The 55,744-nt window shown below is 37.1% G+C and carries 68 protein-coding genes (1 of these 68 cut by a window edge); 54 read left to right on the forward strand and 14 right to left on the reverse strand.

The window, feature by feature from the left end; all coding sequences use genetic code 11:
- Positions 1-68: 68 nt before the first annotated feature.
- The 3 genes from AC5YGI_RS16240 to AC5YGI_RS16250 form a co-directional block, all read right to left on the reverse strand.
- Positions 69-539 carry a YciI family protein gene (locus tag AC5YGI_RS16240; RefSeq protein WP_330745099.1) on the reverse strand — a complete coding sequence of 157 codons (471 nt, stop codon included), beginning with the start codon at positions 537-539 and terminating at the stop codon, positions 69-71.
- 127 nt (positions 540-666) lie between these two features.
- Positions 667-1,845 carry a nicotinate phosphoribosyltransferase gene (gene pncB / locus AC5YGI_RS16245; protein WP_110008537.1) on the reverse strand — a complete coding sequence of 393 codons (1,179 nt, stop codon included), beginning with the start codon at positions 1,843-1,845 and terminating at the stop codon, positions 667-669.
- 95 nt (positions 1,846-1,940) lie between these two features.
- Positions 1,941-2,417: a Dps family protein gene (locus AC5YGI_RS16250; RefSeq protein ID WP_062673577.1), complete on the reverse strand. Its 477-nt coding sequence runs from the start codon at positions 2,415-2,417 to the stop codon at positions 1,941-1,943.
- 453 nt (positions 2,418-2,870) lie between these two features.
- Between AC5YGI_RS16250 and rpsL the strand changes: the two genes are divergently transcribed.
- The 8 genes from rpsL (at position 2,871) to AC5YGI_RS16290 (ending at position 12,016) form a co-directional block, all read left to right on the forward strand.
- A complete protein-coding gene (rpsL, locus tag AC5YGI_RS16255) occupies positions 2,871-3,284 on the forward strand; it encodes a 30S ribosomal protein S12 (protein WP_002983146.1) in 414 nt (137 codons plus the stop codon).
- Between the two features lie 23 nt (positions 3,285-3,307).
- Positions 3,308-3,784, forward strand: a complete 477-nt coding sequence (gene rpsG, locus AC5YGI_RS16260; RefSeq protein ID WP_062673583.1) for a 30S ribosomal protein S7 — start codon at positions 3,308-3,310, stop codon at positions 3,782-3,784.
- A gap of 6 nt (positions 3,785-3,790) precedes the next feature.
- Positions 3,791-5,908 (forward strand): elongation factor G, encoded by a 2,118-nt coding sequence (gene fusA / locus AC5YGI_RS16265; RefSeq protein ID WP_110008538.1) that lies wholly within the window; start codon positions 3,791-3,793, stop codon positions 5,906-5,908.
- 16 nt (positions 5,909-5,924) lie between these two features.
- Positions 5,925-6,230: a 30S ribosomal protein S10 gene (gene rpsJ, locus AC5YGI_RS16270; protein WP_002661363.1), complete on the forward strand. Its 306-nt coding sequence runs from the start codon at positions 5,925-5,927 to the stop codon at positions 6,228-6,230.
- Between the two features lie 329 nt (positions 6,231-6,559).
- The gene (locus tag AC5YGI_RS16275) at positions 6,560-8,731 is read left to right on the forward strand and encodes a TonB-dependent siderophore receptor (RefSeq protein WP_330745100.1); all 2,172 of its coding nucleotides are present in this window, start codon (positions 6,560-6,562) and stop codon (positions 8,729-8,731) included.
- A 17-nt stretch (positions 8,732-8,748) separates the two neighbouring features.
- Positions 8,749-9,036, forward strand: coding sequence for a hypothetical protein (locus AC5YGI_RS16280; RefSeq protein WP_330745101.1), 288 nt, complete (start codon positions 8,749-8,751; stop codon positions 9,034-9,036).
- A gap of 131 nt (positions 9,037-9,167) precedes the next feature.
- A complete protein-coding gene (locus AC5YGI_RS16285) occupies positions 9,168-9,665 on the forward strand; it encodes a low affinity iron permease family protein (protein WP_446106890.1) in 498 nt (165 codons plus the stop codon).
- A gap of 146 nt (positions 9,666-9,811) precedes the next feature.
- On the forward strand, positions 9,812-12,016 hold the full coding sequence (locus AC5YGI_RS16290) for a zinc-dependent metalloprotease (RefSeq protein ID WP_330745103.1): 2,205 nt from the start codon (positions 9,812-9,814) through the stop codon (positions 12,014-12,016).
- Positions 12,017-12,076: 60 nt separating this feature from the next.
- Here AC5YGI_RS16290 and AC5YGI_RS16295 read toward each other — a convergent pair whose 3' ends face one another.
- The 7 genes from AC5YGI_RS16295 to AC5YGI_RS16325 all read right to left on the reverse strand — a co-directional run bounded on the left by AC5YGI_RS16295 (position 12,077) and on the right by AC5YGI_RS16325 (position 21,388).
- A complete protein-coding gene (locus AC5YGI_RS16295; protein WP_330745104.1) occupies positions 12,077-14,797 on the reverse strand; it encodes a hypothetical protein in 2,721 nt (906 codons plus the stop codon).
- Positions 14,798-14,874: 77 nt separating this feature from the next.
- Positions 14,875-15,852: a hypothetical protein gene (locus AC5YGI_RS16300; protein ID WP_496169000.1), complete on the reverse strand. Its 978-nt coding sequence runs from the start codon at positions 15,850-15,852 to the stop codon at positions 14,875-14,877.
- Positions 15,853-16,094: 242 nt separating this feature from the next.
- Entirely contained in the window at positions 16,095-16,517 is a 423-nt protein-coding gene (locus AC5YGI_RS16305) for a hypothetical protein (RefSeq protein ID WP_496169001.1), read from the reverse strand.
- 192 nt (positions 16,518-16,709) lie between these two features.
- Positions 16,710-17,522, reverse strand: coding sequence for a hypothetical protein (locus AC5YGI_RS16310; protein ID WP_496169002.1), 813 nt, complete (start codon positions 17,520-17,522; stop codon positions 16,710-16,712).
- A gap of 5 nt (positions 17,523-17,527) precedes the next feature.
- Positions 17,528-18,259 carry an MIP/aquaporin family protein gene (locus AC5YGI_RS16315; RefSeq protein ID WP_330745106.1) on the reverse strand — a complete coding sequence of 244 codons (732 nt, stop codon included), beginning with the start codon at positions 18,257-18,259 and terminating at the stop codon, positions 17,528-17,530.
- Between the two features lie 23 nt (positions 18,260-18,282).
- On the reverse strand, positions 18,283-19,779 hold the full coding sequence (glpK, locus tag AC5YGI_RS16320) for a glycerol kinase GlpK (protein WP_330745107.1): 1,497 nt from the start codon (positions 19,777-19,779) through the stop codon (positions 18,283-18,285).
- Positions 19,780-19,789: 10 nt separating this feature from the next.
- Positions 19,790-21,388 (reverse strand): glycerol-3-phosphate dehydrogenase/oxidase, encoded by a 1,599-nt coding sequence (locus tag AC5YGI_RS16325; protein WP_330745108.1) that lies wholly within the window; start codon positions 21,386-21,388, stop codon positions 19,790-19,792.
- 116 nt (positions 21,389-21,504) lie between these two features.
- On the opposite strand from AC5YGI_RS16325, the gene AC5YGI_RS16330 reads away from it, so the two are divergent.
- Positions 21,505-22,269, forward strand: a complete 765-nt coding sequence (locus AC5YGI_RS16330) for a DeoR/GlpR family DNA-binding transcription regulator (protein WP_330745109.1) — start codon at positions 21,505-21,507, stop codon at positions 22,267-22,269.
- Positions 22,270-22,353: 84 nt separating this feature from the next.
- Here AC5YGI_RS16330 and AC5YGI_RS16335 read toward each other — a convergent pair whose 3' ends face one another.
- Positions 22,354-22,797 (reverse strand): GNAT family N-acetyltransferase, encoded by a 444-nt coding sequence (locus AC5YGI_RS16335; RefSeq protein WP_330745110.1) that lies wholly within the window; start codon positions 22,795-22,797, stop codon positions 22,354-22,356.
- Between the two features lie 17 nt (positions 22,798-22,814).
- Positions 22,815-23,207 carry a rhodanese-like domain-containing protein gene (locus tag AC5YGI_RS16340; protein ID WP_330745111.1) on the reverse strand — a complete coding sequence of 131 codons (393 nt, stop codon included), beginning with the start codon at positions 23,205-23,207 and terminating at the stop codon, positions 22,815-22,817.
- A gap of 131 nt (positions 23,208-23,338) precedes the next feature.
- On the opposite strand from AC5YGI_RS16340, the gene AC5YGI_RS16345 reads away from it, so the two are divergent.
- The 29 genes from AC5YGI_RS16345 to rplQ all read left to right on the forward strand — a co-directional run bounded on the left by AC5YGI_RS16345 (position 23,339) and on the right by rplQ (position 38,229).
- On the forward strand, positions 23,339-24,235 hold the full coding sequence (locus AC5YGI_RS16345; protein WP_330745112.1) for a LysR family transcriptional regulator: 897 nt from the start codon (positions 23,339-23,341) through the stop codon (positions 24,233-24,235).
- A gap of 191 nt (positions 24,236-24,426) precedes the next feature.
- Positions 24,427-25,053, forward strand: coding sequence for a 50S ribosomal protein L3 (rplC, locus tag AC5YGI_RS16350; RefSeq protein WP_002983195.1), 627 nt, complete (start codon positions 24,427-24,429; stop codon positions 25,051-25,053).
- Positions 25,044-25,673, forward strand: a complete 630-nt coding sequence (rplD, locus tag AC5YGI_RS16355; RefSeq protein WP_034694672.1) for a 50S ribosomal protein L4 — start codon at positions 25,044-25,046, stop codon at positions 25,671-25,673. Before rplC ends, rplD begins: the two co-directional genes overlap by 10 nt.
- A 3-nt stretch (positions 25,674-25,676) precedes the next feature.
- Positions 25,677-25,967 (forward strand): 50S ribosomal protein L23, encoded by a 291-nt coding sequence (rplW, locus tag AC5YGI_RS16360; RefSeq protein WP_002983204.1) that lies wholly within the window; start codon positions 25,677-25,679, stop codon positions 25,965-25,967.
- A gap of 22 nt (positions 25,968-25,989) precedes the next feature.
- Positions 25,990-26,811 (forward strand): 50S ribosomal protein L2, encoded by an 822-nt coding sequence (rplB, locus tag AC5YGI_RS16365; protein ID WP_027381305.1) that lies wholly within the window; start codon positions 25,990-25,992, stop codon positions 26,809-26,811.
- Positions 26,812-26,813: 2 nt separating this feature from the next.
- Positions 26,814-27,092, forward strand: coding sequence for a 30S ribosomal protein S19 (rpsS, locus tag AC5YGI_RS16370; protein WP_002983209.1), 279 nt, complete (start codon positions 26,814-26,816; stop codon positions 27,090-27,092).
- Between the two features lie 2 nt (positions 27,093-27,094).
- A complete protein-coding gene (rplV, locus tag AC5YGI_RS16375) occupies positions 27,095-27,493 on the forward strand; it encodes a 50S ribosomal protein L22 (RefSeq protein ID WP_002983214.1) in 399 nt (132 codons plus the stop codon).
- A gap of 7 nt (positions 27,494-27,500) precedes the next feature.
- Positions 27,501-28,250 carry a 30S ribosomal protein S3 gene (gene rpsC / locus AC5YGI_RS16380; protein WP_034694675.1) on the forward strand — a complete coding sequence of 250 codons (750 nt, stop codon included), beginning with the start codon at positions 27,501-27,503 and terminating at the stop codon, positions 28,248-28,250.
- Positions 28,251-28,348: 98 nt separating this feature from the next.
- Complete coding sequence (rplP, locus tag AC5YGI_RS16385; RefSeq protein WP_034694677.1) at positions 28,349-28,774, forward strand: 50S ribosomal protein L16; 426 nt, start codon at positions 28,349-28,351, stop codon at positions 28,772-28,774.
- Between the two features lie 12 nt (positions 28,775-28,786).
- Positions 28,787-28,972 (forward strand): 50S ribosomal protein L29, encoded by a 186-nt coding sequence (gene rpmC / locus AC5YGI_RS16390; RefSeq protein ID WP_034694678.1) that lies wholly within the window; start codon positions 28,787-28,789, stop codon positions 28,970-28,972.
- 12 nt (positions 28,973-28,984) lie between these two features.
- On the forward strand, positions 28,985-29,239 hold the full coding sequence (rpsQ, locus tag AC5YGI_RS16395) for a 30S ribosomal protein S17 (protein ID WP_027371715.1): 255 nt from the start codon (positions 28,985-28,987) through the stop codon (positions 29,237-29,239).
- A gap of 2 nt (positions 29,240-29,241) precedes the next feature.
- Positions 29,242-29,610: a 50S ribosomal protein L14 gene (gene rplN / locus AC5YGI_RS16400; RefSeq protein ID WP_002983226.1), complete on the forward strand. Its 369-nt coding sequence runs from the start codon at positions 29,242-29,244 to the stop codon at positions 29,608-29,610.
- A gap of 21 nt (positions 29,611-29,631) precedes the next feature.
- Complete coding sequence (rplX, locus tag AC5YGI_RS16405) at positions 29,632-29,958, forward strand: 50S ribosomal protein L24 (RefSeq protein WP_047427597.1); 327 nt, start codon at positions 29,632-29,634, stop codon at positions 29,956-29,958.
- Between the two features lie 11 nt (positions 29,959-29,969).
- Entirely contained in the window at positions 29,970-30,521 is a 552-nt protein-coding gene (gene rplE, locus AC5YGI_RS16410) for a 50S ribosomal protein L5 (RefSeq protein ID WP_034694682.1), read from the forward strand.
- A gap of 3 nt (positions 30,522-30,524) precedes the next feature.
- A complete protein-coding gene (gene rpsN / locus AC5YGI_RS16415; RefSeq protein ID WP_002983233.1) occupies positions 30,525-30,794 on the forward strand; it encodes a 30S ribosomal protein S14 in 270 nt (89 codons plus the stop codon).
- A 146-nt stretch (positions 30,795-30,940) separates the two neighbouring features.
- Positions 30,941-31,339, forward strand: a complete 399-nt coding sequence (rpsH, locus tag AC5YGI_RS16420) for a 30S ribosomal protein S8 (protein ID WP_002983236.1) — start codon at positions 30,941-30,943, stop codon at positions 31,337-31,339.
- Positions 31,340-31,356: 17 nt separating this feature from the next.
- On the forward strand, positions 31,357-31,902 hold the full coding sequence (rplF, locus tag AC5YGI_RS16425; RefSeq protein WP_110008552.1) for a 50S ribosomal protein L6: 546 nt from the start codon (positions 31,357-31,359) through the stop codon (positions 31,900-31,902).
- 15 nt (positions 31,903-31,917) lie between these two features.
- A complete protein-coding gene (gene rplR, locus AC5YGI_RS16430) occupies positions 31,918-32,271 on the forward strand; it encodes a 50S ribosomal protein L18 (protein ID WP_002983242.1) in 354 nt (117 codons plus the stop codon).
- A gap of 19 nt (positions 32,272-32,290) precedes the next feature.
- Entirely contained in the window at positions 32,291-32,812 is a 522-nt protein-coding gene (gene rpsE / locus AC5YGI_RS16435; protein ID WP_002983245.1) for a 30S ribosomal protein S5, read from the forward strand.
- 11 nt (positions 32,813-32,823) lie between these two features.
- Complete coding sequence (gene rpmD / locus AC5YGI_RS16440; RefSeq protein WP_029297759.1) at positions 32,824-33,000, forward strand: 50S ribosomal protein L30; 177 nt, start codon at positions 32,824-32,826, stop codon at positions 32,998-33,000.
- Positions 33,001-33,021: 21 nt separating this feature from the next.
- Entirely contained in the window at positions 33,022-33,471 is a 450-nt protein-coding gene (gene rplO, locus AC5YGI_RS16445; RefSeq protein WP_110008553.1) for a 50S ribosomal protein L15, read from the forward strand.
- Between the two features lie 9 nt (positions 33,472-33,480).
- The gene (gene secY / locus AC5YGI_RS16450) at positions 33,481-34,860 is read left to right on the forward strand and encodes a preprotein translocase subunit SecY (protein WP_002983253.1); all 1,380 of its coding nucleotides are present in this window, start codon (positions 33,481-33,483) and stop codon (positions 34,858-34,860) included.
- Positions 34,861-34,863: 3 nt separating this feature from the next.
- Positions 34,864-35,079: a translation initiation factor IF-1 gene (gene infA, locus AC5YGI_RS16455; protein ID WP_002983257.1), complete on the forward strand. Its 216-nt coding sequence runs from the start codon at positions 34,864-34,866 to the stop codon at positions 35,077-35,079.
- Positions 35,080-35,141: 62 nt separating this feature from the next.
- Positions 35,142-35,258 carry a 50S ribosomal protein L36 gene (gene rpmJ / locus AC5YGI_RS16460; RefSeq protein WP_007839480.1) on the forward strand — a complete coding sequence of 39 codons (117 nt, stop codon included), beginning with the start codon at positions 35,142-35,144 and terminating at the stop codon, positions 35,256-35,258.
- 9 nt (positions 35,259-35,267) lie between these two features.
- The gene (rpsM, locus tag AC5YGI_RS16465) at positions 35,268-35,645 is read left to right on the forward strand and encodes a 30S ribosomal protein S13 (protein WP_002983260.1); all 378 of its coding nucleotides are present in this window, start codon (positions 35,268-35,270) and stop codon (positions 35,643-35,645) included.
- A 12-nt stretch (positions 35,646-35,657) separates the two neighbouring features.
- The gene (gene rpsK, locus AC5YGI_RS16470) at positions 35,658-36,047 is read left to right on the forward strand and encodes a 30S ribosomal protein S11 (RefSeq protein ID WP_002983263.1); all 390 of its coding nucleotides are present in this window, start codon (positions 35,658-35,660) and stop codon (positions 36,045-36,047) included.
- A gap of 19 nt (positions 36,048-36,066) precedes the next feature.
- Positions 36,067-36,675, forward strand: a complete 609-nt coding sequence (rpsD, locus tag AC5YGI_RS16475; protein WP_110008554.1) for a 30S ribosomal protein S4 — start codon at positions 36,067-36,069, stop codon at positions 36,673-36,675.
- A gap of 33 nt (positions 36,676-36,708) precedes the next feature.
- On the forward strand, positions 36,709-37,704 hold the full coding sequence (locus tag AC5YGI_RS16480; RefSeq protein WP_047376582.1) for a DNA-directed RNA polymerase subunit alpha: 996 nt from the start codon (positions 36,709-36,711) through the stop codon (positions 37,702-37,704).
- A gap of 6 nt (positions 37,705-37,710) precedes the next feature.
- Positions 37,711-38,229 carry a 50S ribosomal protein L17 gene (gene rplQ / locus AC5YGI_RS16485; protein WP_110008555.1) on the forward strand — a complete coding sequence of 173 codons (519 nt, stop codon included), beginning with the start codon at positions 37,711-37,713 and terminating at the stop codon, positions 38,227-38,229.
- A gap of 104 nt (positions 38,230-38,333) precedes the next feature.
- On the opposite strand, the gene AC5YGI_RS16490 is transcribed toward rplQ, so the two are convergent.
- A complete protein-coding gene (locus AC5YGI_RS16490) occupies positions 38,334-38,768 on the reverse strand; it encodes a hypothetical protein (RefSeq protein WP_137905027.1) in 435 nt (144 codons plus the stop codon).
- A gap of 66 nt (positions 38,769-38,834) precedes the next feature.
- On the opposite strand from AC5YGI_RS16490, the gene AC5YGI_RS16495 reads away from it, so the two are divergent.
- The 7 genes from AC5YGI_RS16495 (at position 38,835) to AC5YGI_RS16525 (ending at position 47,027) form a co-directional block, all read left to right on the forward strand.
- A complete protein-coding gene (locus tag AC5YGI_RS16495) occupies positions 38,835-40,694 on the forward strand; it encodes a glycoside hydrolase family 35 protein (RefSeq protein WP_496169009.1) in 1,860 nt (619 codons plus the stop codon).
- Positions 40,695-40,893: 199 nt separating this feature from the next.
- Positions 40,894-41,526 (forward strand): response regulator, encoded by a 633-nt coding sequence (locus tag AC5YGI_RS16500; RefSeq protein ID WP_330745114.1) that lies wholly within the window; start codon positions 40,894-40,896, stop codon positions 41,524-41,526.
- A gap of 6 nt (positions 41,527-41,532) precedes the next feature.
- Complete coding sequence (locus AC5YGI_RS16505) at positions 41,533-42,324, forward strand: hypothetical protein (RefSeq protein WP_330745115.1); 792 nt, start codon at positions 41,533-41,535, stop codon at positions 42,322-42,324.
- Between the two features lie 633 nt (positions 42,325-42,957).
- Positions 42,958-43,746 carry a sensor histidine kinase gene (locus tag AC5YGI_RS16510; protein WP_496169012.1) on the forward strand — a complete coding sequence of 263 codons (789 nt, stop codon included), beginning with the start codon at positions 42,958-42,960 and terminating at the stop codon, positions 43,744-43,746.
- Between the two features lie 67 nt (positions 43,747-43,813).
- Positions 43,814-44,143: a hypothetical protein gene (locus tag AC5YGI_RS16515; protein ID WP_330745118.1), complete on the forward strand. Its 330-nt coding sequence runs from the start codon at positions 43,814-43,816 to the stop codon at positions 44,141-44,143.
- A gap of 216 nt (positions 44,144-44,359) precedes the next feature.
- Positions 44,360-45,652 carry a phosphopyruvate hydratase gene (gene eno / locus AC5YGI_RS16520; RefSeq protein WP_047427629.1) on the forward strand — a complete coding sequence of 431 codons (1,293 nt, stop codon included), beginning with the start codon at positions 44,360-44,362 and terminating at the stop codon, positions 45,650-45,652.
- Positions 45,653-45,740: 88 nt separating this feature from the next.
- The gene (locus tag AC5YGI_RS16525) at positions 45,741-47,027 is read left to right on the forward strand and encodes a citrate synthase (protein ID WP_110008563.1); all 1,287 of its coding nucleotides are present in this window, start codon (positions 45,741-45,743) and stop codon (positions 47,025-47,027) included.
- Between the two features lie 110 nt (positions 47,028-47,137).
- Here AC5YGI_RS16525 and AC5YGI_RS16530 read toward each other — a convergent pair whose 3' ends face one another.
- Positions 47,138-47,302, reverse strand: a complete 165-nt coding sequence (locus tag AC5YGI_RS16530; RefSeq protein ID WP_156121335.1) for a hypothetical protein — start codon at positions 47,300-47,302, stop codon at positions 47,138-47,140.
- A 290-nt stretch (positions 47,303-47,592) separates the two neighbouring features.
- Between AC5YGI_RS16530 and AC5YGI_RS16535 the strand changes: the two genes are divergently transcribed.
- The 9 genes from AC5YGI_RS16535 to AC5YGI_RS16575 form a co-directional block, all read left to right on the forward strand.
- Positions 47,593-48,507, forward strand: coding sequence for a dimethylarginine dimethylaminohydrolase family protein (locus AC5YGI_RS16535; protein WP_076596983.1), 915 nt, complete (start codon positions 47,593-47,595; stop codon positions 48,505-48,507).
- A gap of 64 nt (positions 48,508-48,571) precedes the next feature.
- Complete coding sequence (gene ctlX, locus AC5YGI_RS16540; protein WP_496169015.1) at positions 48,572-49,495, forward strand: citrulline utilization hydrolase CtlX; 924 nt, start codon at positions 48,572-48,574, stop codon at positions 49,493-49,495.
- A 20-nt stretch (positions 49,496-49,515) separates the two neighbouring features.
- A complete protein-coding gene (locus AC5YGI_RS16545) occupies positions 49,516-49,875 on the forward strand; it encodes an S-adenosylmethionine decarboxylase family protein (protein ID WP_110366415.1) in 360 nt (119 codons plus the stop codon).
- A gap of 2 nt (positions 49,876-49,877) precedes the next feature.
- Complete coding sequence (locus AC5YGI_RS16550; protein ID WP_496169017.1) at positions 49,878-51,341, forward strand: DUF4178 domain-containing protein; 1,464 nt, start codon at positions 49,878-49,880, stop codon at positions 51,339-51,341.
- Positions 51,331-51,525: a hypothetical protein gene (locus tag AC5YGI_RS16555; RefSeq protein WP_167456636.1), complete on the forward strand. Its 195-nt coding sequence runs from the start codon at positions 51,331-51,333 to the stop codon at positions 51,523-51,525. Before AC5YGI_RS16550 ends, AC5YGI_RS16555 begins: the two co-directional genes overlap by 11 nt.
- A 12-nt stretch (positions 51,526-51,537) precedes the next feature.
- Positions 51,538-51,753, forward strand: coding sequence for a DUF350 domain-containing protein (locus AC5YGI_RS16560; RefSeq protein ID WP_110008568.1), 216 nt, complete (start codon positions 51,538-51,540; stop codon positions 51,751-51,753).
- Complete coding sequence (locus tag AC5YGI_RS16565) at positions 51,746-53,260, forward strand: polyamine aminopropyltransferase (protein ID WP_496169018.1); 1,515 nt, start codon at positions 51,746-51,748, stop codon at positions 53,258-53,260. Before AC5YGI_RS16560 ends, AC5YGI_RS16565 begins: the two co-directional genes overlap by 8 nt.
- 37 nt (positions 53,261-53,297) lie before the next feature.
- Entirely contained in the window at positions 53,298-54,824 is a 1,527-nt protein-coding gene (locus AC5YGI_RS16570) for an NAD(P)/FAD-dependent oxidoreductase (protein ID WP_496169019.1), read from the forward strand.
- 10 nt (positions 54,825-54,834) lie between these two features.
- Positions 54,835-55,744, forward strand: partial view of a hypothetical protein gene (locus tag AC5YGI_RS16575; RefSeq protein ID WP_446106873.1) — the 5' portion only. Its footprint extends 116 nt past the window's final position; only the first 910 of its 1,026 coding nucleotides appear in the window; it begins with the start codon at positions 54,835-54,837; the stop codon falls past the right edge of the window.

Below are 55,744 nucleotides of genomic sequence, written 5' to 3' on the forward strand. Positions count from 1 at the left end.
AAAAGCTTTCCTTTTTTTATGCTCAAAAAAAAGACTGTCTCACTTTTGAGACAGCCTCTTCTTATTTATTAAGGATTTTCTTTTGCAATTTCATCATGATGTTTAAGATACAAAGGCAGCGCTGCAGAGCCATACCAAGGGAAAATTTCATAGCTGAAGACACCAGCCTGAACTGCTGGATCTGTTTTTACCCACTGCTCGGCTTCTTCCTTCGATTTGGTGTTGAAAATAAACATGCCACGGTAGTTTTCTTTATTCTTTTCAAGGAAAGGTCCGGCAACAACAATTTTGCCTTCATTGGCCAGTTTACCGATATTGGCCATGTGCCCTTTCATGAGTTCGCCCATTTTGGCTTTGTCTTCAATTTTAGTAGTGCCAGATGTCAGCATAACAATCGTATAAGGTTTCATCCCATATTTATCAGCACCTAAAGAAGTAGCCAGTTCCTGATTATATTTAGGTTTTTCTGCTTTCTTTTCCTGAGCAAAAGAAAATGCTGAAAGAAAGAGACCTGCAAGTAGTAATGTTCGTGATTTCATCTTGTTTTTATTTTGATAAATATAATAAATCCTTATAGATTTCTGAAAACTGAATTTTTAATGGTAATATGAAACAAAAAAACCTCGATGAGTTCGAGGTTTATATCTAATTATTCTGATGAGGTTACTAGTCTTTAATTCTTAAAAATTCTTTCGCCAGTTCGATCATCTTTGGATCTCCGGTATATTTGCCATGCTCATCGGAAAGTTTTACTGTAGGAATCCATTCTTTATTGGGAGCCTGTACGCCAATAAGTTTCATTACGATATTCATGGGCTTCAATCCTACATCATTGGTAAGGTTGGTGCCGATTCCGAATGAGATACCAATTTTTCCTCTGCAATAATTGGTAATTTCCTCCACTTTTTCAAGATTTAATGCATCTGAAAAAATAATATATTTAAACATCGGATTGATCCCATTTCGTTGATAGTGAGCAATGGTTTTATCTGCAAATTCCAGGGCATCTCCACTGTCATGACGAACGCCATCGAAAAGCTTTGCAAATTTTTTGTCGAACTGCTGGAAAAATACATCTGTGGTATAAGTATCAGACAAAGCTACTCCAAGATCACCTCTGTACACATCTACCCAATGTTCCAGCGCCAATTCATTGGCCATTTTGAATCCATATTCGGCGGCATGGAACATAAACCATTCATGAGCATGCGTTCCGATAGGTTTTACACCATATTTCATTGCAAAATGCACGTTTGAACTTCCGATAAAAGTAGACTCTTTTTTCTGGGTTAAAGCTTCCATGACCAGATTTTGTACCTTATAAGAATGTCTTCTTCTCGTTCCAAATTCTGCAAATGTTACTCCAAGTCTGCCCAATGAATCTGCTTTTTCTATCGTTTTGCTCATGACCACTTCGTTGGAATCTCTTTCCATGTGGTTCATTTCGTAATGCAGTTCACTGATCAATGCCAGCAGTGGAACTTCCCAAAGAATCGTTCTGTACCAAAGCCCTTCCACAATGACGGAAAGGTCTCCTCCTTCCTGGTGGATTTTTACTTCAGACGGATCATAATGATAACCTTCTAAAAAATCAAGATAGGGCAGATCTATATAAGGACATGTTCTCGCCATGAACTTTTTTTCATCTTTCGTAAGTTTAAGCTCGGCCATTTTATTCACAGCTTCTCTTAAAGCAGCGTCAAACCCTTCCGGAAAGTGGTGTTTTCCCCTGTTGATAAATTCATATTTTACAATAGAACTCGGGAATAGCTTTACCACAGCATTCTGCATGGTTATTTTATAGAAATCATTATCAAGGATAGAGTTTAATCTGACGTCGCTCATAATATGTGTAATTTTAACGCAAATATAAAAATAAAAAATAAAATCGCCTAAATGTAAGGCGATTTTTTTGAAATATTTCCATGCTTTTAATGGAGTTATTTTCCAAGATAAGAATTGTACATCCAAACTTCTTTCTCCTGCTCGGTGATATAGTCGCTCATCTGCGAATTCGTACCTTCGTCTCCCGCTTTATCTGTAATGTCTAAAAGTTCTCTCTGCAGATCAATTACCACTTTGAATGAACTTAGAATCTGTTCAACACTTTTGGTACCGTCCGTTACTTCTTTGCTTTCTTTAATGGTTGCTACTTTTAAGTAATCTGAATAATTATGTGCAGGAGTAGCTCCTAACGTAAGGATTCTTTCTGCAATCTCATCAATCTTTAAGACCAGGCTATTGTACAATTCCTCAAACTTCGGGTGAAGGGTGAAGAACTGATCACCTTTAATATTCCAGTGAGAACCTCTTGTGTTCTGGTAGAATACTGAATAGTTAGCTAATAGTACATTTAATTTTTCTGAGATGTTTTTACAGTCGGCTTCTTTAAGACCGATAATACTTGCGTTTTTCATATGTATATATTTATTTTTTAAATGTGATACAATCACCACTTCGGTTCAATAGAATATGAAGCTTTTTAATGATGACTGCTGTGTTTATCATTGTATATCCCAAATTTACGAAATATCGTGCCGAACTCGTTGGATTATTCATAGATCATAACTATAAGAAAGTTTTTAAATATAGTTTGGATATATCGGGTAAGGGATTATGATTGTACTATGAATGAAAATTTTATAGATGTGATTTAGAATTATAAATTCACAATTATTTAATACCCATTTTTTAAACTTGAAAAAAATATTCTTTTCTATCTCTTTTCCCCGTATATATTATAGTTCTTTGAATGTTATATCGAAACGTCTTCTATTTTCGATGTAAGTATTTGATTTTAATTTTTATATAAGTGTTTGTAGATTAAAAAAATATTACTATTTTTGCACCCTAAAATAAAAAGCAATTAAATGCCTACTATTCAACAATTAGTAAGAAAAGGAAGAGCCACGCTTGCCAAGAAGAGCAAATCGGCTGCCCTTGATTCTTGTCCACAAAGACGTGGTGTATGTACGAGAGTATATACAACTACACCGAAGAAACCTAACTCTGCACTTAGAAAAGTAGCAAGGGTAAGACTTTCTAACGGTAAAGAAGTTAATGCCTATATCCCGGGCGAAGGACACAATCTTCAAGAGCACTCGATAGTATTGGTTAGAGGCGGAAGGGTGAAAGACCTACCGGGAGTACGTTACCACATCGTAAGAGGTGCATTAGACACCGCTGGTGTAAATGGAAGAACTCAGAGAAGATCTAAGTACGGAGCTAAGAGACCTAAACCAGGACAAGCAGCTGCTGCTCCTGCAAAAGGAAAGAAAAAATAATCATTAAATAAGGTACAAAAGCAATGAGAAAGACAAAAGCGAAAAAAAGACCGTTGTTACCAGATCCGAAATTTAATGATCAATTGGTAACGAGATTCGTAAACAACTTAATGCTTGACGGTAAGAAGTCAATCGCATTCAAAATTTTCTATGATGCATTAGATATCGTAGAAACTAAAAAAGGAGATAACGAAAAAACTGCACTTGAAATCTGGAAAGATGCACTTACAAATGTAATGCCTCACGTAGAAGTACGTTCTAGAAGAGTAGGTGGAGCTAACTTCCAGATCCCTATGCCAATCAGAGCTGATAGAAAAATTTCTATGGCAATGAAATGGTTAATCAAGTATTCTAAAGCTAGAAATGATAAGTCTATGGCTTTGAAATTAGCTAACGAAGTTGTAGCTGCTTCAAGAGAAGAAGGTGCTGCTTTCAAAAAGAAATCTGATACTCACAAAATGGCGGAAGCTAACAAAGCTTTCTCACACTTCAAATTCTAATCTGAAATGGGAAGAGATCTTAAATTTACAAGAAATATTGGTATCGCTGCTCACATTGACGCAGGTAAGACTACCACTACAGAAAGGATTCTATTCTATACAGGGGTAAACCACAAAATTGGAGAGGTTCACGATGGTGCTTCTACAATGGACTGGATGGAGCAGGAAGCAGAAAGAGGTATTACTATTACTTCTGCAGCTACCACTTGTTCTTGGAACTTTCCAACAGATCAAGGAAAAGCTTTACCAGAAACTAAACCTTACCACTTCAACATCATCGATACACCGGGACACGTTGACTTCACAGTAGAGGTAAACAGATCTTTAAGAGTATTGGATGGATTGGTATTCTTATTCTCTGCAGTAGATGGAGTAGAGCCTCAGTCTGAAACAAACTGGAGACTTGCTGACAACTACAAAGTTGCAAGAATGGGATTCGTAAACAAAATGGACAGACAAGGTGCTGACTTCCTTAACGTGGTAAACCAGGTTAAAGAAATGTTAGGATCTAACGCAGTTCCAATCGTTTTACCAATCGGTGCTGAAGAAGATTTCAAAGGAGTTGTTGACTTAATTAAAAACAGAGCGATCATCTGGGATGAAGCAGGACAAGGAGCTACTTTCGAAGTAGTGCCAATTCCTGAAGATATGAAAGATGAAGTTCTTGAATATAGAGAAAAACTGGTAGAAGCTGTTTCTGAGTATGACGAAACTTTGATGGAGAAATTCTTCGAAGATCCGGATTCAATTACAGAAGAAGAAATCAATGCTGCATTGAGAGCTGCTACTATCGATTTATCTATTATCCCAATGACTTGTGGTTCTTCATTCAAGAATAAAGGAGTACAGTTTATGTTGGATGCAGTATGTAAATACTTGCCTTCTCCATTGGATAAAGATGATATCAAAGGTACTGATCCAAGAACAGACGCTGAAATCACAAGAAAACCATCTGTAGATGAGCCTTTCGCAGCTTTAGCATTTAAGATTGCTACTGACCCGTTCGTGGGAAGATTAGCATTCTTCAGAGCTTACTCTGGAAGACTGGATGCTGGTTCTTATATCTTGAACTCTCGTTCAGGAGATAAAGAAAGAATCTCAAGAATCTATCAGATGCACGCTAACAAGCAAAACCCGGTAGAATATATTGAAGCTGGTGATATTGGTGCAGCGGTAGGATTCAAGTCTATCAAAACTGGTGATACGATGTGTGATGAGAAAAACCCAATCGTTCTTGAATCGATGGTTTTCCCTGATCCGGTAATCGGTATCGCTGTTGAGCCTAAAACTAAAGCTGACCAGGATAAAATGGGTAACGCTCTAGCTAAATTGGCTGAAGAAGATCCAACGTTTACTGTTAGAACTGACGAAGCTTCTGGACAAACGATCATCTCTGGTATGGGTGAGCTTCACTTAGATATCATTGTAGACCGTATGAAAAGAGAGTTCAAGGTTGAAGTAAACCAGGGACAACCTCAGGTAGAGTACAAAGAAAACTTAACAAAAGTTGCCAGCCACAGAGAAGTTTACAAAAAGCAATCTGGAGGTAAAGGTAAATTTGCTGACATTGTATTTGAACTAGGACCTGCAGACGAAGGTAAAGTTGGTTTAGAATTCATCAATGAGATCAAGGGTGGTAACGTTCCTAGAGAATTCGTTCCTGCAATTGAAAAAGGATTTAAAGCTGCAATGAAGAACGGTCCATTGGCTGGTTTCGAAGTTGAAGGTATTAAAGTGGTTCTTAAAGATGGATCTTTCCACGCGGTGGATTCTGATGCTCTTTCATTTGAAATGGCTGCTAAATTAGGATTTAAAGAAGCGGGACGTGCTGCTAAGCCAGTAATTATGGAGCCTATTATGAAACTGGAAGTTGTAACTCCGGAAGAATATATGGGTAACATCATTGGTGACCTTAACAAGAGAAGAGGTACTATCAGTGGGCAGGAAGAGAAAAACGGAGCTGTTGTAATCAAAGGTTCTGTTCCACTTTCTGAAATGTTTGGATATGTAACTACTCTAAGAACACTTTCATCAGGAAGAGCTACTTCTTCTATGGAATTAGAGAAGTACCAGGCTACTCCACAAAACGTTGCTGAAGAAATCATAGCTAAAGCAAAAGGTTAATTTTTAAATTAAAGAAATGTCACAAAGAATCAGAATAAAACTAAAATCTTACGATTACAACTTGGTAGACAAGTCTGCTGAGAAAATCGTAAAAACGGTAAAGGCTACTGGTGCTGTTGTAAACGGTCCTATTCCATTACCAACGAATAAGAGAATCTTCACAGTGTTGAGATCTCCGCACGTAAACAAGAAAGCAAGAGAGCAGTTCCAACTTTCAGCTCACAAGAGACTAATGGATATCTACTCTTCTTCTTCTAAGACTGTTGATGCTCTAATGAAATTAGAACTTCCTTCAGGTGTAGACGTTGAAATTAAAGTGTGATAAATGCATACTTTGCAATGATTATACAATCCGTTCCTTTTCAGGGACGGATTTTTTTATGTACATGCTATTTTATATAACCGCATCAGTGGCAAAAAGCAGATTTGTAATACATCAAATCTGCTTTTTTTTGAATTATACTTTTTGTAATCATAAAAAAACTTTAAAAGATTTGTCTTAATAATGGATCAGATCTGTTTGATGATTGTAATGAGTCTCCAGATGAGATTAATGATCTGATATTATCAGGGCTTTTCGTGGTGACATATGTCACACTGGTTTATTTATTTAGAATTAATAAAAATAATAATTTTGCAAAAAATTATCAGATGAATAAAGTAGTATCCTTTTCTCTGCTTGTATTGGGTGGGGTTTTTGTAAATGCACAGAAAGTTAACGATTCTATTAAAAAGTCGAAAGAAATTGACGAAGTAGAACTATTCGGTGAAAGAAAAAAGCAACCGCAAGGTTTGGAAGCGATTACAAGATTGCCTTTAAAAACCAGAGACCAGATCCAAAGTATATCTGTAATCTCTCATAAAGTAATTGAAGATCTGGGAGGGTTGACCGTTACTGACGTAGCAAAGAATGTTCCGGGAGTTACTCAATTCGGTAGCTATGGAGGGACTAGAGAAAGTATGTCTATCAGAGGATACAGAGGTGTACCGGTCTTAAAGAATGGAGTACAAATGGACTCCGATTTCCGTACTGCAGGAATGCTTACCGATATGCAGGGAATAGAAAGTATTCAGATAATTAAAGGTTCTGCTGCTGTTACACAAGGAATAGGAGATGGTTTAGGTTCTGCTGGCGGAGTAATTAATGTGGTAACTAAGATACCTAAATTTATTAATCAAACCAATGTTGGTTTCAGATATGGAAGCTGGGATTTTTATAGACCAACAGTTGACTTCCAGAGAGTGTTAGATTCTCAGGGGAAAATTGCTGTCAGGTTAAATGCAGCTTACCAGAATAATAACAGCTTCAGAAGATTTATTAATACCGAACGTATTTATGTGAATCCATCTATTGCCATTCGTCCGGATGATAAAACCGAGATTGTAGTTGAAATGGATTATATGCATAACAATACAACACCGGATAGGGGAACTGTAAACCTTGCCAAAGGAGATACAGAAGCAATATACAGAATGCCGGGAAGAAAATTCCTTGGATTTTCTACAGATAAGGCAAAAACTGAAACATTCAACTTTTCAACAACTGTTACACGAAAACTGACTGAAAAATTGAAGGTAAGAGCTGCATATATGAGTTCATCTTATCAGACTGAAATTGTAGGTGCTGCCCTGGCACCGTTAAAAAGAGATAATCCAACAGAATTCCGTAATAGAACACTGACAAGATCTGATAGAGAAGATTTAAATAAAGTATTTCAATTTGACTTTATCGGAGCTGATGTAATGACAGGGTTTATGAAACATACTTTTCAGGTAGGTTTTGACTGGAAGGAATCTAATGTTACAACGACTTCGTATAAAGCTAAAGATGTAGATCAGATCAATGTTCTGAATGAAATCAACAATATCCTGCCTGCTGGAGTTAATATAGACTTGTCAACAGCTAATGCTATTAATACGGTAGCACCTACTATGGGATTAATGGCACAGGATGTTATTACGTTCAATAAATACATTAAAGCTCATTTAGGAGTTCGTTATAGCAGGTTAATTGGTTCAGACAAAGAAAAAGATTATGCCTGGAATCCCTCTTTGGGAATTATGATCTCTCCTATTGAAAATATGAACATATTTGGTTCTTACACAAGCACTACCTCGCTGAGAAGTTCCAATAATGTATTGTTTAGCGGAGGGACTGTAGGAGCATCAACTACAAAACAATGGGAGGCAGGAATTAAGTCTGACTGGCTGAATGAAAGATTAAGATTTAATGTAACCCTTTTTGACATCAATACAGATAATTTATCATATGAACTCCTTGATGATGGAAATCCTACAGGAAAATATGCACTTGCCGGAAACTTAAAAAGACAAGGTGTTGAAGTTGAATTGATTGGTAAAATTCTTCCAAATCTGCAAGTGATGACAGGATGGGCGTATGTGGATGCACAGTATAAAGACAGCCCTTCATTTGTGAATGGTTCAGCACCGATTAATACACCTAAACATTCTGCTAATGCATGGTTGAATTATAAATTCGACACAGGAATACTGACAGGTCTTGACGTAGGGGCCGGAATTTATTTTGTGGGAGAAAGACCAGTGGACGACTATAAGCAAAAATATACTAATACGGAAAATGGACATGTAAACGGAACCCAACCGGGGGAAAAACCTTTCTTTATGCCCCAATATACTACAGTAGATGCCCAGATAGGATATTCTTTCAAAAATGGATTGGGATTAAGAGGTTTCTTCAATAACATCTTTGATTCAGTAGGATACAATTCCTACTTCAGAGGAGGATATATCGATCAGATCCAGCCAAGAAACTTTGCTGTACAGGTAAACTATAAATTCTAACACAAAAAAAAATTATTATGAAAATTGCCAGAACATTATTTTTAGTATGTATTGCCATTGCCGGTTTAAGTTCATGTTCCGAAGAACATCTGTCTGAAGAGGAACTGAAAACAGCAAGAGAAAATATAGAAAGACATTACACAAATCCCAGAAGTATATATTCATGGGGTAATATTTCTCCCTGGAAAGATCATTGGAATAATACCTCTTATCCAAAAACTTTTTCACCTGGACAGGTCGGAAGGAGCATCATAGCAGAAGAAAAGCTAAATGTTGAAAACCGTTTTTCAGGAAAAGTCAAGTAACATACTCTCAATCATTCATATCAATTTTAATTCAAAGAACATTAAGGCAGAACTTCTGTTTTAATGTTTTTTTTGTCAGTAATTGTAGTCATGATTCCTGTTAATTTTATACATTTAATTAATCATTTAAAATGACAGTCATGGGAAAAAAGAGCCATAGCTTTTTTGAAAAATTTTCAAACTGGGCTGTAAAATTTACAGGAAGTCCATATGCTTTTATAGGAGCTTTTATTATCGTAGTGCTATGGGCGGTAACAGGACCTTTTTTTGATTATTCCGAAACCTGGCAGCTGGTGATCAATACCGGAACTACAATCATAACCTTTCTGATGGTATTTTTGATTCAGAAAGCGCAGAATAAAGACTCCAAAGCGATACAGATTAAACTGAATGAACTTATAGCTGCTCATGAAAAAGCAAGCAATCGTATTGTGGATATTGAAGACCTTACAGAAGAAGAACTTGATCAGCTACATGTTTATTATGAAAGACTAGGACATCTGGCCAAAAAGGAGGCGGATATTCATACTTCTCATTCTATTGATGCTGCGGAAAGAAACCATGACTATAAATATGAATTCTTCAAAAGAAAACATGAAGAATGGATACAGAAACAAAAAAAGGATTAATTAAAAATTTTCAGAATATGTGAAATAATGTGATATATTCTTAATTTTTCTATTCATATTATGGTGTTTTTAATGGTTATTTTTAATTTTCCGCCATGCTTTTAGTGTTTTTTTTGATAAATATCTACTTTTATTAAAAAAAACGTATGAAAATAAAATTATTTTGTTTCTCGGTATTTCTGTTCGCAATATCAGCAAATGCCCAGTGGAGCAGAGGGCTGCCTCAACAAAAAATAACAAAAAAGAGTGATCATTCTGTTTACTACCAACTTGATATTGATCAGATAAGGACACAGCTGCTAAGAGCTTCTAAAATAGGCGAAGGTTCTCCCATCACCATTACTATTCCTACTCTTAATGGAAAAATAGAGAAATTTTCAGTCAGCAGTTTTCCGGTAATGGATGAAACTCTGGCTAACAAATACCAGTTGGGTTCCTATGTTGGAATTGGCGTTGATGATCCTACTAAATATATCAGGTTCAGTGTTGCTCCCCATGATTTTCAGTCTATGATTATTGGTGCCGACGGCCAATATGAATTTATAGAACCGGCAACATCTGATAAGTCTTATTATTCCGTACATGGAAAGACTAATAAAAGCGGACATGCATTTGCCTGCTCTACCAAAGAAGATAAAGAAGCTGTGGCTAATCTTGAAAAGCTTAAGAATTCTGGAGCAGCAGCAAAATCAAATAATAAAATCTTCCATACCTTGAGATTAGCCATGTCTGTTACAGGTGAGTATACTGCCTATTTTGGTGGTGTTGCTGGCGCACTGACACAGATCAATGCTACTTTATCAAGAGTAAACGGTGTATTTGAAAAAGAATTTAATGTACACGTTAATGCAATTAATGCTCCGGGGCTGATCTTTACCGATATAGCTAATGATCCTTACAGTGATTCCAGTCAGATGTGTAAATGGAATTATGAACTGATGAATACATTGCATGGAGGAGTTTATGGGGTTACAGATGACGATTTTGATATAGGACACTTGTTCGGCGCTACAGGTGGTGGTGGAAATGCAGGCTGTATTGGCTGTATAGGAAATAATGATACATCTACCACTATTGATCCTGATTGTGATAACTCACCTTCTCCAAATAACTACAAAGGAAGCGGTTTTACTTCTCCTGCAGACGGTATACCACTGGGAGATAACTTCGATATAGATTATGTAGCGCATGAAATAGGGCATCAGTTGGGAGATAATCACACCTTCAGTTTTAATGAAGGAACAGGTGTCTGTGTGGAACCTGGTTCCGGATCTACCATTATGGGCTACGCCGGAATTACAGGAACCAATACAGATGTTCAGCAACATTCTGACGCCTATTTTCATAGTGTAAGTATTGACCAGGTACAGGCTAATCTTGCTGCAGTAACTGCTGATGTGGAAACTCCTATTGTTAATAATCCACCGGTTGTAACCGCAATGAATACAATCTATACCATTCCTAAATCTACAGCATTTGTACTGACAGCATCAGCAACAGATCCTGATGGAGATGCTTTAACTTATTGCTGGGAACAGGTGAATTCAAGTAGTTTGAGTAATGGAATTTCCAAAACGAACATCGGAAATACAACCTCCGGTGCAAGCTTCAGATCCTGGGCGCCTACCACCAATCCTACCAGATATTTCCCTAAGCTGGTAACCGTATTGGGAGGAGCTGTAAAAAATACAACTGACTTTGAAGCAGCAAGTACAATGGCAAGAACTACGAACTTCCGCGTGACGGTAAGAGATAACAAACCAGGAGGGCAGGCCCAGACAGCTTATGCCACACAAACTATTGTAGTAGGTTCTGCAGCCGCATTTACTGTAAATACAACATCATTGACACCCAATGCCAATTCTGCAATTGCATGGACTGTTTCCGGAACAACTGCTGCTCCATATAATGTAGCTAACGTAAAAATTGATTATACAGCAGATGGCGGAGCAACCTGGAATGACCTTGCTGCATCAGTTCCCAATAACGGATCAGCGAATGTTTTTATCCCGGCATCTTTAGCTGGAAAAACGATTCACCTGAGAGTTTCTGCTATTGGAAATGTTTTCTACGCTGTGAAGCAGGCTACGGTGTCCAGTCTATTGGCAGTTTCTGAAGCTGGAAACGTGAAGTCTGTTAAGATCTATCCAAACCCTGCAGAAGATGTATTGAACATTACAAATGTTTCTTCAAACGCTTCTTATGAAATTTTCAGTGCTCCGGGGCAGATCATTGCCAGGGGAACTATAGGCGACGGCAAAATTAATGTAAAAGCTCTTGTGAAAGGAATCTACTTTATCACGATTAACAATAAAGAAGAAAAGAGTACAATTAAGTTTGTTAAAAAATAATCAGGTTAACAATCAAAATAAAAAACCTCTGAGTCATCAGAGGTTTTTTTATGGTTTTTATTATCGCATAAAATAGTTGAAATAACTACAGCTTCCCATTAAGTTCTTCGTTGTTTCAGTATCAGAATACTGAGCTTTTAACTGAGCAAAATAGGTTCTGTATTTCTGGTTTTTAAGATTGTCCATTTCTTTTTGTCGGGCATCTTCTTTTTCAGACCATTTCGGATCAGAATAATCAAAATCCTTGGGTGCCTTGGCTTCATATTGATAATATTTGCCTTGTTCAGCACTTGCCATCTGGAATAGGATTCTTGCTTTTTCTTCTTTATTATTGGAAAGCTTAAGTGCTTTTTGATAATAATTGATGGAAAGGTCAAAATTATCAGGTTCAATATAAGAAGTATCAAGGAAGTTTTTATAATAATACTTATAAGGATTCTTTCTGTCTGTATTCCAGAAATCATATTTACCTCCGTTGCTGTTGTCGATATCCATAACAAACAATTCGCGGTAATATCCTAAAATAGAAGTATTATACAATAAGTTTCCGATCAGCTGATTGGCTTTTGCCGCTTTTTCACCTGTACCGTTTCCGATCTTTTTCAACTGAATCAAAGCGTCTGCCAGCTCAAGTTTATTCATACTTGTTTTGATGAATGGGAAATCAGCGTAATTTTCCGCTTTCATACTTTCGGTATCAGGGCTTCCGAAACTTTCCCATACATTATGTCCGAATACAAGATTTGAAATATTTTTAAATCCGTCGTATTCTGCAGGAGCGTATTGTTTTGGAGTGATGGTTTGCCCATTCTTTTCTGTCCATTCATAATTTTGTCTGGGGATACCCGCAAAGCTTTTTGCTTTTTCATAATAAGCTTTTGCTTTTTCAAAATCGGCAAGTCTCATGGCTCTGTCTCCATAAATGGTATTGAAGAAGGCATCAATATTACCCACGCTGTCCATGTTTTTGGCGATGATCTGCTGTTCAAACTGTGTTTTATTTGGTTTCCTGTAAAACTCTTCCACACTTTTTACCAGACTTGAGTTCGGGTTGTACTGCAAATCCGAAAGCTTATTATTCATCAGGAATGATTTTCCATCCTCTCCCTGAAGGAAGTAACGGTTGGCAATAACATCCTTCAGGAAATCAGCCGTTGAAGGTACTTCACCATAATAATCGAAATTATCTGTAGTGGCTGTATCTTTTTCTACCTTTTTTTCTACGAAGTATTCTGCATACTCTTTCATCAGATGGTCTTCATAGTCTGCATCAATTTTCGGCTGGGAAACAATATCGTTCAGAACTTTCATTCTTTTGATCTCTTCCAGATATTCCGGATTGGTCGTTTTGATGTCATTCAGAATTTCAGAACTTTCTTTATAGTCTTTCTTTAAAAACTTAAGATAAGCATCTGCAATCTGCCAGTACTCATCCTTAGACTTTTCCTTTGTTTTATCAGTGAATTTTTCAAGACTGTCAAGGAAATCCTGTGTTTTTTCATCGTAATAATAAGCCGTTCTGTTATAAAAAGGGATTCTATCCGGATTACTGAACAGCTCATCGTCACTTTGATCAGCTTTAACATTATTACCTGTTTTATCAGATTTGGAACCTCCGAAAAGATTTTTGAAGAACCTTACAATTTTCTGCCAGAAAGAAAGCTTTTGTTCTTTCACCTCACTTTTGGTTGAATCTGCAGATGTATCTTTTGAGGTGTTATCCGTTGAATTTTCCTTCGTCGTTGCTTTTTGAGCATCTGAAGTGTAATAATAGGTAGGCAGATAGCTTCTTTCAAGCTCGTTGATACTTCTGGCAGCCATTACCTTCAGAATCTCGGAATCTGGATCAATTTCATACATCTTTTCCATCATGGGAATTGGATTGTTGAAATCTTCATAACCCAAAAGAAAGTAAGCCATATTCTTTTCTTCATTCGTATTGGCTCTTTTCATGATATTGCTGAAAGAGGCAGTGTCTGAAAGTTTCATGGAAACAAAAGCAGACTCCTTACGGTCTTTACTGTTCATGAATACCTGAAAAAAGTTCCAGTTGGCATCACTGTTCATTTCCAGTCCTCTTTGAGCTCCTGCCAATTGGTCCAGAGACATGAAGTAGACTGTTCCTTTCAGTTTGATGGGAGCAACATATGTTTTGAAAGCCTGCAAAGCAGAATCGTAGTTTCTGGTATAATGATTAAGACGTACCAGCTGATATCCGTACCGCTGCTTGATTTCAGGATTTCTCGCTGCGTTGTACAAAGAGGTTAAAGCAGAGATGGTTTTATGGTAATCAAGAGCCGTAGCATTTTTTCTGTTGGCATCCCTGTCGTAATAGAATGAGTTTTCACTTTCTATATAATTGATGCTCATATAAGGCTCAAGATACTTGGCTTCAATCAAATAATCAATACCTTCCTTATATTTCTGGTAAAATCCGGTGCCTAGCTTTTGTAAAAGAGGGTTGGTTGGATTTCCGTTCTTTAAAGCATTCAGGTCGTTCATACTGATCTTATACACCAGATTATGGGTTTCAGAATAACTGAGCTGATTGTTAAAAAACTTTTTCCATGTTTCAACATTATCATCAGGAATCAATGCAGAATTATATCCTCCATAAAATCTGCTTGAATAATTATGCAGGAAGGGAAGATAAGCCTTGTCTTTGATGATGGTTTGCGTAAAAAGGTTGAAGTAATCATAATCAGGATCCGACCACGCACAGGCGTCAGATTGGGTATAGAAAAGTGATACAACCGCAAGTGAAAGAATATACTTTTTCATAGGGTGTGCAGTGTTTTTTTAGTTTTAATATTGTATGATGGTAGTGTTCTGGCAAGTATGCCTCTATCTCCAGGAGATTAAAATTTCCGGTCTGACACAAATTTACTATCTAATTGATAATAAATGATATTAAAATGCGGGATTTTTTTCTGTAAAAACCCAATAACATCATTAAGCTGTTCTTCAGATATTTCCTCTGCCTTTATTTTGAAACCTTTATTCAAATAACTTCCGAAGTAGAAGCCGTCTTTCATGACTTCAACTTCGTGATCTGAAATCTTTTTGAAACTGGAGTTTTCCAGATCTCTTTTCGATAAGGCATTAATAAGTCTGTGTTTTCCTAAATGATTGGTAACAATTCCCCATGAATATATAGGAAGTGCCACTTCAACATTTTTGATAGGGTAATCTTCCATTTTTGAAAGATAGCTTCTCAGAATATTTACATCCAGGATAGAATTCTTGTCAGAGTTTTCAAGAGGCGATGAAGTAGAGTAGCACATCAGATATACTTTTCCTACGGGAGGAATTCCGGTCTGCTTTTTATCTTTCACCTGATGAAGGCGAAGGGTACAGGTAATTTCTTTTCCGGAAATTCTTTTGAGTTCTTTCAGAAATTTAAAATAATCATTCCGTGTTCCCGCAGTCCAGTCACAGTCAATTTGAATTTCATTGCTGGTTTTCAGTTGATATTCTATTGCTTTCTTCTGAATTAAAAGATGAATGCTTTCTGCCAGAAATCTGATCTCTTCTGCAGAAATGCCCAGCAAGGTCTGATTGGTAATGAAAACCGTAGGAACAATCTGTTTGCCTGTCTGAAAACTTGGGTCTTTGGTGACTACTGCAACAGGTTGAAATTTCCCATTCACCTTATCTACATCAAAAAATCTGGTGTACAAATAAGGAATCGTAGCTTTATCCAGCGCTTTCTTTTCTGCATTATCAAGCTTCAGTTTGGTTTTCCAGTAATAAAACGTGTAAGGATGATTCTCTTTCCTGCTGCATGATGCAATAAGGAAAAGAAGAAATAGAAATAAAATTTTTAAATGTTTCATTGGTGTAAATCACCCTTCAAAATTAAAGATATTTTGGCAGAATATAAACCGTAAAATCCCGGTGATTAAAGGTAAGAAGCAAAAGAATATCGTATTTACGTATTATGACTTGTTCAAATACAGTAGATTGTATAACTATTCCCCTCCTCCGGAGGGGTGGCAAATTTATAATTTGACGGGGTGGTTTCCCAACAACAAGAAAACCACCCCTGATGGAGTGGCTTTCTCTCTATATTATTGTACTACTTAAAAAATTCGCTTTCGCAGGTACAGGTTTCTTTTTTGATGCTGTCAGAAGATGAGCAGCAGCCTTCGAGGCTTTTAACATTTCCCTTTTCATCGGTAAGGTAGATTTTATCTTTATCAAATTTCAGGAAAAACGTTTCCTCATATTTTTTAAAGACCACTTTCATGACCTTATTAGGAGCATATTTCCCTGCATTGATTTCTTCCGTGGTTTCTTCTCCGCTAGCCTGATTGATCTGGACATACCCAAAATATACATCACCATTATTTTTCACATCCAGATAATAATGAGGAGTACCGGTGCCGCTATATCCTTTCAGAATGTCAAAAGCTCTGTATCCGATAAAAGGAAGCTCTGTCTGCTGTGCCCACGTAAAAATACCGATACACAGAATCATTACACTGAAAAACTTTTTCATAGATATTTTTTTCAAATGTAAAAATTTTTATGCAAAAACATTCACCGTAAAAACACGGTTGTTTAAATGATGCGTTGTGTAAAATCTCTTTCACTGAAAGCAGGTGTGGATTTTGATTGGATAGGTAGCTTTTTATAACAATAAAACCACTCCTGAAAAGAAGTGGCTTTCTATAATTGAATTAAAATCAGATTAAAAAACTGTTGCCGCAAGCTGAATCCTTGCAAACTTATTCGATGGATTCCACATCGCCATCATGGTTACAGGAAGACTGTAATGATCAGTAATCTTAACTACCTTTCCGGCCTTTAGGCCTACATTTACGATGTCAAAGCTGTTTTTACCATTGCCATATAGAAACGTTTTATCATTGAGTGCGAATCCTGCTCCTACAAATGCATCCAGATTGATTTTCTGTCCCTTAATAACAGGATAGCTTGCCTGTACATAAGTGGAATATCTGTTCTTTTTGTAACTTCCATCAGCTTCCAGAATTACTTCTCCTGCATTGGCTCCTCCATACAGCATGATATCAGCCTCAATATTGATCGGGAATGATGGCCCGAAAGTATAGTTGGTCCTTAAATCAATAATATGGGCAGTTCTTCTCTGTGAATAACTGAAAATATCGTCCGCAGCCACTGCAGTATTGATGTTTCGGGAATTGTAAAGGTCCCATAGCCCAATATAAAAACGTCCGTCAGAATATTGAATATAATAATTGATCTCTTTATAATGGGTGTTGTCTTTATCATCCGCCAGTGCAGATGCTCCCCAGATTCCTACCTTCCATTTTTTCTCTGCATCCAGGGCATACGACAGGTTTCCCATTACAACAGGCTTATCAGTAATAATAAGGCCTCTCCATAAATGATTGTTCTGAATGTTGGCCGTAAAATCAAGTCTTCCTTCTTTCGATTCCGTGGTTTCAGCACTTTCCTGTGAAAATAGCTTTCCTGTCCCTAAAGCAAGAAAGAAGATCCCTTTTAAGATTTTTTTCATCATGTGTCTTATTTTAAAAATCCATATAATACTGCTGCGATAATCGCTCCGGTAACCGGACCTACTACAGGAATCCACGCATAGCCCCAGTCACTGCTTCCTTTTACAGGTAAGATGGCATGCATAATTCTTGGTGCAAGATCTCGTGCCGGGTTAATGGCATAGCCTGTAGTTCCTCCCAGAGATAAGCCTATTGCCCACACTACAAACGTAACAGGAATGGCTCCAATAGAACCCAATCCTACTTTGGCTGTTGGATCTGCCTGTAAAGAAATACTTGGATCTGCAAAGTAGAAGACACAGAATACCAGTACAAACGTCCCGATAATCTCACTGATAAGATTGGAAGATGTTTTTCTGATAGCCGGGCCTGTACTGAAACATGCCAGTTTTGCTCCTTCATCTTCCGTAATCGCAAAATGGTCTTTATGAAACAGCCATACCAGAAATGCACCCAGCATTCCTCCAATCATTTGCGCTGCAATATAAGAGGGAACCAGGTCCCATGAAAACTTTCCTGCAGTCGCAAGACCAATGGTTACAGCCGGATTCAGATGGGCCCCACTTATTGGCCCTGCAACGGTTACTCCAACAAATACGGCCAGTGCCCATGCGGTAGTAATAACAATCCATCCGGAATTATTTCCTTTCGTATCTTTTAAGACAACATTGGCTACAACACCGTTGCCTAACAATATAAGAAGCATCGTTCCGATAACTTCTGCAATAAATGGGGTCATATAAGTTTTTTTTGATGAGTGAGTTAATCTTCTATCCAGCTTTGAGCGCTTTTTACTGCTTTCTTCCAGAAGTGGGTCATTTTATCCACTTGTTCTCTGTTTAATTGAGGGTGGAAGTCTTTGTCTACAATCCATTGTTCCTGGATTTCGTCAATACTTTTCCAGTATCCTACTGCAAGCCCTGCAAGGTAGGCTGCACCAAGGGCGGTAGTTTCCAATGTTTTTGGTCTTGTTATTTTAAATCCGAATAAGTCAGACTGGATCTGCATCAGAAGATCACTTGCAGAAGCACCGCCGTCTACTCTTAATTCAAGACTCGCCCTTCCGGAATCGGCTTCCATTGCTTTTACAATATCATACACCTGAAAGGCTATTCCTTCCAATGTTGCTCTTGCGATGTGTGCATCAGTAGTTCCACGGGTAATTCCTACAATCGTTCCGCGGGCATACTGATCCCAGTAAGGAGCGCCAAGACCTGTCAGTGCAGGTACGAAGTAAACACCACCATTATCGGGTACAGAAGCTGCCAGTTTATTGATTTCATCAGAAGAATGAATAAGCTTAAGACCATCTCTTAGCCATTGAATAGCCGCACCTCCTACGAATACACTTCCTTCCAGAGCGTAGTTGACTTCTCCATTGATTTTCCAGGCTACTGTTGTAAGAAGGTTGTTCTTAGAAGAAACGGCTTCCGTTCCTGTGTTCATTAATAAGAAACATCCTGTTCCGTAAGTGTTTTTTACCATTCCCGGAGTGGTGCACATCTGTCCGAATAAAGCTGCCTGCTGATCGCCGGCAATACCCGCGATTGGAATTTTGGTAGAGAATAGAGTAGTAGCGGTCTCTCCGTATATCTCACTGCTTTGCTTTACTTCAGGAAGAATGTTTCTAGGAATGTCAAACAATTCTAATAAATCATTATCCCATTCTAAAGTATGAATATTCAGAAGCATTGTTCTGCTGGCATTGGAAACATCTGTGATAAACATTTTTCCGCGGGTAAGTTTCCATACAAGCCAGGTATCAACGGTTCCGAAGCATAATTTTCCTTCTTCGGCTTTCTGTCTTGCTCCTTCTACATGATCAAGAATCCATTTCAGCTTGGTCGCTGAAAAGTACGCATCCAGAACCAGTCCTGTTTTTTCTTTGATGGTTTCTGCATGTCCCTGTTCTTTCAGCTCGTCGCAGTATTTTGAAGTTCTCCTGTCTTGCCATACAATGGCATTGTAGATGGGTTCACCGGTTTCCTTATCCCAAACGATTGTAGTTTCACGTTGGTTGGTTATTCCGATGGCTGCAACTTCCAGTCCTGAGATTCCTGCCTTTGCAATAACTTCAGCTGCTACAGAGATCTGTGAAGACCAGATTTCGTTTGGATCGTGTTCTACCCAACCCGGAGTAGGAAATATTTGTCTGAAATCTTTTTGAGATACATATTCTATTTCTCCACTGTGATTGAAGAGAATCGCTCTGGAGGAAGTTGTTCCCTGGTCTAGAGCGAGAATTAGTTTTTCATTCATGTATATAATGCTAATTTAGGTTGATTATTTTAGGTGAATAAGGAGTCAGTAAATATCCTCTTGCCAGTTCAATGAATTCATTTTCCTGCTGCTGCGCCCATTCTTCAGAATATCCTTTTTCTTCAGCAATGATTCTTGCTACATTGTGTGCGCTGTCTATAGCAGCTCTGGCATCCAGGAATAATAAACGTACTCTTCTTGCCAGAATATCTTCAATGGTTTCTGCCATTTCTGCTCTTACAGCCCATACCACTTCTGCTACAGTGAAAGGGTGATCCGGGTGGATCTTCTGTGCGTAACGCGGATTGCTTTGTTGTAAGGCTTTGATAGCCGGAATATCAGATCCGTAAACATATAGGTGATTGGTTCTGTCTACCTGTTCCGGTTTTACATTTCCATGGATGGAAAGATGTTCTGTTTTAGATGGGCTGTTTCCCAATCTGTGAACTTTCATGGCTTCGTTTACGGTATCTTCTGCCATTTTACGGTAGGTAGTCCATTTCCCTCCGATAATAGAAACTAATCCGGTCTCTGAAGTAATGACTTTATGGCTTCTTGATACTTCTTTTGTACTTTTGCTTCCGTCTTTAGGAGCGGCAAGCGGACGAAGACCTGCGAAAACAGATTTTACATCTTCACGTGTCGGTTTTTTAGCTAAATATTGTCTCGCTGTATTCAATACAAAACTGATTTCCTCTTCCAGTGCACGAGGCTCAAAGCTTTCATCCTTCAGAAGGGTGTCTGTAGTTCCTACCAAAGCTCTGTCATGCCATGGAACAACAAATAACACTCTGCCGTCCGATGTTTTTGGAATCATGATGGCATCATCACTTTTCAGGAATGATTTATCCAGTACGAGGTGAATTCCCTGGCTTGGTACCACAAGTTTACCATGTTTAGGGTTGTTCATGTTCAGAATGTCATTTGTAAACACACCTGTTGCATTGATCACTACTTTACCATGGATCTGATATTGTTGTTTAGAAAACTGGTCTTCTGCAACTACACCGATTATTTTATCCGAATCATCTTTCAAAAGGTTGATTACTTTAACATAGTTGACAGCACTTCCGCCTTTTTCAATAATAGTCTGGGTAAGGTTGATCGCAAGTCTGGCATCGTCAAACTGTCCGTCCTGGTAAACAACTCCACTCATTAAGTGATTTTGTTCAATAGTGGGAAGCTTTTCGATGGTTTTTGATTTGCTGATGTATTTCGTTTTACCTAAGCTCAATTTTCCGGCAAGAAAATCATAAACAGATAGTCCTATCTTATAATAGATTCCTCCCCACCAGGTATAGTTAGGAATAATAAAAGACTGATTTTTTACAATATGTGCTGCGTTCTTTGCTAAGAGTCCTCTTTCTTTTAATGCTTCTTTTACCAATCCGACATCTCCCTGAGCGAGATATCTAACTCCGCCGTGTACCAATTTGGTACTTCTGCTGGATGTTGCTTTTGCGAAGTCATGAGATTCAAGCAATAAAGTTTTGAATCCCCTGCTTACCGCATCTAATGCTGAACCTAAACCACTGGCTCCTCCTCCTATGACAATAAAGTCCCATTCTTTTACATTGGTTAACTTACTGAGTTCTTCGTTTCGTTTCATAAATGTTTCGTTTATGTTTCGTTTTCAAATATATAAATTAAAAATGAAAGCAAAAAGAAAATAAATGAAATTTTAAAATATCGGAAAAAATCGGTAATTTTGATGAAACGAATAAAATGGAAAAGCTATTACCAAGGCAGGATGAAATACTTAAAGAGCTGGATGAGAAAGGGCATGTACTTGTTCAGGATCTGTGCGAAAAGCTCAATGTTTCTTCAGTTACGATCCGAAAGGATCTTAACTATCTCGAAAGCCTGGGGCTTCTTTTCAGGAATCATGGAGGAGCAAGTAAGCAGGTAAGATATGCTTACGAGAAAAACGTCGGGGAGAAAGAAAACATCAATGTGGAAGCGAAGCAGATTATTGCCAAAGCGGCATTATCACTGATTCAGGAAAATGACTGTATTATATTGGCGTCCGGAACAACGATGCATTATCTTGCCAGAATGCTTGTGAATTTCAATTCGCTTACTGTTTTAACGTCCTCATTGAGGGTGGCTATTGAGCTTTGTAACAATCCTAATATTAATGTGATCCAACTGGGAGGGGAGGTGAGGAAAAGTTCAACTTCAATTGTAGGATCCATTTCGGAAGGAATTCTCAAACAGTTTTCCTGTAATAAACTTTTTCTGGGGGTAGACGGTATTGATCTTGAATTTGGAATCAGTACCTCCAATGCCGCAGAGGCTCATCTTAATCAGGTTATGATTGAGTGTGCGGATAAGACAGTTGTTTTGGCAGATTCGTCCAAACTGAATAAGAAGGGGTTTGGTAAAATCGCCTCATTGGACGAAGTAGATTATCTGATCACAGATAATGGTATCGGTAAAGAAGACCGGTCCGCGTTGGAAGAGAGAGGGGTTACGGTTATTGTAAAATAGGCTGTATTCGGCTTAATCAAATAGTTAAAAATAGAGACCGTCTGACTTCAGGCAGTCTCTATTTTAAAATAGAAATCATTTGACTTATACTTTCCAGAAAAATCTCTTTTTGTTTTTTCTTTCCGCTCCAAGCACAGTGTAGAATTTAATGGCTCTTGTATTAAAATCCGGGGTTTGCCATTGAATTATGGAGCAGCCTTCTTCTTGTGAGTGGCTTTTTATTAATTCCATTATTTGTTTTCCTGTTCCGTTTCCCCTTACATTCTCTTTTAGGAATAAGCAGTCAACATACATATAGTAACCTGCGTCCCAGGTGGAGAACTGTTTGAAAAATGTTGCATATCCTGATATTTCAGTATCAGATTCTGCAACCAGACATTTTATGTGGGAATCCGGATCCAGGAGGTATTTAGCGAGCTGTACCTTTTTGTTTTCTTCGTTAAAAAAGTTTCTTTCGTAGTGCGCATGGTCTTTACACAATTCAATAATGGAACTTATGTCTTTTTCTTCGGCGAATCTTATCTTCATATCTTTTTGTTGATGGATTAGCAGGCGCATACAAAAGTGGAACCATTGGTAGGGTCTGTTCCTTCTGTGGCATAGCCATCAAATTTCCACCATTCAATTCCTCCTATTAATTCCATAACCTTAAATCCTAATTGGGTCATTTTTAAAGCCCCTTTTGTGGAAGCATTACAGCCTATCCCGTCGCAGTAGCAGACATATATTTTTGACTTGTCAAGGTGCCGGGTGCTTTCTTCTGTCATTTCGCGATGCGGCAGATTAATTGCAGATGGGATGTGCTCTTTGCTGTAGCCATCTGGTTTTCTTGTATCTACTGCTATATACTCTGTACTGTTTTGAAATACATCATATAAATCTGAAGGATCCATTTCATACATTAATTTTTTCTGGTAGAATTCAATTTGTTCTTGCATACTGTTAAATTGTTTGTAGTGCAAAGCTATGATTGGGTTTATTCTTTTCCTAAGATTGAAATTGAATGTTCTGCAGTGTTAAATGAAATATTTTCAGATAGTGTTTTTTGTTATATGATTAACTTTGCGCTATGGAAATCAAGTTTTTAAAACTTATTAAAACAATTGCGGAGGAAGGGAGTATTGCAGGTTCTTCTGAAAAACTTTTTTTGACACAGTCAGCATTAAGCCATCAGCTTAAAGATCTGGAAATCCAGCTCGGGTTTAAAGTGTTTTACAGGGCAAGGAACAAATGGGAGCTTACTGAGGAGGGAAGTGTGCTTTACAAAACTGCATGTACGGTAATAGATAGTATCGGGAATGGTCTGAATGAGATTCAGCAGATAAGAGCCGGAGCGGCGGGTACCATAAAAATCAGTACAGAATGCTACTCATTCTATCAGGGACTGCCGTTATTTATTCAGAAAATGAAAGTATTATATCCGGAGATTGAAGTGGATCTGGTATTGGAAGCGACTCATAAGCCTGTGGAAAAAATCATATCCAATGAAATTGATATTGCAGTGGTCACTTCAAAACCTGCCGGTAATAATGAATTGATCTGCATTGAGATTTTTGAGGATGAAGTTTTTGCAGTAATTCATCAGGAAAACCTTTTAAATGATACTGAATATCTTAGTGCTGAGGATTTTCGGGATGCTCATTTAATCATTCATTCTTTTCCTTTAGAAACCGTTTCTGTTTACGATCGGTTCCTTAATCCTAGCGGAATGATGCCTGTGAAGATTTCAGCAGTTCCGTTAACAGAAGTTACTTTGGAAATGGTGCAGGCCAATATGGGGATTACCTGTATGCCGAAATGGGCATTGCATTCATTCAGGCTGTCTGATGAGCTGAAATTTAAAAAAATCGGAAGTAAGGGTTTAAAAAGAAAACATTATCTGGTAATAAGAAAATCGGATGCCGGAAAAAAATATATTAATGACTTTCTTTTGAACTTCAAAGAATATTTTCAAAATTTTGGATAGTTTTTTTTCTGAAACTGCTAAATGATTAAAAATCAAAATATTTTAGTCGAAATATTTGTCAGTTACAAAATTATTCATAAATTTGCACACTCATTTTAGGGGCGTAGTATGCCTATATCAAAAGTAGAAATTACTTCAGACTTCCGAAAAATGGGGATAAATAAAGGATAAATTTTATTATAATATAAACAATGTCAGGTATTATTGGTAAAAAAATCGGTATGACATCTTTGTTTAACGAAGAAGGAAAAAACATTCCTTGTACAGTTATCCAAGCTGGTCCATGCTCGGTTTTACAGGTCAGAACCTTAGAAAAAGACGGTTATAAAGCTGTTCAGTTAGGTTTCGATGACAAGAGTGAGAAGAACGTTGGTAAAGCGTTAGCTGGTCATTTTAAAAAGGCTGGTTCTGCTCCTAAAGCTAAATTAGTTGAATTCTACAGAGAATTCGTTGATGAAGTAAAAGTAGGAGAAGAAGTAAAAGTTGATTTATTCGCTGAAGGTGAATATGTTGACGTAACAGGAACTTCAAAAGGTAAAGGCTTCCAGGGTGTTGTTAAGAGACACGGATTTGGAGGTGTAATGCAGGCAACTCATGGTCAGCACAACAGACTTAGAGCTCCAGGTTCTATCGGTGCTGGTTCAGACCCTTCAAGAGTATTCAAAGGGATGAGAATGGCTGGAAGAATGGGAGGTAAGCAGGTAACTGTTCAAAACCTTCAAGTGTTAAAAGTTGATCAAGAACAAAATCTTTTAGTAGTAAAAGGTGCTGTTCCGGGAGCTAAAAATTCTTATGTAATTATCAGAAAATGGAACTAGTAGTATTAAATACATCAGGAAAAGAGACCGGAAGAAAAGTAACTCTAGACGAAACAGTATTCGGAATTGAGCCAAATCAGCACGCGGTTTACTTAGAAGTTAAACAGTATCTTGCTGCTCAAAGACAAGGTACTCATAAAGCAAAAGAAAGAAGCGAAATTACTGCTTCTACTAAAAAGCTTAAGAAGCAAAAAGGATCAGGATCTGCTAGATACGGTGATATCAAATCTCCAGTATTCAGAGGTGGAGGTAGAGTATTCGGACCAAAACCAAGAGACTACAGATTCAAATTGAACAAAGCTCTTAAGAGATTGGCTAAGAAATCTGTTTTATCTCAAAAAATGAGAGACAACAGCATTAAAGTTTTAGAAGATGTGAGCTTTGACGCTCCTAAGACTAAAGATTTCATCAATGTATTAAATGCATTGGAACTTAACGGTAAAAAATCTTTATTCGTTCTTCCTGAAGCTAACAAGAATGTGTATTTATCTTCAAGAAACTTACCTAAAACTAAAGTAATGAACTTCAACGAGATCAGTTCTTACGATTTAGTAAACGCTGGTGAGATCATTTTCTTCGAAGGTGCAGTTGAAAAATTCCAGGAAAATTTAAAGAAATAAATCATGTCAGTTATTATTAAACCAGTTATTTCAGAAAAGGCTAATTACCTTACAGATTTAAGAGGTTCTTATTCTTTCTTAGTGAATCCTAAGGCGAATAAAATCGAGATCAAAAAAGCTGTTGAAGCAGCTTACGGTGTAAAAGTAGCAGACGTTAACACAATGATTTATGCTCCGAAGGTTTCTTCAAAATACACTAAAAAAGGTCTTCAAGTAGGAAAGACAAATAAATTGAAAAAAGCGGTAATCAAACTTGCTGAAGGTGAGGTTATCGATATTTTTGCTGTAAATTAATTATTAATTATAAATAATAGTAATGTCTGTTAGAAAATTAAAACCTATCACCCCGGGACAGAGATTCAGAATTGTAAACAATTTTGAGGAAATTACTACCAACAAACCAGAGAAATCTCTAACAGTTGGTATTAAAAAGTCAGGTGGACGTAACCAAACAGGTAAAATGACCATGCGTTACACCGGAGGTGGACACAAAAAGAAATACAGAATTATTGACTTCAAAAGAAACAAAGCAAACGTTGAAGCCACTGTAAAATCTGTAGAATACGATCCAAACAGAACTGCATTTATCGCTTTATTAGAGTACGCAGACGGAGAGAAGAGATATATCATCGCTCCAAACGGTATCAAAGTTGATCAGAAAGTAGTATCAGGAGAAAGCGTTGAACCAAATGTAGGTAACGCAATGAAATTGAAAAACATTCCATTGGGTACTGTAATCTCTTGTGTTGAAATGAAGCCTGGACAAGGTGCAATTTTAGCAAGAAGTGCTGGTTCTTCAGCTCAATTAACTTCAAGAGATGGTAAATATGCAATCATCAAGTTACCTTCAGGAGAATCAAGAATGATCCTTACTGAATGTATGGCAATGATTGGTTCTGTTTCCAACTCAGATCACCAATTAACTGTATCAGGTAAGGCTGGTAGAAGCAGATGGTTAGGTAGAAGACCAAGAACAAGAGCGGTTGTAATGAACCCAGTAGATCACCCAATGGGTGGTGGTGAAGGACGTTCTTCAGGAGGTCACCCAAGATCTAGAAACGGTAAACCGGCTAAAGGTTACAAAACTAGAAAGAAAAACAAAGTGTCTAACCGTTACATCGTATCTAAAAGAAAATAATTATGGCAAGATCACTTAAAAAAGGACCGTTCATTCATCATACTTTAGATAAGAAGGTTCAGGCAAATATAGAGTCTGGTAAGAAGACAGTTATCAAAACTTGGTCTAGAGCATCTATGATCTCTCCGGACTTCGTAGGACAAACTATTGCTGTACACAACGGGAAATCTTTTATCCCGGTTTACGTTACAGAAAACATGGTTGGTCACAAGTTAGGCGAATTTTCTCCAACAAGATCTTTCAGAGGTCATGGTGGTAACAAAAACAAAGGAAGCAGATAATCATGGGATCAAGAAAACAAGATAGTTCAATCGCAAGAAAAGAAGCTAACAAAGACGTTGTAAAAGCTTCATTAAATAATTGCCCGTCTTCTCCAAGAAAAATGAGATTAGTTGCTGATATCATTAGAGGAGAGCAGGTAGACAAAGCACTTTATATCCTAAAATATTCTAAGAAGGATGCTTCTAACAAGTTAGAGAAATTACTTCTTTCTGCTATGGCTAACTGGCAAGTGAAAAACGAAGGTGCTGACATCGAGGAAGCAAACCTTATCGTTAAAGAAATATTTGTGGATAGTGCAAGACAATTGAAGAGACTAAGACCAGCTCCACAAGGTAGAGGGTATAGAATCAGAAAAAGATCTAACCACGTTACATTAATCTTAGGTAACAAAGAAAATTAATCAAGGTATGGGACAGAAGACAAATCCAATTGGTAACAGATTAGGTATCATCAGAGGATGGGATTCTAACTGGTTTGGTGGAAACGATTATGGAGACAGAATCGCTGAAGACTACAAAATCAGAAGATACCTTGAAGCTAGATTATCTAAAGGTGGTATTTCAAAAATTTATATTGAAAGAACTTTAAAATTAGTTACAGTAACTATTACTACTGCTAGACCGGGACTTATCATCGGTAAAGGAGGTCAGGAAGTTGATAAATTGAAAGAAGAGTTGAAGAAATTGACTGGTAAGGATATTCAAATCAACATTTTCGAAATCAAAAGACCTGAATTAGATGCTGTACTAGTTGCTGATAGTATTTCTAAGCAAATTGAAAACAGAATTTCTTACAGAAGAGCTGTTAAAATGGCAATGGCAAGTACTATGAGAATGGGTGCTGAAGGTATCAAAGTTCAAATCTCTGGTAGATTAAACGGAGCTGAAATGGCAAGATCAGAATCTTTCAAAGAAGGAAGAATTCCATTGTCAACTTTCAGAGCTGATATCGATTACCACTGGGCAGAAGCTCACACTACTTACGGTAGACTAGGGGTAAAAGTTTGGATCATGAAAGGTGAAGTTTACGGTAAAAGAGAACTTTCTCCACTAGTGGGACAACAGAAAAAAGGAGGTCAGTCAGACAGAGGAAACAGAGGAGGAGACAGAGACAACAGAAGACCTAGAAAAAACAACAACAATAACAATAATAATTAAAATTTTAGATTAGAAATTTTGAATTTTAAATTACCGTTACTTTTTTAAAATTAAAAAAAATCTAAAATCTAAAATCTAAAATCTAAAATTTAGAAATTATGTTACAACCAAAAAGAACCAAATTCCGTAGAGTTCATAAGATGAAGATGAAGGGGAATGCCCAAAGAGGTAGTCAACTTGCTTACGGAACTTTTGGGATCAAAGCAACGGAAGGAGCTTGGATCACTGCAAGACAGATTGAAGCAGCTCGTATCGCTGCGACAAGATATATGAAGAGAGAAGGTCAACTATGGATCAAAATCTTCCCGGATAAGCCAATTACTAAAAAACCAGCGGAAGTACGTATGGGTAAAGGTAAAGGTGCTGTTGAATACTGGGTAGCTGTAGTAAAACCAGGTAAAATTATGTTCGAAGTTGGAGGAGTTCCTTACGAAATTGCGAAAGAAGCTCTTAGACTTGCTGCACAAAAATTACCAGTAGTTACTAAATTCATCGTTGCTAACGATTTTGTTAAACCTCTATAATCTTTGAATACAATGAAAAATGCTGATATTAAAAATTTAAGCGCGGGTGATATTCAAGCTCAATTAACTGAAGCAAAAGCTCAATATTCTAAATTGAAATTGGCTCATGCAATCAGCCCAATTGAAAACCCGATTCAAATCAGAGATTTGAGAAAAACAATCGCAAGACTAAACACTGAGTTAACTAACAAACAATAATTTCATTTTACAATGGATAGAAATTTAAGAAAAGAAAGAATCGGAGTGGTTTCCAGCAATAAAATGGAAAAAACTATTGTTGTTAGTGAAACTACAAGAGTAAAGCACCCGATGTACGGTAAATTCGTTTTGAAAACGAAAAAATATACTGCACACGACGAGAACAACGAATGCACAGAAGGTGATACAGTTTTGATCCAGGAAACTAGACCTTTGAGCAAGAGCAAGAGATGGAGATTAGTAAGAATCATTGAAAAAGCTAAGTAATAATGTTACAAACAGAATCAAGATTAAAAGTTGCTGATAACACAGGTGCTAAAGAAGTACTAGTGATCAGAGTTCTGGGAGGAACCAGAAGAAGATATGCTTCAGTTGGTGATAAAATCGTTGTTACGATCAAGGATTCTACGCCATCTGGAAACGCTAAAAAAGGTCAGGTATCTAAAGCTGTAGTAGTAAGAACTAAGAAAGCAGTAAGAAGAAAAGATGGTTCATACATCAAATTCGACGACAATGCTTGTGTATTACTAAACGCAGCGGGAGAAATGAGAGGAACGCGTGTTTTCGGACCAGTTGCTCGTGAGTTGAGAGACAAAGAATATATGAAAATCATTTCATTAGCTCCTGAAGTACTTTAATTTTAAAAATTTTTAAAAGAAATGTCAAAGTTAAAAATAAAAAGAGGAGATAACGTAATCATTACTACTGGTAAGAAAGATATCAAAGGTAAGACTGGTGAAGTTATTGAAGTGATCAAGAAAGAAGGTAGAGACCCAAGAGTAATCGTTGCAGGACTTAACATCGTTAAAAAACACGTTAAGCCTTCAGCTTCTAATCCTCAAGGAGGAATTACTGAGAAGGAAGCTTCTATTCATATCTCAAACGTAGCTTTAGTTGGTAAAGACGGAAAAGCTATCAAAATCGGTTACAAAATCGAAGGAGATAAGAAAGTAAGAATTAACAAAAAAACGGGTGAAACTTTATAATTTGAATTAACATGGAATATATAGCAAGACCCAAAAAAGCATATAAAGAGACAATTGTTCCTGCAATGATGGAAGAATTCGGGTATAAGTCAGTAATGCAAGTACCTAAATTAGAGAAAATCGTTGTATCACAAGGTTTAGGTGATGCTACTGCAGACAAAAAAATCATTGATTATGCTGTAGAAGAGCTTACAAATATCACAGGTCAAAAGGCTGTTGGTACAATCTCTAAGAAAGACGAAGCTGCTTTCAAATTGAGAAAAGGTATGCCTGTAGGTGCAAAAGTTACTTTAAGAGGAAACCAGATGTATGAATTCTTAGACAGACTTACTGCTTCTGCTTTACCACGTATCAGAGATTTCTCTGGTATCAAAGCTGATGGTTTCGATGGTAGAGGTAACTACAACTTAGGTATTACTGAGCAGATTATCTTCCCTGAAATCGTAATTGACAAAGTGAAAAAAATCCAAGGGATGGACATCACTTTCGTTACTACTGCGAAAACAGATAAAGAAGCTAAAGCATTATTAACTCACTTCGGTTTACCATTTAAAAAGAACTAAGAAATGGCTAAAGAATCAATGAAAGCGCGTGAGCGCAAAAGAGAAGCACTAGTTGCTAAATACGCTGCTAAAAGACAAGCTCTTAAAGAAGCTGGTGATTACGAAGGACTTCAAAAATTGCCTAAAAATGCTTCTCCTGTAAGATTACACAACAGATGTAAACTAACAGGTAGACCAAGAGGATACATGAGAACGTTCGGTATTTCCAGAGTAACTTTCAGAGAAATGGCAAACAACGGTCTTATCCCAGGTGTAAGAAAAGCTAGTTGGTAATTATTACTAATTAAAAATCGGGACAATTAAGTTGTTCAGATACTAAAGATAAAAATATCAGACCGAAGATTTCTGAAGTCTGATATTTTACTCTTCAAGTCTTTGCAAAACTGATTGTTCTTTAACCAATAATTTATAAAAGAAAAATGGTAACAGATCCAATTTCAGATTTCCTAACAAGAGTAAGGAACGCACAAAGCGCAGGCCACAAAGTGGTGGAAATTCCTGCATCGAAAATCAAAAAGGAGATTACTAAGATCTTATTTGATCAAGGGTATATCTTAAACTACAAGTTTGAAGATAACGCTGTTCAAGGAGTGATCAAAATCGCTTTAAAGTATGATAAGCAAACTAACAAACCGGCTATCAAGTCTATTCAAAGAGCTTCTAGACCAGGTTTGAGACAGTACAAAGGTTCAGCTGAGCTTCCAAGAGTACTAAACGGTTTGGGTATTTCTATCATCTCTACTTCTAAAGGAGTAATGACTGACAAGAAAGCTAGAGAAGAGAAAGTAGGCGGTGAAGTAATCTGCTATGTTTATTAATTTTTAATCAGAGGAAAATGTCAAGAATTGGTAAAGCAATTATAACAATTCCAGCAGGAGTTACAATCACTGAAAACAACGGTGTAGTAACTGTAAAAGGAGCTAAAGGAGAGCTTTCTCAGGAGCTTACTGCAGGAATTACTATAGAACAAAAAGATGGTGAACTTAACGTAAACAGACCATCTGATTCTAAACAACACAAAGCGCTTCACGGTTTATACAGAGCGTTAATCAACAACATGATTGTTGGTGTAAGTGCAGGTTTCGAAAAGAAACTTGAACTAGTAGGGGTAGGATATAGAGCTTCACACGCAGGTCAAAAACTTGAGTTGGCTTTAGGATTCTCTCACGGTATCGTATTAGAACTTCCAAGTGAAGTAAAAGTGGATACATTGACTGAAAAAGGTAAAAACCCAATTATTACTTTAACGTCTCACGACAACCAACTTCTAGGAATGGTAGCTGCAAAGATCCGTTCTTTCAGAAAGCCTGAGCCATACAAAGGAAAAGGTGTAAGATTCGTAGGAGAAATTGTTAGACGTAAAGCTGGTAAATCTGCTTAATAAATTATAAGTATTATGGCATTAAGTAAATTAGAAAAAAGAATAAGAATCAAAAGAAGAGTAAGAGGGAAAATCTCTGGATCTTCTGAATTGCCAAGATTATCTGTATACAAAAGTAATAAGGAAATTTACGCTCAGTTAATCGACGATAAAAATGGTAAAACTTTAGTTTCAGCTTCTTCAAGAGAGAAAGGTGTAGACGCTAAAGGGACTAAGACTGAAGTTTCTGCTGCTGTTGGTAAAGCTATCGCTGCTAAAGCTATCGCTGCAGGAATCGAAAGTATTGTATTTGACAGAAACGGATTCGTATACCACGGTAGAGTAAAAGCTCTTGCTGATGGTGCAAGAGAAGGAGGACTTAAATTCTAATCATTAAATTTCGGAAAATATGTTAGGACTAGATAATATAGAAAGAGTAAAACCGGGAGGATTAGAATTAAAAGATCGTCTCGTAGCTGTTAACAGAGTAACAAAAGTAACAAAAGGAGGTAGAGCTTTCGGATTTTCTGCTATTGTTGTAGTAGGTAACGAAGAAGGTGTTATCGGTTTCGGTTTAGGAAAATCTAAAGAGGTTGCTTCTGCAATTGCTAAAGCAGTTGAAGACGCTAAGAAAAACCTTGTGAAAGTTCCTGTAATGAACCATACTATCCCTCACCAAACTACTGCTAGATACGGTGGTGCAGATATCTTCCTAAGACCTGCTTCTCACGGTACAGGATTGATCGCCGGAGGTGCGGTAAGAGCGGTATTGGAATCTGCTGGTATTCACGATATCCTTTCAAAATCTAAAGGATCTTCTAACCCTCACAACGTAGTGAAAGCTACTTTCAAAGCGTTATTAGACATCAGAAGACCTGAAGAGATCGCTAGAATGAGAGGAATTTCTCTAAGTAAAGTGTTTAACGGTTAATAATTAAAACAATGGCAACAATTAAAGTAAAGCAAGTAAGAAGCGCTATTGGTAGAACAAAAACCCAAAAGAGAACGCTTGAAGCATTAGGATTAAAAAAACTTCACCAAGTTGTAGAACACGAAGCTACTCCTTCTATCTTAGGAATGATCGCTGCAGTAAGCCACTTACTTGAAGTTCAAAAATAATTTTATAAAAGAGAAATTAAAATGAATTTAAATAACATAAAACCTGCTGCAGGATCTACTTTCAACTCAAAGAGAATTGGTAGAGGTCAAGGTAGTGGAAAAGGAGGTACTTCAACAAAAGGACACAAAGGTCAGAAAGCTAGAGCTGGTTATTCTCAAAAAATCGGTTTCGAAGGTGGACAGATGCCTTTACAAAGAAGATTACCTAAATTCGGATTCAAAAACGTAAACAGAAAAGAGTTTAGAGGAGTTAACCTTGATACTATCCAGACTTTAATCGAGAACAAATCCATCACCGGAGATATCACGAAAGAAGTTTTAGTAGCAAACGGGATAATTTCTAAAAACGAATTAGTGAAAATTATGGGTAGAGGAGAATTGAAATCTGCGGTTTCAATCTCTGCTGACAAATTCACTAAATCTGCTGAAGAGCTTATTGCTAAAGCAGGTGGAAAAGCAATTACCTTATAATACTTACTAATGAAAGAATTTATACAAACACTTAAAAATATTTGGAGTCTTAAAGAACTTAGAGATAAAATTCTCTTTACTTTAGGGATTATCCTTGTGTATAGATTCGCATCTTATATCTCGCTTCCTGCAATTAACCTTGCAGAGGTGGGAGATCTCTTAGAGCATTATAAAAATCAAGGCGGTAACAAGCAAGGAGCAGGTCTCCTTGGCTTGCTTTCGTCGTTTACGGGGGGAGCTTTCAGCCACGCTTCCGTAATGGCGTTGGGAATCATGCCTTATATTTCTGCTTCTATTATTGTTCAGTTGATGGGGATGGCTATTCCTTATCTTCAGAAGCTTCAGAAAGATGGAGAGTCAGGTAGAAATACATTGAACCAAATTACAAGATGGTTAACAATTGGAGTTTGTCTGGTACAGGCACCTTCTTACTTAACTTCTATTACTCAATTATTCTTACCATATGCTCAGTTCCAGTCTGCATACTATGTAGAGCCAAATTCAATCATGTTCTGGTTGCCAAGTATTGTTATTTTGGTTGCCGGTTCAGTATTCGCAATGTGGCTGGGTGAAAAGATTACCGATAAAGGAATCGGAAATGGTATCTCTATCCTTATTATGGTGGGGATCCTTTCAAGATTACCTGAGGCATTCGTACAGGAGATGGCCGTGCAGAACGGAAAAGGAGGAATGGGATCTATCATGATCCTTATTGAAGTATTATTCTGGATGTTGGTAGTTCTTTTAGCAGTAATCTTATCAGTAGCTGTTAGAAAAATTCCAATTCAGTATGTAAGCAGAGCTCAAGCAAGAGGAGGTGTAAACAGAAATCTTATGCAGGGAGCAAGACAATGGATTCCATTGAAAGTAAATGCTGCTGGTGTAATGCCGATTATCTTTGCCCAGGCATTGATGTTCGTACCAGGATTATTAACAAAATTCGATGAGTCTAACACTTTTCTTGCAGGTTTCAAGAATGTTTTTAGCTGGCAGTACAACGTATTGTTTGCGCTATTAATTATTATCTTCTCATTTTTCTATACTGCGATTACAATTCCGGTAAACCAGATGGCTGATGACTTGAAGAGAAATGGAGGTTTAGTACCGAAAGTAAGACCCGGTAAAGAGACCGCTGATTATTTAGATGATATTTTATCAAAAATTACCTTGCCAGGTGCAATTTTTTTATCTATCTTTGCAGTCCTTCCAGCAATTGTGCATGGAAGCTTTGTTCAGACAGATGCGTTTGCCCTATTTTTCGGGGGAACATCATTATTAATTATGGTGGGTGTAATTTTAGATACAGTTCAACAGATTAATACTTATCTGCTGAACCATCATTATGATGGCTTAATGCAGTCTAAATTATCAAGAACGACTGGATATTAATTTATGGCAAAACAAAAACATATTGAACAAGATGGCGTGATCGTGGAAGCACTTTCTAACGCCATGTTCCGTGTAGAGCTGGAAAATGGGCATATCCTTATTGCTCATATCTCCGGCAAAATGAGAATGCATTATATTAAACTTTTACCTGGAGATAAGGTAAAACTAGAAATGTCTCCCTATGATTTAACAAAAGGGAGGATCACATTTAGATATTAAAACAATTAGCCAAATGGAATACCCATTCCATTTGGCATTTGTAAAAAATAAATACTATCAAAATGAAAGTAAGAGCATCAATTAAAAAAAGAAGCGCTGATTGCAAAATCGTACGCAGAAAAGGTGTACTATTCGTAATCAACAAGAAGAACCCAAAATTTAAACAAAGACAAGGTTAACATTAAATTATGGCGAGAATTGCAGGTATTGATTTACCAAAAAACAAAAGAGGTGTTATCGGTTTAACTTACATCTATGGAGTAGGAAGAAGTACTTCTTCTGAAATCCTTAAAGCTGCCGGTATCAGCGAAGACAAGAAAGTCAACGAATGGAATGACGATGAATTGGCTGCAATCAGAACATATATCTCTGAAAACGTAAAAGTAGAAGGAGAATTGAGATCTGAAGTGCAATTGAACATCAAGAGATTGATGGACATAGGATGCCAACGAGGAATACGTCACAGACTTGGATTACCTTTAAGAGGCCAGAGAACGAAAAACAACTCTAGAACACGTAAAGGGAAGAGAAAAACTGTTGCTAACAAGAAAAAAGCTAGTAAATAATCGTTAGGAATTATGGCAAAACAAACTAAAGTAGTTAAGAAAAGAAAAGTAAAAGTTGAAGCTATTGGTGAAGCTCATATTCAGGCTTCTTTCAATAACATCATCATTTCTTTAACAAATAAAAACGGAGAGGTTATCTCTTGGGCTTCTGCCGGTAAAATGGGTTTCAGAGGTTCTAAAAAGAATACTCCATTTGCTGCTCAGATGGCAGCTGAAAATTGCTCTGCTGTAGCTCACGAAGCTGGTTTAAGAAGAGTAAAGGTGTTTGTGAAAGGTCCAGGTGCAGGTAGAGAATCTGCTATCAGATCTATCCACAATTCAGGAATTGAAGTTAGCGAAATCATTGATGTGACTCCTATGCCACACAATGGATGTAGACCACCAAAAAGAAGAAGAGTTTAATTTTTAGAATTTACCCATTATGGCAAGATATATTGGACCTAAAACTAAGATTGCTAGAAAGTTTGGTGCTGCAATCTACGGAGATGATAAAAACTTCGAAAAAAGAAAGAACCAACCGCCAGGACAACACGGTCCTAACAAAAGAAGAGGTGCTAAAAAATCAGAATATGCAATTCAGTTAGCTGAAAAACAAAAAGCTAAATATACTTACGGTATTTTAGAAAGACAGTTTGCTAACCTATTTGACAAAGCACACAGAAGTAAAGGTGTAACAGGGGAAGTTCTATTACAACTTTGTGAATCAAGATTGGATAACGTAGTATACAGATTAGGTTTTGCTAAAACAAGATCTGGAGCTAGACAATTGGTTTCTCACAGACACATCACTGTGAACGGGGAAATTCTTAATATCCCTTCTTACTTGGTAAAAGCTGGTGATGTAATCGCTGTAAGAGAAAAGTCTAAGTCTCTTGAAGTTGTTACCAATGCATTGGCTTCTAAGTCAAACTATGAGTGGTTACAATTCAACGATGAGAAGAAAGAAGGAACTTTCGTTTCTGCTCCTGAAAGAATCCAGATTCCGGAGGACATTAAGGAGAACCTTATCGTCGAACTTTACTCTAAATAATTTTTTAATCAAATTTTTGCTCAACCCAATAATATGGCAATTTTACAATTCATAAAACCCGATAAAGTAATTTTACTTAACTCTGATGAATTTAAAGGTCAATTTGAATTCAGACCTTTAGAACCAGGTTTCGGGCTTACAATCGGTAATGCTTTGAGAAGAGTGTTGCTTTCTTCTCTGGAAGGATACGCTATTTCATCTATCAAAATAGAAGGTGTAGAGCACGAATTTTCAACTATTCCAGGAGTAATCGAAGACGTTACCGAAATTATTCTTAACCTTAAGCAGGTAAGATTAAAAGCTGCAGCAGAAGGCCAGGCTAACGAGCAGGTTGTTGCTAAAGTTTCAGGTCAAACGGTTATTACTGCTGGTGATTTAGGAAAGTCTATCAATGGATTTGAGGTTCTGAACCCAGATCTAGTGATCTGCAACCTAAACAGTGATGTAACTTTCGAAATTACTTTCAATATTGAAAAAGGTAGAGGGTATGTTCCTTCTGAACAAAATAAATCAAACAATGCTCCTGTAGGAACTATTGCTATTGACTCTATTTTCACGCCGATCAAGAAAGTACAATACAGCATTGAAAATTATCGTGTAGAGCAAAAAACAGACTACGAAAAACTTGTATTAGATATAGAAACTGACGGGTCTATCAGCCCTCAGAATGCTTTAACTGAAGCTTCTAAGATATTAATTTATCACTTCATGCTATTCTCTGATGAGAGAATCACGCTTGAAACTGAAGCTGTAAAAGCATCTATCCAGTACGATGAAGAAACTCTTCACACAAGACAACTTCTTAAGTCTAAATTAGCAGATATGGATCTTTCTGTAAGAGCCCTTAACTGTCTGAAAGCGGCTGAAGTAGAAACTCTTGGAGAACTGGTTTCTTACAGTAAGTCTGATTTGATGAAATTCAGAAATTTTGGTAAAAAATCTTTGACAGAACTAGAAGAATTAGTGCATTCAAAAGGTCTTAACTTCGGTTTCGACGTTGCAAAATATAAGTTAGACGCTGATAAATAATTAATAATGAGACACGGTAAAAAATTCAATCACTTAGGAAGAACAGCTTCTCACAGAAGTGCTTTACTTTCTAATATGGCTTGTTCTCTAATTGAGCATAAAAGAATCAACACTACTGTAGCTAAAGCTAAAGCTTTAAGAGTATATGTTGAGCCTCTATTAACAAAAGCAAAAGAAGATACTACACACAACAGAAGAGTAGTATTCTCTTACCTTCAAAATAAATTTGCGGTTGCTGAATTATTCAGAACTGTAGCTCCTAAAATCGCTGAAAGAAACGGTGGTTATACAAGAATCATCAAGACAGGATTCAGACCAGGTGATGCTGCTGATACTGCTCTTATCGAATTAGTAGATTTCAACGAGCTTTACAACCCTAATGCTGAAGAGAAAAAAGCTACAAGAAGAAGCAGAAGATCAACAACTGCTAAAAAAGCTGAAGCAGTAGTTGCTGATGCTCCTGCAGTTGAAGAGAAAGTAGAAGAAGCTAAGGCTGATACTACTGAGGAAAAAACTGAAGAATAATATTCATTCAGATATATAAAAAAAACCATCCGGATTCCGGGTGGTTTTTTTATGTACTACTTATCAAATAAAATGTCCCTCAACATTGGAGGGACATTTTTATTTTAGATCTTTGTTCTTTTCAGCTCAATAATATTATTTCCTTGTTCAAGGTGAAGGCTGTCTCCTTTTACCCTTGCAGTCATATCATCTTTTTTGTAAATCGTTTCATCTCCTTTCGTTTCCGACTTAGGCAAGGTAAACGTTTTCTTGTTGCTGGTAATAGCTACCGTACTTTCTTTCGGATCGTTTTTAAATACTACTTTCACCAGTGTTCCGTCAGTAGCTTTATACACAAAATCTGTTTTCTCAGTTTTCTGACCGTTGATATCTACTGTCGAAGAACTTTGTGTTACCGAATCTATCTTTCCATTGTTGTCTGTAACTACAGTTTCTGAACTGTCTGTTTTGATAACGCTTTTGTTTCCGCTTTCACTTTTTTTACAGCTGACTACTGCCAGTGCCAATACAGCACCTAGTGCTAAAAGACTTTTTTTCATGATTATATTATTTGATATTCAATTGATTTTTATATTTTAAATTTTACAAAAATCATGCCTTACAATATGAGAAATTTTAACCGTTATTTATGCATAATTCTTTTATTTTTCTCCTTGAATACTGTGTTTTCGCAGAAAGGAAATTTTGAAATTAAAGATGGACATTTCTTCCTGAACGGAAAACCATTTACCGTGTATTCAGGAGAGATGCATTATCCCAGAGTTCCTTCGGAGTATTGGAAGCATCGTCTGGAGATGATGAAAGCAATGGGGTTGAATACTGTTACGACTTACGTTTTTTGGAATTATCATGAAGAAACTCCGGGAAAATGGAATTTTTCAGGTGAAAAAGATTTGCAGAAGTTTATCAAAACGGCACAGGAAGTTGGCTTATATGTTATCATTCGTCCGGGGCCTTATGTTTGTGCAGAGTGGGAATTCGGAGGATATCCATGGTGGCTGCAGAAAAATAAAGACCTTGAAATAAGAAGAGACAACAAAGCCTTCTTAGAGGAATGCCGTAAATATATCAGTCAACTGGCAAAGCAGATCGTACCTCTGCAGATTAATAATGGCGGCCCGGTTATTATGGTACAGGCAGAGAATGAATTTGGATCTTACGTCGCGCAAAGAAAAGATATTCCGTTGGAAGAACACAGAAAATACAGTCATAAGATTAAAGATATGCTGTTGAAAAGCGGGATCTCTGTACCTTTATTTACTTCAGACGGCAGTTCACTGTTTAAAGGAGGATCTATAGAAGGTGCTTTACCTACCGCAAACGGAGAAAGCGATATTGCTGTTTTAAAGAAAAGCATCAATGAGTATAACGGTGGAAAAGGTCCTTATATGGTTGCAGAATATTATCCCGGATGGCTTGATCATTGGGCAGAGCCATTCGTTAAAGTTTCCACGGAAGAAGTGGTGAAACAAACAAAGCTTTATATAGAAAATGATATTTCTTTTAATTATTATATGATTCATGGCGGAACCAACTTTGGATTTACCAGCGGAGCCAATTACGATAAGGATCATGATATCCAGCCGGATCTTACAAGCTATGATTATGATGCTCCCATCAGTGAAGCAGGATGGGCAACCCCTAAATATAATGCGTTGAGAGAAATTTTTCAATCCATAAATAAAAGTAAGCTTCCGGATGTTCCAAAACCAGTAAAAGTCATCACCATTCCCCGGATAAAATTTTCAAAAGTAAATTCTCTGTTTGATCTTACCGATCATCAGAAACCTGTTATTAATGACCAGCCACTGACGTTTGAAGATTTGAATATCGGAAACGGATATGTTCTTTACAGAAGAAAGTTTGACAAAGACCACAAAGGGAGATTGGAAATAAAAGGACTCCGTGATTATGCGAATATTTACATCAATGGCCAATGGAAAGGCGAATTGAACAGAGTTTATAAAAAGTATGATCTTGCTATTGAAATAAAATCCGGAGACCGGCTGGAAATTCTTGTTGAAAATATGGGAAGAATCAATTACGGAGCAGAGATTGTTCATAATTTAAAAGGAATTATCAGCCCCGTAAAAATTAATGGAGCTGAAGTTTCCGGGAACTGGGAAATGCTTACTCTTCCTTTTGATACTTTTCCAAAACATCATTTTAAAAATAAAGAAATTGCAGACCATTTACCTGTTATTCAGGAGGCAGAATTTGTGCTTGAAGAAACCGGGGATACTTTTCTTGATATGAGAAATTTTGGAAAAGGTATTGTTTTTATTAACGGGAAAAATGCTGGAAGGTACTGGAGTACTGCAGGTCCTCAGCAAACACTTTATATTCCCGGAGTATGGCTGAAAAAAGGTAAAAACAGGATTCAGATCTTTGAGCAGATTAAATTTCAACATACAATAAGCAGCATTGATCATCCTATCCTTGATCAGATTGTAAATAATAATTGATTTTAAAAACGGAATTGTAGTTTATTTTAATCTATTATGAAATATTTATAATAATATTGTTTTTAAAGTGAAAAATTGATTAAATTTAATACAACTAAAACACTAAGCCATAACTTCAAACTCAAATAGTAATATTCCACAAAGGTGTAATTGATTTCAAATTGTTTTCTGTTGAAATTTGCTTCAAACAAACAAAGTCATGAGCATTTCCGTAGCCATAGTAGAAGACGAAAAAAACTACAACAATGCGTTGAAGAAGGTCATCAATTATCAGAAGGATATGAAAGTGGTTGCCCAGTTCTTTGACGGCAATGATGCCATAACGAACCTGCCATACATCTCTCCTGATGTTGTGATGATGGATATCCAGTTACAGGACATGCTCGGAATCGAGATCATAGAAAAGCTGCGAAAAGAAATTCCCGGTACCCAATTTATTATGTGTACCAGCTTTGATGATGATGAAAAGATCTTTAATTCTTTAAAGGCTGGCGCCATGGGATATCTTGTAAAAGGTGAAAGTATGGATAAGATTCTTGCTTCAATACGGGACGTATATCAGGGAGGTGCTCCTATGAGTTTTTCCATTGCAAGAAGAGTACTGAATCATTTCGAAAAAAAGCTTCCGGAAATAAAAGGCTTTGATGAACTTACAGAACGCGAAAAAGAAATTCTTGAACTTCTTTCACAGGGGCTTCTTTACAAAGAGATTGCAGATAAAAAATTCATCAGTATTGACACCGTCAAGAAGCACGTAGGAAATATTTACAGAAAACTCCACGTCAACAACAAAGTGGAGGCAGTCAATAAATTTAACCAATCAAAAAACTAAGAAATTATGGAAAATTCAAATGCAACAAGTCAGGTAGTCCTTGATGACAATTTAGCTTACAGAGAAGGCCCTATTGGTAATAAACTTGAACAGCTGGTTGAAGATGTATCGGAAATGAGGCCCATTAGCCACATTCTGGCAGAAAGTTTTATTGACAGTGCTAAAAAGGGCATTTTGCCTTTTATGCAAAATCGGGAGGTGAATTTTAATCTTGGAGGTATTTATGCTGTAAAACATTCTCTCCTGAAAGATATTTGCGAGATTATGAAAGATATTAAGGCGACCTATTTAACATTTACTTTCGTACAGATAGATCCCCGGGATTCCAGATTACGACTCACACCTTATTCTGAAAACAAGATGATGTATATGGTGGCCTCTTTGCAAACAGAAGGGAAAAATACCATTGATGAGCATAATTATCTTATCATCAATGCCAATCAGGATCTTTCACTTAAGGATCTGAAAATCTCCGATGAGAATGTAAAAACACTTAATGATTTTTATCTTAAGAACGGACATCAGGTATTGACTAATTACTTAGGACGAAATAATACATTTTATATCAGTTATCATATCGTTGATCTTATAGATACCTTGTCAAAAGACGGTAGTGATACATTTACCATCAACCTTTGTGAGATCAGTGATGTGAAGAAAGTGGTTTTTGAAAATAATCTTGGCGATAAATTTCGCGAAGACCAATATAAAAGACATTTTGAAACCCACGAAAAACAAATGACACTGGTTTTTAGTACAGACGAGGGTTATTACGATATGGGTTCATTATATCCGTAAAATGATCATCCAGATAATATACATCGCAGTACTCCTGGTTGCTACTGTAAAATCCATAGTTTTAGCTGGGAAGAAAGGTCTTTCCAGCCAAAACTATTTTGCAATATTTTTATTTCTGTCGCTTTGTCTGGAATTGTATGGGCATTATAAAATATGGAATAGAGAATTTGATTTTGCTTATCTGTTTAATTACTACAGCATTTTTTTAATTATATTTTTTAACATTTACTATGCTAAAATCTTCCCTCGGAAACTCAGGGTATTTTTCCGCTGCGTTCTGATTGCCATACTTGCCTATATTATTCTGTTTATAAAGTTTTATAGTGAAAACTATGAAAATACATTGGGAATATTAGTGTGCTTTTATTTCATCATCAATGTGCTGGTTTGGTTTTTTATAAGGCTGAAAAATTTTGACGAAATAAAAATTCTGGACGATCCGCATTTCTGGGTCTCTTGTGGTTTGCTTTTTTGGAGTATTTTCTTTATTTTCAGATCTATACCCATGTTTTTTCTTCGGGATAATGATCCGGGGCTTCTGCAAATTCTGAAAGTGATGCAGTATTGTGTAAATATCATTATGTATGGATTGTTCTATATTGCTTTAAGGAAATTTGAAAATAAAAACACAATATGAAGCAACTGCCGGATACAATAAGATTGGCTTATATTATTGCGGTTATTTTATTAATAACTTTTGTCATCTTTATTGTTTTAATAGTTGTTCTGTATAACAAAAGACAGCTTTTTTTTATTCAGCAGCAGCAGCTTAAAGAATCTGAACACCAGAACCAGCTCCTTCAGAAAGAACTGGAAAAACAAAAGGTGCTGGAACAGGAGCGGGAACGTATCTCCCACGATATGCATGATGATCTTGGAGCCGGAATTTCTGCATTGAAGCTTCAGGCAGAATTTCTGAAACAGAAAGCGGAAGATGATGATCTGTTAAACGACATCGATGAGCTTCTGAAAACCTCCGAAGAAATGAATATTTCCATGAGAGAAATGCTGTGGAGCCTGAACTCAGGAAATGACACATTGGGGAGATTTATCGATTATGCTGTCCTATATACCGGAAACTTTTTGAAGAAAACAAAAATAATCGTGTATTCAGAATATGAAAATATCATAGCAGAAACACCGATTTCCACCGAAATGAGGCGTAATCTCTTTCTTTGTCTGAAAGAAGCCGTTAATAACGTTTATAAACACAGCCATGCCGACAGCCTGAAGCTTTCATTTTCGCAGGAAGAAAATAACTTTTCTATGAAAATCTGTGATAACGGAAAGGGAATTTCCGACGGCCATAGAGAAGGGAACGGTCTTAGAAATATGAAACGAAGAATGAACGAATTATCCGGCGATTGTACAATCATTTCCGGAAATCCCGGAACCTGTCTGGCCTTCAAAACAAAATTATAAATTACCCTTTTGTGTAATTGACTGGTCCGTTTTTTAGAGGGAAATTTGATACATAAAATCAAAGGCCATGAAAACTCTTATTAACGACAGTATCGAAGATCTGGAAGCTGCTTTAAAAAACAGCAGTGATCTTCAGGAAAAGTTCAGAATAAATCCTGTAGAGGCTATAAAAAATGTAGAAATAAGAAATCCTAAGGATACAGACTACTGGATTTACAGGATTATTGTCCTGATGCTCGGGCTGGCAGTTATCGCAATTATTGCAGGGCTTATACTCATTGCTTACTGGAATGACGGCTCCTCCAAAGATAATCAGCTGGTTACTATATTTGCAACGATTTCATCAGGAGCAATAGGTGCCCTGGCCGGTCTTTTATCTCCAACGCCCAGAAAATAATAATAACTCCTATACCGTATCATAAAGCTCACTTTTCAAGGTGAGTTTTGTTATGATGTTCCATTTTTTAATTCCTGATCCCTTCCCTCAAAAATGGGGAATTATCATAATATAAATTAACTAAAATTTAACTTGGATTTATTTCAAAAAAATGCTGTGAAATACCCTTGAAAGTTAAATTTTGATTAAATTTGTCTAAACTAAAAAAAATAAAAAATGAGTGCAATTTCTTACATAGAAGCAAGACAGATTTTAGATTCCAGAGGAAATCCTACCATTGAAGTAGATGTATTTACAGAAAGCGGGGCAATGGGCCGTGCAGCTGTACCTTCAGGAGCATCTACAGGAGAACACGAGGCGGTAGAATTACGTGACGGTGGTTCAGAATATCTGGGAAAAGGAGTTCTGAAAGCTGTTGAAAATGTAAAAGAAGTAATTGCAGAGAATTTAGTAGGACAGCCGGTTTTTGAACAAAACTATATCGATCAGATTATGATTGATCTTGATGGAACGCCTAACAAAGGAAATCTTGGTGCCAATGCTATTCTTGGTGTTTCTCTGGCCGTAGCAAGAGCTGCTGCTGCAGAATTGGGAATGCCTCTTTATAAATATGTAGGTGGAGTGAACGCCAACACACTTCCTGTTCCAATGATGAATGTAATCAACGGTGGATCTCACTCAGATGCTCCTATCGCATTCCAGGAATTCATGATTATGCCGGTAAAAGCTGATTCTTTCTCTCATGCATTGAGAAAAGGAACTGAAATTTTCCACAACCTAAAATCTATTCTTCATTCAAGAGGTTTATCTACTGCGGTAGGTGATGAAGGTGGTTTTGCACCAACTTTCAAAGGAACTGAAGATGCTTTGGATACTTTACTTCAAGCTATTGAAAAAGCAGGTTATAAGCCAGGTGACGATATTATGTTGGCACTTGACTGTGCGGCTTCGGAATTCTACAAAGACGGAATCTATGATTACAGAAAATTCCAGACTCCGGATGCAGCCCAGTTTTCAAGCAGCGAGCAGGTTTCTTATTTAGCGGAACTGGCTGCAAAATATCCAATCATTTCTATTGAAGATGGTATGCAGGAAAACGACTGGGAAGGTTGGAAAATGTTAACAGATAAAATTGGTGACAGAGTACAGCTGGTAGGAGATGATTTATTTGTAACCAACGTAGAAAGATTATCCAGAGGAGTAAAAGAAAATATTGCGAACTCTATCCTTGTAAAAGTAAACCAGATCGGTTCTCTTTCTGAAACAATGGCTGCTGTACAAATGGCTCAGAATAACAAATTCACTTCAGTGATGTCTCACAGATCAGGAGAAACTGAAGACTCTACAATTGCTGATTTAGCAGTAGCAATGAACTGTGGACAGATCAAAACCGGTTCAGCTTCAAGATCAGACAGAATGGCAAAATACAACCAGTTATTAAGAATTGAAGAAGCTTTAGGCGAAACTGCGATTTTCCCGGGATTAGAAGCTTTTAAAATCAAAAGATAATTAATCGAATTTATAAATAACGGCAAGCGAAATTTTTAGTTTGCCGTATTTTATGGAAAGTGGTATATTTAAAAAAAATAAATAAATAATGTCAGACAACAAAGTAATATTGAATTACGACGGTAATTCATATGAATATCCAATCGTGGATAGTACTATCGGAGACAGAGGGATTGATATTTCAAAATTAAGAGACCAGACAGGTTTAATCACTCTGGATTTAGGTTACAAAAATACAGGAGCTACTATTAGCGACATCACTTACTTAGACGGAGATAAAGGAGAATTATTCTACAGAGGTTATCCAATCGAGCAGATTGCTGAAAAATCTAACTTCACTGAAGTAATGTATCTTTTATTACATGGAGAATTACCTACTCAGGATCAGTTTACTTCATTCGACAACAATATTAAAAAATATAACTTCATCGCAGACGAAATGAAAAAAATCATTGATGTTTTTCCTCGTTCTGCTCACCCTATGGGAGTTTTATCTTCTTTAACGTCTGCTTTAACAGCTTTCAACCCGAAAGCCGTTAACGTAAACTCTAAAGAAGAAATGGATCACGCTGCTGAGCTTATGATCGCTAAGTTTTCTCACCTTTGTGCATGGACTTACAGAAAAACTCAGGGCTTACCATTAAACCACGGTGATAACAACCTGAACTATGTAGAGAACTTCTACAAAATGGCATTCAGATTACCAAACGCTGATTTCGAAATCGATCCGGTAGTTGTAAATGCTTTAGATAAATTATTAATCCTTCACGCAGACCACGAACAAAACTGTTCTACTTCTACAGTAAGAATGGTAGGGTCTGCCCACACAGGTCTTTTCGCTTCTATCTCTGCCGGAGTATCTGCTCTTTGGGGGCCGCTTCACGGTGGTGCTAACCAGGCTGTAATCGAAATGCTTGAACTTATCGAGAAAGACGGTGGTGACGTATCTAAATATGTTGCTAAAGCTAAAGATAAGAATGATAACTTCCGTTTAATGGGATTCGGACACAGAGTGTACAAAAACTTCGACCCAAGAGCGAAAATCATCAAGAAAGCTGCTGACGATATCCTTAAAGCATTGGGTATCCAGGATAAAGCTCTTGACATTGCAATGCAACTGGAAAGAGTAGCGCTGGAAGACGAATACTTCGTAGAAAGAAAACTATATCCAAACGTAGACTTCTACTCAGGTATCATTTACAGAGCTTTAGGAATTCCTACAGAAATGTTCACCGTAATGTTTGCATTAGGAAGACTTCCGGGATGGATTTCTCAGTGGAAAGAAATGAGACTGAAAGGAGACCCGATCGGAAGACCAAGACAGGTTTACCAAGGTGCTCAGCAAAGAAACTACATCGATATTGCAAGCAGATAATATTTGCTTATACTATAAAAAATCCCAAAGCATGCTTTGGGATTTTTTATTTATATCAATTAGCTCAAATAAGAAAGCCTGCTTTTTTTAAGCAGGCTTTCTTTGTTTTATTAAGGACATTGGCATCTGTCACATGTCCAGATATAGCAGTTTCCTGCATCATCCCATTCACAGCATCTTCTGCCTGTTGAGATTGGAGCGCCTCCCATTACGGATTTTTGTTGATCTCTTCCTAATTTTTGTGCGTTTTTCAGCACCGGATTGTTCTTGTTCATGACTTTGATTTTTGGTGTTAATAGTTAAGTTTTATGATCTATAATTTCGCGAAAATTATATCACTAATATAGGAAATTAAATAATATGATTATCTGTTTTTTTGTTCTTATGTAGATGGAAAATAGTAAGTTGTAGATGTTTTTGGAACTATTCACTACAGTTGGCTCTGCATACAAGCAAATTTTGCCGAAGGGTGTTGATTTTGGAAACCAAATTTAATGCATAAAATAATCCAAAAGTTTTACAGGTAGAGACCTTTACTTATATTTGTAGTATTGCATAAATCTTTATGAGACTAAACATTAAAAACGAAACGGGCAGGCTGAAGTCAGTAGTTCTAGGCCAGCCTAATTCATTGGGGCCGGTTCCCACATTAGAGGAAAGTTATGACGCAAAGTCATATTACTCAATCGAACACAACATTTATCCTAAAGAAGAGGATATTATTAATGAAATGAACGCTTTTGAAGCGGTTTTAAAAAAGTATGGCGTTGAAGTACTGCGTCCCAGCATCATCAAAGATTACAATCAGGTTTTTTCAAGAGATGTAGCCTTTGTAATTGATGATAAAATGATCATTTCCAATGTGATTGCAGACAGAGCAGACGAGCAGGAAGCCTATAAAAGCGTTTTTGAAAAAGTAGCATGGAGAAAGATCATCAATCTTCCCGAAACTGCACATATCGAAGGAGGTGATGTGATCGTATGGAATGACTTCCTTTTCATCGGAACCTGCTTCAGCGAAGATTACAGAAACTATAAGACAGCAAGAACCAATGAATATGCCATTGAAATCTTAAAAGAATATTTTCCGAAGAAAAGAATCATTGACCTGGAACTGAAGAAAAATGATAAGGTTCCTTTTGAAGGCATTCTGCATTTGGATTGTACATTTAATCCGGTAGGTGAAGACAAATGTATTATTTATAAAAACGGATTTGTAGATGAAAGCGACTACCGTTTAATCATTGATATTTTCGGAGAAGAAAACTGTTTCCATATCAATGATGAAGAAATGTTTGAAATGTTCCCGAATATTTTCTCCATTTCTCCTGATGTTGTCGTTTCGGACAAAGCATTCACAAGAATGAATAACCACCTGAGAAACGAGTGGGGAATGACTGTTGAAGAAATTCCTTACAGAGAAATCTCTAAAATGGGAGGCTTGCTGAGATGCTCTACAATGCCGCTTGTGAGAGAATAATTGATAAACCGTTGCAAGACACTCAAACTCTCATACACCAAAAACACCCTCAAACTTTAAAAAAATGCAAACAACAGATACAGTATTAATGATAGAACCGATCGCATTCGGTTACAACGCGGAAACGGCGAAAAACAATTACTTTCAGGTAGAACAGACAGGCTCTGATATCCAGTCAAAAGCATTGGCAGAATTCAATACCTTTGTCGGAAAGCTGAGAAAAAAAGGAATTAATGTGATCACTATAAAAGATACATTGGATCCCCACACTCCGGATTCTATTTTCCCGAATAACTGGGTAAGTTTCCATAAGGATGGAAAAGTGGTTTTATATCCGATGTTTGCTTCCAACCGAAGAGTAGAAAGACGAGAAGATATTATTCAAAGCATCAAAGATCAGGGATTTGAAGTTGCTGAAATTGATGACTGGTCTTTCTCTGAAACTCAGGGACACTTTCTGGAAGGAACAGGAAGTATGATTTTTGATCACGATAACAAAATTGCTTACGGTTCTGTTTCTTTGAGGCTGGATGAAAAACTGTTCAGAGAATTCTGTACAAAATACGGATTTACTCCTGTTGTTTTTCATTCTTTCCAGACTGTAGGAGCAGAAAGACTTCCAATCTATCACACCAATGTAATGATGTGTGTGGCAGACAAGTTTGTTGTAATCTGCCTTGACTGTATTGATGATGAGCTGGAAAGAGAAAAAGTAGTGGAAACTATTAAAGGCTCAGGAAAAGAAATCATCGAAATTTCAGAAGAACAGATGCAGCAGTTTGCAGGAAACATGCTTCAGGTTCAGAATAAAGAAGGTGAAAAATTCCTGGTAATGAGCCAGACTGCTTACCAGTCTTTAACTCCGGAACAGGTAGCTGCTATTGAAAAATACTGCGAAATTATCTATTCAGACCTGAATACCATTGAAGTAAATGGTGGAGGAAGTGCAAGATGTATGCTTGCTGAGGTATTTCTTCCAAAAAAATAATATATTTACAAAAAAATTAATTGAAACCATTATCAAGTAAAGGTTTACATATTCTTCTGACTTTGGAAACAGAGTCAGAAGATTTGTTATTAGACAGCAAAGGTTTTCTGGCGTTTACAGAAGAAATTCTGAAAACCAAAGAGGTGGAAATTGTAGGCGTTACCAATCATATTTTTGAGAATGACAGCTTTACTTCCGCCGTGATCCTTAAAGAGTCTCACCTTTGTATCCACACGTGGCCGGAATTTAAACAGCTTACTTTCGATGTTTTCCTCTGTAATTATACGCAGGATAATACCACAAAAGTAGAGCAGATTGCAGATGAAGTGGTTCAGTATTTTAAAGCTAATACCATTCAAAAACACAAAATTTACAGATAAAAATGCACTATGTCTGCCCAGCATGCGAATCCGAAAATACATTAGATCTCACTTTTCCTGTTGAAGAATACGTTTGTATGACCTGCTCCCATCTCATTGATGTAGCCGGGAATAAAAAAATTAAACATCTGAAAGTCCCAACGGAAAATGTTGTATTGGATGTCGGACAAAAAGGAAAAATTGACGATACAGAATATACGGTCGTTGCGATTACTGTTAGAAAATACGGAAACAGTATTTTCTGGCGTGAATATTCTTTAAAAGACAGCAAAGGAAATGATGCTTTCCTGAGTGAGAGCGATGGGCATTGGGTATTCCTGATCTCTATGCATCCTGATGATTTTAAAGGCAAAGATTCGAAATTACCTACCTATGCCGGACGAACCTACCGCTGGTACGAAAATACTCCATGCACTATTGATGCTGCAGCCGGATTTTTTGATGATCATCTGGATTTCACGATTGCTACTTACAAAGAATATGTTAACGGAACCCGTATGATCTCTGAGGAAAAGACCAGCAGAAAAAGCCAGTATTTCTATGGGGTTCACATTTCAAAATATGAAGTTAAGAAAGCTTTTAAAATAGCTAATCTGCCCTATTATACAGGAATAGGGATTGTTCAGCCCTATTATTTCGATATCAGACAAGCCGTGAACATCTTTTGTGTGGCTGCATTAATGATTTGCCTGCTCCAGATGTATGTCTACACTTCAAGAACCAACGAAACTGTTTTTGCAGAGACCATCAATTTTGCAGATGTAAAAGACAAAGAGCTGGTCAGCAAAAGCTTTACCTTGTCAGGCGGTTCAGCTCCATTAAAGGTGAATGCTTTTTCAGGTGTTGATAATTCCTGGGCTAATGTTCAGTTGAGTCTTGTGAACGAGAATACCAACGAAATTATCTATACCTCCAAAGATATCGAACAGTATCATGGGTACGAAGGCGGAGAGAGCTGGACAGAAGGAAGCCAGTCCGAAGATTTTAACCTGTGTGGAGTGGGCTCCGGGAAATATCATTTCATTATTTCCGCCGAAAAAGAAGGAGGCTTACCCTCATTTTCAGGTCTTACATCTCCTGATTCGAAGGTCGTGATTTCACGGGATAAATCAGGAACAATTGAGGTTACTGACATATTCAAGGTGCAGACCAAAACTTTTACAGACGGACAGATGCTCGAAAAAGATACCTCGGAAGTGATCAGACTTGCCAAAGCATCGTTCGGAACTCAGAAACTGGACTCCCTGATTAATACTGAAGCCCTTAGACTTACTACAGACCTTATTTCAAACAATACCTATGTACAGCTCAAAGCAACATGGCTTCCCGTTTCATTCTGGAACTTCGGAATTATTTTATTTATAATGATTGCTCTGTTTGTGGCAATGTGGATAGGAAAACATTACTTTAATGTAAACAAATGGAAGAATAGTTCAAACTCACCTTATCCTGCCAATGATAACTAATATAACCAATTACATAAGACAAAACTGGATACTCTGCCTGATCGGAGGATTTTTCATGACCTGGTTTGTATACCTTACGTACCGGGGAAATCAGGTCTGCGATTGTGCCAAAACGGAAACATACCGCGACGGAACTACAAGAAGCCATTCCAGAGTAGGATTCTACAGATACTATCACAAATAAAAATATAAAACTATGGACAACATCAATTTCTTACCCATACTAAACTCGGTTCTTTATTCATTTTTAGGAATCGCCATTTTACTTGTATGTTATTTCATCATTGAAAAACTGACTCCTGAAAAAACATGGCATGAGATCGCTCAGAACAAAAATATAGCCATTGCTATTGTTTTCGGGGCATTTATTATCGGAATTTCAATGATCATAAGCGCAGCGATTCATGGATAAGAAGAGGATTCCTCTTGAGCTGCTTTTATTGTTTTCAGTATTCGTCATTGCTACATGTGGATTGATTTATGAGCTGGTGGCCGGAGCCCTGGCAAGCTATCTTTTAGGAGACTCTGTAAAGCAGTTTTCTTTCATTATCGGAGTATACCTGTTCTCAATGGGAGTAGGTTCCTACCTTGCAAAATTCATCAAAGGAAATCTTATTGATAAATTCATTGAGATCGAAATCCTTGTAGGAATCGTGGGGGGAATCAGTTCTGTTGTACTTTTTATTCTGTTTAATACACTGGCCCATTTTGAAAGCGTTCTCTATCTCTTTGTCTTCTTCACCGGATGTCTTGTAGGGGTGGAAATCCCGCTTCTGATGAATATTTTAAAAGACAGGGTTCAGTTTAAAGATTTAGTTTCAAATGTCTTTGCATTCGATTATATCGGGGCTTTGCTGGCATCGATTCTTTTCCCGTTGGTTTTGATTCCAAAATTAGGGATTGTCAAAACCCCTTTATTTTTTGGATTAATCAATATTTCCATTGCGATATTCCTTTGCTATTACCTTACAAAGGAATTATCAAAACCCTTATCACTCAAAGTAAAATCTATTGCAGCGTTTGCATTTCTTCTGGGACTTTTCATTTTTTCAGATACTATTTTATCCTATTCTGAAGAAAAGTTATATGGTGAAAATGTAGTCTATACCAAAAGCTCACCCTATCAAAGAATCGTATTAACGAGGAATACACACGAGTTTCGTTTATATCTGAATAACAACTTACAGTTTTCTTCCACTGATGAATACCGTTATCATGAAGCGTTAGTACATCCGGCGATGTCTATGGCAAAAAACATTGATAATGTTCTGATTCTTGGCGGTGGTGATGGTTTTGCAGCAAGAGAAGTTTTGAAATACAAGGACGTTAAAAAAGTAACCCTTGTTGATCTTGATGGGGAAATGACCCAGTTTTTCAAAACCAATGAAACCATGCGCAGGCTCAATCAAAGCTCTTTCTCTAATCCTAAAGTGGAAGTGATCAATAAAGATGCTTACATTTGGGTAAAAGAGAACAAAAAGAAGTTTGATGTCATTATCATAGACTTTCCGGATCCGTCCAATTACAGCTTAGGAAAGCTCTATTCCCTGCAGTTTTATAAAGAACTAGAGAAGCTGACAACCCTTGATACGAAAATTGTGGTTCAGACCACTTCTCCTTATTTTGCTCCGAAATCTTTCTGGTGCATTGAGAAAACAATCAATCAGATTTTTCCTTTCACTGCAGCGTATCATACCTATGTTCCCTCTTTTGGAGAATGGGGATTCACGATGGCTTCATTTGAACCCATCAATAACAGAATCTACAGAAAACTGCCTGGATTAAAATATTATGATTACAATTTTTCACAGATGTCTTATTTCAATAAAGATATGAAGGTGAAAGACGTAGAAGTTAACCGTCTGGACAACCAGATACTAGTCCGTTATTTCGATGAAGAGTGGGGGAAAGTACAGTAGAAAGGATTTTCTTACAACTATATTTTTAGGTAGCCTTATGCTTCCTTTTTTGCAGTATTGCGGAAAGAAAGTAAAAACTTTGCTGTTAAAGATCACAGGGACCAATCATGTTCTCGGACATAAACTGTGGGCAAAAGATTTTCCACAGTTTTCAGAAGTTATCCACACTAAATATCTAATTGTCGGGGGAGGAATTTCCGGACTGTCAGCGTGTAGGTTTTTCAGTAAGCATCATGAAAATGATTACCTTCTTCTCGAAATGGAAAATCATCTTGGCGGCAATTCTTCCAACGGACAGAATTCATTTTCAAAATTTCCTTTAGGCGCTCATTATTTACCATTACCGAACAAAGAGAATACAGAAATCATCGACTTCCTGAAAGAATGTGAAATCTGCTTAGGAACCGAGGATGATGGAGAACCCATCCTTGATGAATACCAAATGACTTTTCCACAACAGGAAAGACTATTTTATAAAAATGCCTGGCAGAACGATATTGTTCCGCAAAGAGGAATTTCAGCACAGATCCAGCAAGAGCTTGCCCGCTTTTTTAAGCTGATGGATGAATTTCGTACAAAGAAAGACACGGAGGGAAAATATTGGTTTGCCATTCCGGTACATGGTTCCAGCAGAGAAGATGAGGTTGTAAAGCTTGAAAAAATCATTTTTAAAGACTGGCTCAAAGAAAATAACTTCCACTCGGAAGAACTTCTCTGGCTGCTGGATTATTCCTGCAGGGATGATTTCGGATTAGGAATAGACTACGTTTCAGCATGGGCAGGCATTCATTATTTTGCAGGAAGAAAAAATAACTGGAGCACAAAATATAAAGATCAGGTATTCACCTGGCCGGAAGGAAATGCAAGACTGGCCAAACATTTTTCAAAATATACGGAGGGAAAACATTTGCCGGGAAATCTGGTTTTTGATATTAAAATCAATGATAAAGTTGAGGTCTTAAGTTTTGATAATACCCAAAAGAAAACGAAGAAAATCATTGCGGATAAAGTACTGTTTGCAACCCCACAATTTGTGAATGAAAGAATTTTTAATCAAAAAAGAGCATCATCATTTCATTATGTTCCGTGGCTTTTAACCACCATTACGCTGAAAAACGAATTTGGAGGAGATGAAGAGCTGGCCTGGGATAATGTGATCTACGGTTCTTCCGGATTAGGCTATATCTATGACCAGCACCAGAATCTGAACCAGGTTATAGGTGAAAAAGTGATTACTCACTATAAGAGTTTTTCAACCGGAGACTGCAAGAAAGCAAGAAAAAAGCTCTACGCCATGAAAGATGCAGAACTGAAAGATTTAGTTTTAAACGATCTGAAGAAAGCCCATCCGTTGATAGAAGATTTCATTCTGGAAATGCAGTTCCATAAAATAGGACATGCGATGATCGCTCCGGTTCCCAACCAGATTTTTGGAGAAGAAACCCAAAAAGCAAAAAAAACGATAGAAGATAAAATTTTCTTTGCCCATTCCGATCTTTCGGGAATATCTATTTTTGAAGAAGCTTTCTATCAGGGCATCCGGACTGCAGAACAAATGATGTAAAAATACTACAATGAAACAACCGTGGGTACATAACGCAAAAACAGACTGGTGGTTTATTTTATCACCACCTTTTGTTGTATTGTTGATTATATTTCTTTTTCAGAAACAAATTCAGGGGCTGGAAAATTACTATTCCTTTTATACCTGGCTTTTTCTGATTGTTTTTGTGGATGTAGCTCATGTATATTCCACGCTGTTCAAAACATACTTTGTAAAAGGAGAGGTACAGAAAAATAAGCTGCTTTATCTCGGAATTCCTGCAATAAGCTGGATTTTAGGGATTATCCTTTTTCAGTTCGGGAGCCTGACATTCTGGTCGGTGCTTGCATTGATTGCCGTTTTTCATTTTATACGGCAGCAATACGGTTTTATGAGAATCTATGCGCGCTTTGAACCGGATAACTGGAGCAAAAGAATAGATGAGGTAGCCGTGTATTCTGCAACGATTTATCCAATGCTGTACTGGTTTAAAACGCCCCGTGCCTTCACCTGGTTTGTCAACAATGAGTTTGACTGGCTTCAGAATCTTCCGGATTATATTCCTTTAATTACCGTTATCTATTTTGCCATTCTGATTATTTGGATTATTAAAACTGTTGTTGAAGCCTTTAAAACAAGAAAAATTAACATTCCGAAAACAGCACTGATCACCGGAACTTTTCTTTCCTGGTATTTCGGGATTATCTACTTTAACAATGATCTCCTTTTTACGTTTCTGAATGTAGTTTCTCATGGGATTCCTTATATCGCATTGATCTATATCCGGCAAATAAAACAAAAAGAAAATCATCAGCTGAACCGGATGCAGATTTTTAAATCCTTTTCAGGAATATTCCTATTTGTCGGAGTCATTTTATCGTTTGCCTTTCTCGAAGAATTTTTGTGGGAAACGCTTGTCTGGAATGAGCATTTTTCCCTGA

It is taken from the genome of Chryseobacterium sp. CS3K3.1 (assembly GCF_059515165.1).

Coding starts and splice junctions, on each gene's coding strand:
- pncB (WP_110008537.1), bottom strand. CDS start 1,845: ATGAGCGACGTCAGATTAAACTCTATCCTTGATAATGATTTCTATAAA.
- ctlX (WP_496169015.1), top strand. CDS start 48,572: ATGCAAACAACAGATACAGTATTAATGATAGAACCGATCGCATTCGGT.
- glpK (WP_330745107.1), bottom strand. CDS start 19,779: ATGAATGAAAAACTAATTCTCGCTCTAGACCAGGGAACAACTTCCTCC.
- rpmD (WP_029297759.1), top strand. CDS start 32,824: ATGGCAACAATTAAAGTAAAGCAAGTAAGAAGCGCTATTGGTAGAACA.
- rpsJ (WP_002661363.1), top strand. CDS start 5,925: ATGTCACAAAGAATCAGAATAAAACTAAAATCTTACGATTACAACTTG.
- AC5YGI_RS16495 (WP_496169009.1), top strand. CDS start 38,835: ATGAGAAATTTTAACCGTTATTTATGCATAATTCTTTTATTTTTCTCC.
- AC5YGI_RS16310 (WP_496169002.1), bottom strand. CDS start 17,522: ATGATGAAAAAAATCTTAAAAGGGATCTTCTTTCTTGCTTTAGGGACA.
- AC5YGI_RS16335 (WP_330745110.1), bottom strand. CDS start 22,797: ATGAAGATAAGATTCGCCGAAGAAAAAGACATAAGTTCCATTATTGAA.
- AC5YGI_RS16340 (WP_330745111.1), bottom strand. CDS start 23,207: ATGCAAGAACAAATTGAATTCTACCAGAAAAAATTAATGTATGAAATG.
- rplR (WP_002983242.1), top strand. CDS start 31,918: ATGGCATTAAGTAAATTAGAAAAAAGAATAAGAATCAAAAGAAGAGTA.
- AC5YGI_RS16535 (WP_076596983.1), top strand. CDS start 47,593: ATGAGACTAAACATTAAAAACGAAACGGGCAGGCTGAAGTCAGTAGTT.
- AC5YGI_RS16325 (WP_330745108.1), bottom strand. CDS start 21,388: ATGAAACGAAACGAAGAACTCAGTAAGTTAACCAATGTAAAAGAATGG.
- AC5YGI_RS16490 (WP_137905027.1), bottom strand. CDS start 38,768: ATGAAAAAAAGTCTTTTAGCACTAGGTGCTGTATTGGCACTGGCAGTA.
- fusA (WP_110008538.1), top strand. CDS start 3,791: ATGGGAAGAGATCTTAAATTTACAAGAAATATTGGTATCGCTGCTCAC.
- rplC (WP_002983195.1), top strand. CDS start 24,427: ATGTCAGGTATTATTGGTAAAAAAATCGGTATGACATCTTTGTTTAAC.
- rplW (WP_002983204.1), top strand. CDS start 25,677: ATGTCAGTTATTATTAAACCAGTTATTTCAGAAAAGGCTAATTACCTT.
- AC5YGI_RS16510 (WP_496169012.1), top strand. CDS start 42,958: ATGAAGCAACTGCCGGATACAATAAGATTGGCTTATATTATTGCGGTT.
- rplQ (WP_110008555.1), top strand. CDS start 37,711: ATGAGACACGGTAAAAAATTCAATCACTTAGGAAGAACAGCTTCTCAC.
- AC5YGI_RS16330 (WP_330745109.1), top strand. CDS start 21,505: ATGGAAAAGCTATTACCAAGGCAGGATGAAATACTTAAAGAGCTGGAT.
- AC5YGI_RS16315 (WP_330745106.1), bottom strand. CDS start 18,259: ATGACCCCATTTATTGCAGAAGTTATCGGAACGATGCTTCTTATATTG.
- rpsH (WP_002983236.1), top strand. CDS start 30,941: ATGGTAACAGATCCAATTTCAGATTTCCTAACAAGAGTAAGGAACGCA.
- AC5YGI_RS16250 (WP_062673577.1), bottom strand. CDS start 2,417: ATGAAAAACGCAAGTATTATCGGTCTTAAAGAAGCCGACTGTAAAAAC.
- AC5YGI_RS16560 (WP_110008568.1), top strand. CDS start 51,538: ATGGACAACATCAATTTCTTACCCATACTAAACTCGGTTCTTTATTCA.
- rpmJ (WP_007839480.1), top strand. CDS start 35,142: ATGAAAGTAAGAGCATCAATTAAAAAAAGAAGCGCTGATTGCAAAATC.
- rpsC (WP_034694675.1), top strand. CDS start 27,501: ATGGGACAGAAGACAAATCCAATTGGTAACAGATTAGGTATCATCAGA.
- AC5YGI_RS16280 (WP_330745101.1), top strand. CDS start 8,749: ATGAAAATTGCCAGAACATTATTTTTAGTATGTATTGCCATTGCCGGT.
- AC5YGI_RS16500 (WP_330745114.1), top strand. CDS start 40,894: ATGAGCATTTCCGTAGCCATAGTAGAAGACGAAAAAAACTACAACAAT.
- AC5YGI_RS16570 (WP_496169019.1), top strand. CDS start 53,298: ATGCTTCCTTTTTTGCAGTATTGCGGAAAGAAAGTAAAAACTTTGCTG.
- AC5YGI_RS16530 (WP_156121335.1), bottom strand. CDS start 47,302: ATGAACAAGAACAATCCGGTGCTGAAAAACGCACAAAAATTAGGAAGA.
- AC5YGI_RS16525 (WP_110008563.1), top strand. CDS start 45,741: ATGTCAGACAACAAAGTAATATTGAATTACGACGGTAATTCATATGAA.
- rplD (WP_034694672.1), top strand. CDS start 25,044: ATGGAACTAGTAGTATTAAATACATCAGGAAAAGAGACCGGAAGAAAA.
- AC5YGI_RS16480 (WP_047376582.1), top strand. CDS start 36,709: ATGGCAATTTTACAATTCATAAAACCCGATAAAGTAATTTTACTTAAC.
- rpsS (WP_002983209.1), top strand. CDS start 26,814: ATGGCAAGATCACTTAAAAAAGGACCGTTCATTCATCATACTTTAGAT.
- AC5YGI_RS16550 (WP_496169017.1), top strand. CDS start 49,878: ATGCACTATGTCTGCCCAGCATGCGAATCCGAAAATACATTAGATCTC.
- rpsL (WP_002983146.1), top strand. CDS start 2,871: ATGCCTACTATTCAACAATTAGTAAGAAAAGGAAGAGCCACGCTTGCC.
- AC5YGI_RS16290 (WP_330745103.1), top strand. CDS start 9,812: ATGAAAATAAAATTATTTTGTTTCTCGGTATTTCTGTTCGCAATATCA.
- rplO (WP_110008553.1), top strand. CDS start 33,022: ATGAATTTAAATAACATAAAACCTGCTGCAGGATCTACTTTCAACTCA.
- AC5YGI_RS16285 (WP_446106890.1), top strand. CDS start 9,168: ATGACAGTCATGGGAAAAAAGAGCCATAGCTTTTTTGAAAAATTTTCA.
- AC5YGI_RS16275 (WP_330745100.1), top strand. CDS start 6,560: ATGAATAAAGTAGTATCCTTTTCTCTGCTTGTATTGGGTGGGGTTTTT.
- AC5YGI_RS16505 (WP_330745115.1), top strand. CDS start 41,533: ATGGAAAATTCAAATGCAACAAGTCAGGTAGTCCTTGATGACAATTTA.
- AC5YGI_RS16555 (WP_167456636.1), top strand. CDS start 51,331: ATGATAACTAATATAACCAATTACATAAGACAAAACTGGATACTCTGC.
- rpsG (WP_062673583.1), top strand. CDS start 3,308: ATGAGAAAGACAAAAGCGAAAAAAAGACCGTTGTTACCAGATCCGAAA.
- rplE (WP_034694682.1), top strand. CDS start 29,970: ATGGAATATATAGCAAGACCCAAAAAAGCATATAAAGAGACAATTGTT.
- AC5YGI_RS16515 (WP_330745118.1), top strand. CDS start 43,814: ATGAAAACTCTTATTAACGACAGTATCGAAGATCTGGAAGCTGCTTTA.
- rpsK (WP_002983263.1), top strand. CDS start 35,658: ATGGCAAAACAAACTAAAGTAGTTAAGAAAAGAAAAGTAAAAGTTGAA.
- rplN (WP_002983226.1), top strand. CDS start 29,242: ATGTTACAAACAGAATCAAGATTAAAAGTTGCTGATAACACAGGTGCT.
- AC5YGI_RS16305 (WP_496169001.1), bottom strand. CDS start 16,517: ATGAAAAAGTTTTTCAGTGTAATGATTCTGTGTATCGGTATTTTTACG.
- rplB (WP_027381305.1), top strand. CDS start 25,990: ATGTCTGTTAGAAAATTAAAACCTATCACCCCGGGACAGAGATTCAGA.
- AC5YGI_RS16240 (WP_330745099.1), bottom strand. CDS start 539: ATGAAATCACGAACATTACTACTTGCAGGTCTCTTTCTTTCAGCATTT.
- rpsE (WP_002983245.1), top strand. CDS start 32,291: ATGTTAGGACTAGATAATATAGAAAGAGTAAAACCGGGAGGATTAGAA.
- AC5YGI_RS16345 (WP_330745112.1), top strand. CDS start 23,339: ATGGAAATCAAGTTTTTAAAACTTATTAAAACAATTGCGGAGGAAGGG.
- rplX (WP_047427597.1), top strand. CDS start 29,632: ATGTCAAAGTTAAAAATAAAAAGAGGAGATAACGTAATCATTACTACT.
- AC5YGI_RS16300 (WP_496169000.1), bottom strand. CDS start 15,852: ATGAAACATTTAAAAATTTTATTTCTATTTCTTCTTTTCCTTATTGCA.
- AC5YGI_RS16565 (WP_496169018.1), top strand. CDS start 51,746: ATGGATAAGAAGAGGATTCCTCTTGAGCTGCTTTTATTGTTTTCAGTA.
- rplF (WP_110008552.1), top strand. CDS start 31,357: ATGTCAAGAATTGGTAAAGCAATTATAACAATTCCAGCAGGAGTTACA.
- rpmC (WP_034694678.1), top strand. CDS start 28,787: ATGAAAAATGCTGATATTAAAAATTTAAGCGCGGGTGATATTCAAGCT.
- rpsM (WP_002983260.1), top strand. CDS start 35,268: ATGGCGAGAATTGCAGGTATTGATTTACCAAAAAACAAAAGAGGTGTT.
- AC5YGI_RS16295 (WP_330745104.1), bottom strand. CDS start 14,797: ATGAAAAAGTATATTCTTTCACTTGCGGTTGTATCACTTTTCTATACC.
- rplP (WP_034694677.1), top strand. CDS start 28,349: ATGTTACAACCAAAAAGAACCAAATTCCGTAGAGTTCATAAGATGAAG.
- eno (WP_047427629.1), top strand. CDS start 44,360: ATGAGTGCAATTTCTTACATAGAAGCAAGACAGATTTTAGATTCCAGA.
- secY (WP_002983253.1), top strand. CDS start 33,481: ATGAAAGAATTTATACAAACACTTAAAAATATTTGGAGTCTTAAAGAA.
- rplV (WP_002983214.1), top strand. CDS start 27,095: ATGGGATCAAGAAAACAAGATAGTTCAATCGCAAGAAAAGAAGCTAAC.
- rpsQ (WP_027371715.1), top strand. CDS start 28,985: ATGGATAGAAATTTAAGAAAAGAAAGAATCGGAGTGGTTTCCAGCAAT.
- rpsN (WP_002983233.1), top strand. CDS start 30,525: ATGGCTAAAGAATCAATGAAAGCGCGTGAGCGCAAAAGAGAAGCACTA.
- rpsD (WP_110008554.1), top strand. CDS start 36,067: ATGGCAAGATATATTGGACCTAAAACTAAGATTGCTAGAAAGTTTGGT.
- infA (WP_002983257.1), top strand. CDS start 34,864: ATGGCAAAACAAAAACATATTGAACAAGATGGCGTGATCGTGGAAGCA.